At 67.1% G+C, this 54,957-nt stretch carries 49 protein-coding genes; 16 read left to right on the top strand and 33 right to left on the bottom strand.

The genetic code is table 11. The annotated features are described in order from the left end of the window. Window positions 1–179: 179 nt before the first annotated feature. Window positions 180–3,074, bottom strand: coding sequence for an EAL domain-containing protein (locus ACR9ZH_RS12345; protein ID WP_481291044.1), 2,895 nt, complete (start codon window positions 3,072–3,074; stop codon window positions 180–182). A 264-nt stretch (window positions 3,075–3,338) separates the two neighbouring features. Here ACR9ZH_RS12345 and ACR9ZH_RS12340 point away from each other — a divergent pair, with 264 nt between their 5' ends. Continuing rightward, the gene (locus ACR9ZH_RS12340; RefSeq protein WP_481291043.1) at window positions 3,339–4,292 is read left to right on the top strand and encodes a hypothetical protein; all 954 of its coding nucleotides are present in this window, start codon (window positions 3,339–3,341) and stop codon (window positions 4,290–4,292) included. Between the two features lie 191 nt (window positions 4,293–4,483). Here the strand turns inward: ACR9ZH_RS12340 and ACR9ZH_RS12335 are convergent, their stop codons facing one another. From ACR9ZH_RS12335 to ACR9ZH_RS12315, 5 genes are all read right to left on the bottom strand, one after another. After that, the gene (locus ACR9ZH_RS12335; RefSeq protein ID WP_481291042.1) at window positions 4,484–5,392 is read right to left on the bottom strand and encodes a DUF4097 family beta strand repeat-containing protein; all 909 of its coding nucleotides are present in this window, start codon (window positions 5,390–5,392) and stop codon (window positions 4,484–4,486) included. A 24-nt stretch (window positions 5,393–5,416) separates the two neighbouring features. After that, entirely contained in the window at window positions 5,417–5,833 is a 417-nt protein-coding gene (locus ACR9ZH_RS12330; protein WP_481291041.1) for a hypothetical protein, read from the bottom strand. Next, on the bottom strand, window positions 5,830–6,384 hold the full coding sequence (locus tag ACR9ZH_RS12325; RefSeq protein WP_481291047.1) for an RNA polymerase sigma factor: 555 nt from the start codon (window positions 6,382–6,384) through the stop codon (window positions 5,830–5,832). Before ACR9ZH_RS12325 ends, ACR9ZH_RS12330 begins: the two co-directional genes overlap by 4 nt. Before the next feature lie 217 nt (window positions 6,385–6,601). Beyond that, a complete protein-coding gene (locus ACR9ZH_RS12320; RefSeq protein ID WP_481291040.1) occupies window positions 6,602–8,392 on the bottom strand; it encodes a phosphoenolpyruvate carboxykinase (GTP) in 1,791 nt (596 codons plus the stop codon). Between the two features lie 97 nt (window positions 8,393–8,489). Then, a complete protein-coding gene (locus tag ACR9ZH_RS12315; protein ID WP_481291046.1) occupies window positions 8,490–9,080 on the bottom strand; it encodes a TetR/AcrR family transcriptional regulator in 591 nt (196 codons plus the stop codon). Between the two features lie 116 nt (window positions 9,081–9,196). On the opposite strand from ACR9ZH_RS12315, the gene ACR9ZH_RS12310 reads away from it, so the two are divergent. Together ACR9ZH_RS12310 and ACR9ZH_RS12305 are read left to right on the top strand one after the other, a co-directional pair. Then, the gene (locus ACR9ZH_RS12310) at window positions 9,197–10,081 is read left to right on the top strand and encodes an alpha/beta hydrolase (protein ID WP_481291039.1); all 885 of its coding nucleotides are present in this window, start codon (window positions 9,197–9,199) and stop codon (window positions 10,079–10,081) included. Window positions 10,082–10,104: 23 nt separating this feature from the next. Next, window positions 10,105–12,576, top strand: a complete 2,472-nt coding sequence (locus ACR9ZH_RS12305; RefSeq protein WP_481291038.1) for an acyl-CoA dehydrogenase — start codon at window positions 10,105–10,107, stop codon at window positions 12,574–12,576. Window positions 12,577–12,589: 13 nt separating this feature from the next. On the opposite strand, the gene ACR9ZH_RS12300 is transcribed toward ACR9ZH_RS12305, so the two are convergent. The 19 genes from ACR9ZH_RS12300 to ACR9ZH_RS12210 form a co-directional block, all read right to left on the bottom strand. Further along, window positions 12,590–13,531: a class I SAM-dependent methyltransferase gene (locus tag ACR9ZH_RS12300; RefSeq protein WP_481291037.1), complete on the bottom strand. Its 942-nt coding sequence runs from the start codon at window positions 13,529–13,531 to the stop codon at window positions 12,590–12,592. After that, complete coding sequence (locus ACR9ZH_RS12295) at window positions 13,524–14,732, bottom strand: YcaO-like family protein (protein ID WP_481291036.1); 1,209 nt, start codon at window positions 14,730–14,732, stop codon at window positions 13,524–13,526. The genes ACR9ZH_RS12300 and ACR9ZH_RS12295 overlap by 8 nt, the downstream gene beginning before the upstream one ends. Window positions 14,733–15,026: 294 nt before the next feature. Further along, window positions 15,027–15,974 (bottom strand): glycoside hydrolase family 43 protein, encoded by a 948-nt coding sequence (locus tag ACR9ZH_RS12290; protein ID WP_481291035.1) that lies wholly within the window; start codon window positions 15,972–15,974, stop codon window positions 15,027–15,029. Window position 15,975: 1 nt separating this feature from the next. Beyond that, window positions 15,976–17,505 carry an exo-alpha-sialidase gene (locus ACR9ZH_RS12285; RefSeq protein ID WP_481291034.1) on the bottom strand — a complete coding sequence of 510 codons (1,530 nt, stop codon included), beginning with the start codon at window positions 17,503–17,505 and terminating at the stop codon, window positions 15,976–15,978. A gap of 70 nt (window positions 17,506–17,575) precedes the next feature. Then, the gene (locus ACR9ZH_RS12280; protein ID WP_481291033.1) at window positions 17,576–20,362 is read right to left on the bottom strand and encodes a TonB-dependent receptor; all 2,787 of its coding nucleotides are present in this window, start codon (window positions 20,360–20,362) and stop codon (window positions 17,576–17,578) included. A 36-nt stretch (window positions 20,363–20,398) separates the two neighbouring features. Next, window positions 20,399–21,580, bottom strand: a complete 1,182-nt coding sequence (locus ACR9ZH_RS12275) for a glycoside hydrolase 5 family protein (RefSeq protein ID WP_481291032.1) — start codon at window positions 21,578–21,580, stop codon at window positions 20,399–20,401. A gap of 116 nt (window positions 21,581–21,696) precedes the next feature. Next, window positions 21,697–21,879 (bottom strand): hypothetical protein, encoded by a 183-nt coding sequence (locus ACR9ZH_RS12270; RefSeq protein ID WP_481291031.1) that lies wholly within the window; start codon window positions 21,877–21,879, stop codon window positions 21,697–21,699. Window positions 21,880–21,943: 64 nt separating this feature from the next. After that, a complete protein-coding gene (ptsP, locus tag ACR9ZH_RS12265) occupies window positions 21,944–23,692 on the bottom strand; it encodes a phosphoenolpyruvate--protein phosphotransferase (RefSeq protein ID WP_481291030.1) in 1,749 nt (582 codons plus the stop codon). A 2-nt stretch (window positions 23,693–23,694) separates the two neighbouring features. Continuing rightward, on the bottom strand, window positions 23,695–23,964 hold the full coding sequence (locus ACR9ZH_RS12260; RefSeq protein WP_481291029.1) for an HPr family phosphocarrier protein: 270 nt from the start codon (window positions 23,962–23,964) through the stop codon (window positions 23,695–23,697). After that, window positions 23,957–24,349 carry a PTS sugar transporter subunit IIA gene (locus ACR9ZH_RS12255; RefSeq protein WP_481291028.1) on the bottom strand — a complete coding sequence of 131 codons (393 nt, stop codon included), beginning with the start codon at window positions 24,347–24,349 and terminating at the stop codon, window positions 23,957–23,959. Before ACR9ZH_RS12255 ends, ACR9ZH_RS12260 begins: the two co-directional genes overlap by 8 nt. A 36-nt stretch (window positions 24,350–24,385) precedes the next feature. Further along, entirely contained in the window at window positions 24,386–25,282 is an 897-nt protein-coding gene (gene rapZ / locus ACR9ZH_RS12250; RefSeq protein WP_481291027.1) for an RNase adapter RapZ, read from the bottom strand. Window positions 25,283–25,286: 4 nt separating this feature from the next. Further along, a complete protein-coding gene (hprK, locus tag ACR9ZH_RS12245; RefSeq protein WP_481291026.1) occupies window positions 25,287–26,237 on the bottom strand; it encodes an HPr(Ser) kinase/phosphatase in 951 nt (316 codons plus the stop codon). A 100-nt stretch (window positions 26,238–26,337) separates the two neighbouring features. Next, window positions 26,338–26,685, bottom strand: a complete 348-nt coding sequence (gene hpf, locus ACR9ZH_RS12240) for a ribosome hibernation-promoting factor, HPF/YfiA family (RefSeq protein ID WP_481291025.1) — start codon at window positions 26,683–26,685, stop codon at window positions 26,338–26,340. Window positions 26,686–26,803: 118 nt separating this feature from the next. Then, window positions 26,804–28,291, bottom strand: a complete 1,488-nt coding sequence (locus ACR9ZH_RS12235) for an RNA polymerase factor sigma-54 (RefSeq protein ID WP_481291024.1) — start codon at window positions 28,289–28,291, stop codon at window positions 26,804–26,806. An 89-nt stretch (window positions 28,292–28,380) separates the two neighbouring features. Beyond that, complete coding sequence (gene lptB / locus ACR9ZH_RS12230) at window positions 28,381–29,100, bottom strand: LPS export ABC transporter ATP-binding protein (protein WP_331544997.1); 720 nt, start codon at window positions 29,098–29,100, stop codon at window positions 28,381–28,383. Window positions 29,101–29,104: 4 nt separating this feature from the next. Continuing rightward, complete coding sequence (lptA, locus tag ACR9ZH_RS12225) at window positions 29,105–29,722, bottom strand: lipopolysaccharide transport periplasmic protein LptA (RefSeq protein WP_481291023.1); 618 nt, start codon at window positions 29,720–29,722, stop codon at window positions 29,105–29,107. Continuing rightward, window positions 29,685–30,284, bottom strand: coding sequence for an LPS export ABC transporter periplasmic protein LptC (gene lptC / locus ACR9ZH_RS12220; protein WP_481291022.1), 600 nt, complete (start codon window positions 30,282–30,284; stop codon window positions 29,685–29,687). The genes lptA and lptC overlap by 38 nt, the downstream gene beginning before the upstream one ends. Beyond that, window positions 30,281–30,829 (bottom strand): KdsC family phosphatase, encoded by a 549-nt coding sequence (locus ACR9ZH_RS12215; protein WP_481291021.1) that lies wholly within the window; start codon window positions 30,827–30,829, stop codon window positions 30,281–30,283. Before ACR9ZH_RS12215 ends, lptC begins: the two co-directional genes overlap by 4 nt. A 56-nt stretch (window positions 30,830–30,885) precedes the next feature. Then, the gene (locus ACR9ZH_RS12210) at window positions 30,886–31,899 is read right to left on the bottom strand and encodes a KpsF/GutQ family sugar-phosphate isomerase (protein ID WP_481291020.1); all 1,014 of its coding nucleotides are present in this window, start codon (window positions 31,897–31,899) and stop codon (window positions 30,886–30,888) included. Window positions 31,900–32,073: 174 nt separating this feature from the next. Here ACR9ZH_RS12210 and ACR9ZH_RS12205 point away from each other — a divergent pair, with 174 nt between their 5' ends. Beyond that, entirely contained in the window at window positions 32,074–32,313 is a 240-nt protein-coding gene (locus ACR9ZH_RS12205; RefSeq protein WP_481291019.1) for a BolA family protein, read from the top strand. A gap of 53 nt (window positions 32,314–32,366) precedes the next feature. Beyond that, window positions 32,367–33,626: a UDP-N-acetylglucosamine 1-carboxyvinyltransferase gene (gene murA, locus ACR9ZH_RS12200; protein ID WP_481291018.1), complete on the top strand. Its 1,260-nt coding sequence runs from the start codon at window positions 32,367–32,369 to the stop codon at window positions 33,624–33,626. Between the two features lie 202 nt (window positions 33,627–33,828). On the opposite strand, the gene ACR9ZH_RS12195 is transcribed toward murA, so the two are convergent. The 3 genes from ACR9ZH_RS12195 to purM form a co-directional block, all read right to left on the bottom strand. Beyond that, window positions 33,829–34,530 carry a DUF3108 domain-containing protein gene (locus ACR9ZH_RS12195; protein WP_481291017.1) on the bottom strand — a complete coding sequence of 234 codons (702 nt, stop codon included), beginning with the start codon at window positions 34,528–34,530 and terminating at the stop codon, window positions 33,829–33,831. Window positions 34,531–34,694: 164 nt separating this feature from the next. Then, window positions 34,695–35,342, bottom strand: coding sequence for a phosphoribosylglycinamide formyltransferase (gene purN / locus ACR9ZH_RS12190; RefSeq protein WP_481291016.1), 648 nt, complete (start codon window positions 35,340–35,342; stop codon window positions 34,695–34,697). 5 nt (window positions 35,343–35,347) lie between these two features. Then, window positions 35,348–36,385, bottom strand: a complete 1,038-nt coding sequence (gene purM, locus ACR9ZH_RS12185; RefSeq protein ID WP_481291015.1) for a phosphoribosylformylglycinamidine cyclo-ligase — start codon at window positions 36,383–36,385, stop codon at window positions 35,348–35,350. 135 nt (window positions 36,386–36,520) lie between these two features. On the opposite strand from purM, the gene ACR9ZH_RS12180 reads away from it, so the two are divergent. The 3 genes from ACR9ZH_RS12180 to hda are packed head-to-tail and all read left to right on the top strand — an operon-like array spanning window position 36,521 to window position 39,372. After that, window positions 36,521–37,507, top strand: coding sequence for a DUF2066 domain-containing protein (locus ACR9ZH_RS12180; protein ID WP_481291014.1), 987 nt, complete (start codon window positions 36,521–36,523; stop codon window positions 37,505–37,507). 3 nt (window positions 37,508–37,510) lie between these two features. Beyond that, window positions 37,511–38,674 (top strand): AI-2E family transporter, encoded by a 1,164-nt coding sequence (locus tag ACR9ZH_RS12175; protein WP_481291013.1) that lies wholly within the window; start codon window positions 37,511–37,513, stop codon window positions 38,672–38,674. Next, window positions 38,671–39,372: a DnaA regulatory inactivator Hda gene (gene hda, locus ACR9ZH_RS12170; RefSeq protein ID WP_481291012.1), complete on the top strand. Its 702-nt coding sequence runs from the start codon at window positions 38,671–38,673 to the stop codon at window positions 39,370–39,372. The genes ACR9ZH_RS12175 and hda overlap by 4 nt, the downstream gene beginning before the upstream one ends. A gap of 10 nt (window positions 39,373–39,382) precedes the next feature. Here hda and ACR9ZH_RS12165 read toward each other — a convergent pair whose 3' ends face one another. Further along, window positions 39,383–40,426, bottom strand: a complete 1,044-nt coding sequence (locus tag ACR9ZH_RS12165) for a metallophosphoesterase (protein WP_481291011.1) — start codon at window positions 40,424–40,426, stop codon at window positions 39,383–39,385. A 129-nt stretch (window positions 40,427–40,555) separates the two neighbouring features. Continuing rightward, window positions 40,556–41,359, bottom strand: coding sequence for an inositol monophosphatase family protein (locus ACR9ZH_RS12160; protein WP_481291010.1), 804 nt, complete (start codon window positions 41,357–41,359; stop codon window positions 40,556–40,558). Between the two features lie 134 nt (window positions 41,360–41,493). On the opposite strand from ACR9ZH_RS12160, the gene ACR9ZH_RS12155 reads away from it, so the two are divergent. Beyond that, complete coding sequence (locus ACR9ZH_RS12155; RefSeq protein ID WP_481291009.1) at window positions 41,494–42,258, top strand: RNA methyltransferase; 765 nt, start codon at window positions 41,494–41,496, stop codon at window positions 42,256–42,258. On the opposite strand, the gene ACR9ZH_RS12150 is transcribed toward ACR9ZH_RS12155, so the two are convergent. Together ACR9ZH_RS12150 and ACR9ZH_RS12145 are read right to left on the bottom strand one after the other, a co-directional pair. Beyond that, entirely contained in the window at window positions 42,255–42,866 is a 612-nt protein-coding gene (locus ACR9ZH_RS12150) for an exopolysaccharide biosynthesis protein (protein ID WP_481291008.1), read from the bottom strand. The two genes, ACR9ZH_RS12155 and ACR9ZH_RS12150, sit on opposite strands and share 4 nt — an antisense overlap. A 48-nt stretch (window positions 42,867–42,914) precedes the next feature. Next, on the bottom strand, window positions 42,915–44,234 hold the full coding sequence (locus ACR9ZH_RS12145) for a hemolysin family protein (RefSeq protein WP_481291007.1): 1,320 nt from the start codon (window positions 44,232–44,234) through the stop codon (window positions 42,915–42,917). A 103-nt stretch (window positions 44,235–44,337) separates the two neighbouring features. Between ACR9ZH_RS12145 and ACR9ZH_RS12140 the strand changes: the two genes are divergently transcribed. After that, complete coding sequence (locus tag ACR9ZH_RS12140) at window positions 44,338–44,967, top strand: DUF47 domain-containing protein (RefSeq protein WP_481291006.1); 630 nt, start codon at window positions 44,338–44,340, stop codon at window positions 44,965–44,967. A 13-nt stretch (window positions 44,968–44,980) separates the two neighbouring features. Then, the gene (locus ACR9ZH_RS12135) at window positions 44,981–46,102 is read left to right on the top strand and encodes an inorganic phosphate transporter (protein ID WP_481291005.1); all 1,122 of its coding nucleotides are present in this window, start codon (window positions 44,981–44,983) and stop codon (window positions 46,100–46,102) included. Between the two features lie 126 nt (window positions 46,103–46,228). Here the strand turns inward: ACR9ZH_RS12135 and ACR9ZH_RS12130 are convergent, their stop codons facing one another. Next, the gene (locus tag ACR9ZH_RS12130) at window positions 46,229–46,633 is read right to left on the bottom strand and encodes a hypothetical protein (RefSeq protein WP_481291004.1); all 405 of its coding nucleotides are present in this window, start codon (window positions 46,631–46,633) and stop codon (window positions 46,229–46,231) included. A 78-nt stretch (window positions 46,634–46,711) separates the two neighbouring features. Here ACR9ZH_RS12130 and ACR9ZH_RS12125 point away from each other — a divergent pair, with 78 nt between their 5' ends. The 5 genes from ACR9ZH_RS12125 (at window position 46,712) to zwf (ending at window position 54,457) form a co-directional block, all read left to right on the top strand. Continuing rightward, the gene (locus ACR9ZH_RS12125) at window positions 46,712–47,080 is read left to right on the top strand and encodes an MGMT family protein (protein WP_481291045.1); all 369 of its coding nucleotides are present in this window, start codon (window positions 46,712–46,714) and stop codon (window positions 47,078–47,080) included. Window positions 47,081–47,264: 184 nt separating this feature from the next. Continuing rightward, on the top strand, window positions 47,265–49,079 hold the full coding sequence (gene recQ, locus ACR9ZH_RS12120) for a DNA helicase RecQ (RefSeq protein WP_481291003.1): 1,815 nt from the start codon (window positions 47,265–47,267) through the stop codon (window positions 49,077–49,079). Between the two features lie 48 nt (window positions 49,080–49,127). Then, window positions 49,128–50,777, top strand: a complete 1,650-nt coding sequence (locus tag ACR9ZH_RS12115) for a cation:proton antiporter domain-containing protein (protein ID WP_481291002.1) — start codon at window positions 49,128–49,130, stop codon at window positions 50,775–50,777. Window positions 50,778–50,885: 108 nt separating this feature from the next. After that, window positions 50,886–52,715: a glycoside hydrolase family 15 protein gene (locus tag ACR9ZH_RS12110; RefSeq protein ID WP_481291001.1), complete on the top strand. Its 1,830-nt coding sequence runs from the start codon at window positions 50,886–50,888 to the stop codon at window positions 52,713–52,715. Then, window positions 52,712–54,457 (top strand): glucose-6-phosphate dehydrogenase, encoded by a 1,746-nt coding sequence (zwf, locus tag ACR9ZH_RS12105; protein WP_481291000.1) that lies wholly within the window; start codon window positions 52,712–52,714, stop codon window positions 54,455–54,457. The genes ACR9ZH_RS12110 and zwf overlap by 4 nt, the downstream gene beginning before the upstream one ends. The last annotated feature ends 500 nt before the right edge of the window (window positions 54,458–54,957 follow it).

Genomic DNA, 54,957 nt, shown 5'->3' with positions numbered 1-54,957 from the left:
GTCGTCCCGCAGACGTTAGCAGAGGAACGGGCGATGTAGGAGCGCGCGGTGCGCGCGACATCTTTTGAGGCCGTGCCTTGGAGCTCGCGCGCCAGCTTGGTGACTGGCGCGAAAAGATGTCGCGCGCAGGCGCGCTCCTACAGGCCGGTTGGGTATCGAAGCGGCAGCCTGGCGTTGCTTCAGGCGTCGAGGGACAACGGCGAACCCAGCCACTTGCTCGCCGGCGCAGGCTGCGCGAACAGGAAGCCCTGGCCGAAGCGGCAGCCGATGCGGCGCAGGGCACGCATCTGCGATTCCGTCTCGATGCCTTCGGCGATCACCTGCATGCGCAGCGAATCGGCGAGGGCCTGGATGGCGCGCACCACCGCGGTGCTGTGCGCCTCGCTGTCCTCGGCCGGCAGTTCGATCACGAAGGAGCGGTCGATCTTCAGCGTCTCGATCGGGTATTGGTGCAGGTAGCTCAGTGACGAGTAACCCGTGCCGAAGTCGTCGAGGGCGATGCCCACACCGTGATCGCGCAGGTTCTCGAGGATGCGCTTGACCTGAGCCGGGTTCTCCAGGAGGGCCCGCTCGGTGACTTCCACGCGGATCGAACGCGCGGGCACCGCGTGCTCGGCCAGCAGGTCGAGCAGGCGCTGGTCGAGATCGGGCGAGCGGAAGTGGCTGCCCGACACATTGATGCTGATGAAGCCCTCGTCGCCGACGAGGGCGCGCGCCTGACGCGCCACCTGCTCGAAGATCTGCCAGTCGATCGCCTCGGAGCAGCCGGTATCCTCGGCCACGGCCAGGAACTCACCCGGCGGCAGCAGGCCGCGTTCGGGATGCCGCCAGCGCAGCAGGGCCTCGTAACCGACGACGCGGCCGTTCTCCAGTTCCACGATCGGCTGGTAGAACGGCACGAACTCGGCGCGGGTCAGCGCGCGGCGCAGGTCGCCTTCCAGCTCGAGCAGCGACAGCGCTTCGCGTCGCAGGCGGTCGTCGAACACGGCGGCCCGGTGGCGGCCTTCGTCCTTCGCCCGGTACATGGCCGAGTCCGCATCGCGCAGCAGTTCCTCAGGGCGCGTGTAATCCGGCGTCGGCAGTGCGATGCCGATCGATGCGGAGGTGAAGATCTCCTTCGCGCCGAGGCGGAACGGCGTCTGCAACTGGGCGATGATGCGCTCGGCGATATGCGTCGCCGCGTGCGGGTCGACGATGCCTTCCACCAGCACGGCGAACTCGTCGCCGCCCAGGCGGGCCACGACGTCGCGCGTCTTCAGGCAGGCGCGGATGCGGCCGCCGACCTGGAAGAGCAGGTCGTCGCCCACCAGGTGGCCGACGGAATCGTTAATGACCTTGAAGCGGTCGAGGTCGATGAACAGCACCGCGAACAGCTCGCCGGGATTCTCCCGGTAGTGGTTCAGCGCCTGCTCGAGGCGCTGCAGCAGCAGCGTGCGGTTCGGCAGGCCGGTGAGCGAGTCGTGCAGCGTTTCGTACTTGAGCCGGCGCTCCACGCGCTCGCGTTCGGCGATCTGCTCGCGCAGGTCGCGATTGGCGAGGGCCAGGGCACGCGTGCGTTCGGTGACCCGGCGCTCCAGGCTGGCGTAAGCCTGTTTCAGCGATTCGGTGGTGTACTTGCGTTGCAGCGCGTTGGCGATGTGGTAGCTGACGAAGGTCAGCAGTTCCTGGTCGCGCGCGCTGTAGGTGTGCTCGGGCGTATAGCTCTGGACGGCCAGCACGCCCATCGACTTCTCGTTCCAGATCAACGGCACGCCGAGCCAGTGCAGGGATTTGGCGCCGCTCGTGGAGAGCACATGGTCGCGGTTGAGGCGGTCGATCTCGTCGCGGTCGGCGAGCAGGGCCTTGCCATTGCGCAGCACGTATTCGGTGAGGCCGCGGCCAAGCTCACGTGGTTCGCGCACGCCATCCAGTTCGTCGACCGAGTACGGGAAGGTGAGCTTGTTCTGGTCTTCGGACAGCAGCGCGATGTAGAAATTGCGCGCGTAGAGCAAACCGCCGATGACCCGGTGTACCGCCGCGTAGAAGTTCTCGATGCTGTCGGAGGTGTTGGCAAGCTCAGCGATGCGAAACAGCGCAGCCTGCAGGCGTTCGCCGCGCTGGCGCTGCAACACCTGCTGGCGCAGCACGCGATTCGCTTCCCGCAGCGCTGCGGTGCGCGTGGTGACGCGGCGCTCCAGTTCCTCGTGCGCCTGCCGTCGTTCCAATGCCGTCTGCACGTGCTGGGCGACGTAAGTGAGCAGGTCGCGGTCGTTTTCGGTGTAACGCGTGTCTGCACGGTAGCTCTGCACCACCAGTGCGCCCACGACGTCCTCCCCGCGCTTCATCGGCACGCCGAGCCAGTCGTCGCTGGGCGGACCGATGTTCACCCGCGGCCCCGGAAGGTTCTTTTCCAGCTCGCTGCTGGCGCCCATCATCGAGCGCCCGCTCTGCAGTACGTGCCAGGTCAGCGTGTTCTCGATCGCCTCGATTGCGCGGACGCCTTCCGGATCCGGGATGTCCTTGTCCTCGGTGTCCACGAAGTATGGGAAGCGCACGGTGCGGTTCTGCGCGTCGTACAGGACGATGAAGAAGTTCTCGGCATACATGAGGCTGCCCACGATGCCGTGGAGCGCACTCATCATGTCCTTCATGTTGTGCTCGGCACCCGCCTGTTCGGCGATGGCGTAAAGCGCGCGCTGCAGCCGTTCGGCGAGAGCGAGGCGCGAGATGGCCTCGTAAAGGTTCGCGGTTTCGGCGAGCTGGCGCAGGCGGGCCGATGCCAGCCTGCCGAGCCACGAGAGCATGTCCGCCCAGGTCACCAGGTCGGCCTCGGCCGCGGTCACCTCCAGGCTGCGCTCGTTCTGCGGGTCCACCGCCAGTTCCAGCAGCCCGGGCCGGGCCGGGATCGCCTCCGCGTCCGCCCGCCAGGTGACCGTCGCATCGGCCAACAGGCAGTGGACGAAAGCCTCGCATTCGGTGCGCACCGACTCGGCGTCCGCCGCGCGGAGCAGCCGTTCGAGGGCGTCCTGCAACGGCTCCACGTCGCCGCGACCGGGCGCCTGCAGAGTCGGGCTTTGGGATGGAGCGAAGGTCATCGCCTGACGGGGTTCCGGTCGTGTTCGGATCAGTCTATATGCGTTGTCGTGGCCGCGCGATGGGGCCCGGCGGCCGCGGTCCCGTGATCCCTGCACCTATATGGCGCGGCACCCCTTAACGGTGGTAAACGGCAGCTGTTTCGATTCCTGAAGGGCCCTCGCGGGGGTGTTAGTAAAAAGTAAAATGGGATATACTCCACCTCGTTCCCGTTCAGGCTGAGAACGGGGCCTCGGGGAATATCAGCCGCTGCCGACAGACTATCCATGCGCAGATCCTTACTCACCATGCTTCTGTTGATGCCGCTCACCGCGGTAGGACAGGTTGCGCCGGTGACTCAGGACGCGGCGTCGTCGCCTTTCCTGGGCACGTACGCGGATCTCGGCGGTCAGGCCGATACGGCCGGCCAGCCCTCGTCGCGATCCGGGGACGTCCGGCCCCTGGGCCTCCAGTCGGACGATCATGCCGACCCGGCCAAGCCGCTCGCGCTGAACCCGATCGGTGCCGGTCCTTTCCTTTCCAGCGGTCTGCGGTACGACCTCGGCCCGGGCATCCAGGCCCATGCCAGCGTCAGCGGCCAGGGCTGGATCAATTCGGCCGAGTCCTGCGGGGCCTCGGCGGTCAAGAGCGACCGTTGCAGCTCGCCGGGCGTGCCGCCGCGTATCGTTGGCAGCGAAGTGGGCGCCACGTTCCGTGGCACCGGCTATAGCGTCGGCGTCGGTGTCGGTTCCAGCCGTCCGGCCGGGACGGGTGCCGCACTGCCGCGTGTGCTTCCCGGCCTTGCCACCGCGTCCGGCCTGCCGCTAGGGGCATTGTCCTCCAGCACCGAGCTCAATGCCCACGGCCGGGTCGACCTCGGTGCACGCAGCGGCATCGACCTCGGCGCCAGCATCGGCCGCATCCGGCTCCTGCCGGGCAACCTGCTCGGTATCGGCTCGGTCGACCAAAAGGCGTTGAGCTTCGGTGTCGATCGGGGCTCGCTGTCGGGTTCGATCACGGGCCGTACCATGCAGCCCGAAGCCGCCACGGTGAACGGCCTCAACCCGGACCGCCGCTGGAGCGCCATCGACCTCGGCGTGACCTGGCGCCTGCCATGGCGCGGCGAGTTGTCGGTCGGTGCGCAGAACGTCTGGTCCTCGGGCAATGCGCCCAGCAGCCCGGCGCTCCCCGAGCCGGACCAGTCGCGCACGCCGTACGTGCAATACCACCAGGACTTGTAGGGACTCGCAAAGCGCACTGTAGGGACGCGCGAGGCGCGCTGTAGGAGCGCGCCTTGCGCGCGACAGCTTTTCGGCCCAGTCCAGCCGTTGGCGCGCCAGCTTGGGGACCGAAGCGAAGAGCTGTCGCGCGCAGGGCGCGCTCCTACAGCGTGCAGAGCAGCGCGCAGAAGGCGCTCCTGCACCCCGCTCGCTCAGCGCCCCATGTTGCGCACGCGCACGTCGCCGCTGAACGATTCGACGTGGATGTTGCCGGCGCCGCCGCCGATCGTCGTCTTCAGTTCCTTGCCCGGGCCTTCGTCGCCGCTCGAGGCATTGCCCCAGTCGCTGCGCAGGTCGCCGCTGAAGGTGGATGCCTCGAGCCGGGCGGAGGTATTGGCAGGCAGCTGGATCTGCACGTCGCCGCTCATCGAATCGACGTCGATCTTGCCGCCGTCGATGAGGCCGCCGTTCACCTGGGTGTCGCCCGATACGGTGCTGAAGTTGGCTTCCTTCCAGGGACCGCCGCCGATGGTCATGCGGCCGGACACGGTCTGCGCATCCACCTTCTCGCCCACGCTGGGCGCGGTGATGTCGCCGGAAACGGTCTGCAGATCGGCGCGGCCGGCGCGGCCGGCAAGGTCGATCGTGCCACTGACCGTCTGCATGCTCACGTCCGGGGAGCGCAGGTTGGCGCGAATCCGTCCGCTGATCGATTCCACGTTGATCCGTCCGCCGTCGAGGCCGTCGATGCTGACCGGTGCGCTGACCACGTTGATGTCCACCTCGACGCTCTTCGGCACGCGCACGTTGAGGATCGTTGGCTGCATGCTGGAGTCGTTGCCCCAGCTGAACCAGCGGCCCTTCTTCTCGTCGCCTTCCACGTGGATGTCGACGTTGCGGTCGTCGCCTTCGATCTGCAGTGGCCTGGCGCCCTCGCCGAGGGTGCCCGAGACCTGCACCTGGTTCCTGTCCCAAGCGGTCACGGTCACTTCGCCCTTGACGTTTTCGATGCTGACCCGGGCGTTGGGCCGGATGTCTTTCGACAGGTTGATCGGCGTCGAGGCGAAGGCCTCGCCGATCGACAACGCCAGCAGCAGGGGAGTGAAGTAGAGCGTTTTCATGGGGAATGTCCTGGCTGTTCGCGTTTAGCTGGCTTGCTTGTCGAGGTTACGCAGACGGTCGCGCTGGCGTTCGGTGCGGAGCAGCAGGCGCTGCAGCGCGGCCGAATCGGGGGAATCCCGCATGGCCTGGGTCAGCTCCATGCGCGCGGCGTCGAGTTCCACCGCCGCGCCGGTGAGGCGGGGATCGGTAGGTTTCCAGGCGGTGCTGGCCGCGACCTGGCCCTCGCCTGCGGGTGCCGTCAGGCGCAGGCCGATGCCGCCGCCCAGTACCGCGACACCGGCGATGGCAGCGGCCATCAGCCAGGGGCGGGCCCGGTGCCGGCGAGTCGTCGCGGCAGGGGCCTGGTCAAGGCGCGCTTCGATGCCGGCCCAGAGGTCGCGATGCGGCACGACCGGGCGGTTGAGCGAGCGCATCTGGCGCAGGTAATCGAGTTCGTTCATGGCTTGTCTCCCAGCGCGCGGCGGAGCAGGCCGCGTGCACGATGCAACTGCGCTTTCGAGGAACCGACCGCCATCGACAGTTCGACGGCGATCTCCTCATGTTTCCATCCTTCCACGTCGTGCAGCACGAGGACGGCGCGGGCTCGCGGTGGCAGTGCCGCGATGGCCTGTTCCAGTTCCTCGCGCTCGAACGCGCGGACGGGATTGTCGGTGTCGGTGATGTCGGGAAGGTGTTCGTCGCCGACGATGCTGACGGGGTCGGCGTTGCGGGCGCGTATGGACATCAGCGCCACGTTCACCGCGAGGCGGTACACCCAGGTGCCGAAGGCGCTTTCGAAGCGGAAGCCTTCCAGTTTCTGCCAGGCGCGCACGAAGGCTTCCTGGGTGAGGTCCTCGGCGCGGGCGTGATCGAATGCGGCCAGGCGCAGCACGGCGCCGTAAACGCGGTCGGCGTGCCGCCGGTACAGGGTCTCGAAGGCTTTACGGTCGCCCGCCACCGCCGCGCGCACGACGTCCTCGTCCGACGAGGCGGCGGGCAGCTCAGGCTGCATGAAGGACGTGGCGGCGAGGCATAGGGCGTTCATCTTGCCAGCTTGGATGCCGGCAAGGGACAAACGGTTTAACAACGGCTATATAGGAGCGCGCCTTGCGCGTGCTGAGTTTTCGCCCCAGTCCAGAGGCTGGCGCGCCAGCTCCAGGTCACGGCCTCAACAGCTCAGCACGCGCTAGGCGCGCTCCTACATGCGCGCGGGCGAGTCCTGCGCCCGCTCAGGCCACGTGGGCTGCGGGGCGGGTCAGCGCGGCGTCCAGCGCCTTGCTCACCCGCAGGCGTTCGGCCTTGAGGCGCTCCGGCATGCGCTGACCGAAGCCATCCAGGTAGAGACCAATGGCGCGGAGTTCTTCCTGCCAGCCTTCCACGTCCACGCGAAGGAGTTCGTCCAGGGTGCCTGGGGTGAGGTCGAGGCCGTCGACGTTGAGTTCGCCCTTTGCGGGAAGGATGCCGATCGGAGTTTCCGTGCCCTTGGCCAGGCCTTCGACGCGCTGGATCATCCAGTCGAGCACGCGCAGGTTGTCACCGTAGCCCGGCCACATGAAGCGGCCCTCGCCATCCTTGCGGAACCAGTTCACGTGGAAGATGCGCGGCAGCCTCGCGCCCGGCTTGTCGAAGGACAGCCAGTGGGCGAAGTAGTCGGCGAAGTTGTAACCGCAGAACGGTTTCATCGCCATCGAGTCGCGGCGGAGCACGCCGACGGCACCGGTCGCGGCAGCCGTGGTCTCCGAGCCCATCGCGGCGCCGATCAGCACGCCATGGGCCCAGTCCTTCGCCTCGAACACCAGCGGGACCAGCGACGGGCGGCGGCCGCCGAAGACGATCGCGGAGATCGGCACGCCGGTAGGCGCTTCGGATTCCGGCGCCCAGCTGGGACACTGCCTGGCGCTCACGGTGAAGCGTGCGTTGGGATGCGCGGCGGGGCCATTGGCCGGATCGTAGGGACGGCCCTGCCAGTCGATCGCCGGTTCGCCTTCGCCGAGGCCTTCCCACCAGGCGCGGTTGTCGGCGGTGAGGGCGACGTTGGTGAAGATGGCATCGTGGCTGAGCGTCGCCAGCGCCGAGGGATTGGTCTTCGCGCCGGTGCCGGGGGCGACGCCGAAGTAGCCGGCTTCCGGATTGATCGCCCAGAGACGGCCATCTTCGCCGGGGGTCATCCAGCAGATGTCGTCGCCGACCGTCCAGACCTTCCAGCCCGCCTTGCGATAGCCCTCGGTGGGAATGAGCATGGCGAGGTTGGTCTTGCCGCAGGCCGAAGGGAACGCGGCGGCGATGTAGTGCTTCTCGCCCTTGGGGTTCTCGATGCCCACGATGAGCATGTGCTCCGCAAGCCAGCCTTCGCGGCGCGCCTGGTGGCTGGCGATGCGCAGCGCGTGGCACTTCTTGCCGAGCAGGGCATTGCCGCCGTAGCCCGAGCCGATCGACTTGATCGAGAGCTCTTCGGGGAAATGCATGATGAAGCGGCGCTCGGGATCGAGGTCGCCGGTGGAATGCAGGCCCTTCACGAAGCTGCCGTCGCGCTCGATGCGCGCCAGGGCGGGTGCGCCCATCCGGGTCATGATCCGCATGTTGGCGACCACGTAGGGGCTATCGGTGATCTCGACGCCGCAGCGCGAGATCGGCGAATCGATCGGGCCCATGCAGTACGGGATCACGTACATCGTGCGTCCGCGCATCGCGCCCGCAAACAGGGCGTCGATCTTCGCGTGCGCCTCGACCGGCGCCATCCAATGGTTGTTCGGGCCCGCGTCTTCCTCTTCGGGCGTGCAGACGAAGGTGAGGTGTTCGACCCGCGCCACGTCCGAGGGGCTCGAACGATGGAGGTAGCTGCGCGGATGCTTCTCGGGATCGAGCGGGAGGAGGTCGCCGCTGGCCAGCATCGTCTTGACGAGGTCGGCGTACTCCGCCTCCGAGCCGTCGCACCAGTGAATGGTGGCGGGCTCGGCGAGCCGGGCGACTTCGTCGACCCATCGATTCAATGCTTCCAGTGAGCTGCCGTACGAACGCATCCGTGGTGGTCTCCAGTTAAACGCAAGCGGAGACAGTAGTTTGCGATTCCTGGTATTGGCAAGGTACGGCGCAGCAAAACGAAACTGCCGTTCAGGATCAGTCGCCTGATTTCGCCGGCGTCAGCGTCGCGATCATGTGCTCCACGTACGCGTCGAACTCCTCATGCGACAGCCGCGGAAGCCCCAGGGTGAAGTTCAGCTGCAGGAAGCCCACGTAGGCGGCGTAGGTGAGCCGCGCGCGGTGCAGGGCCATCACCGGATCCAGGCCTGCCTCCGTATACATGCGGGTGAGGAAGTCGATGCGCCGCTGCGATACGCGCGACATCACCGGAACCACCTGCGGGTGGTCGAGCGCCTTGAGAAGGGCCGCATAGACACGGTGCGGCTGCAGTTCGTGGGCCACGCGGCGGAACAGTTCCGGCATGCGCTTGCGCGGGTCCGGGATGCGCTCGATTTCTGCGAGCACTTCGCGCTCCCCGTATTCTTCCCAGCGTTCCAGGGACGCCTGAAGCAGCGCTTCGCGGGTGCGGAAGTGCCAATAGAAGCTGCCCTTGGTTACCCCGAGGCGTCTGGCCAGGGCCTCGACGGCAAGCGCGCCGACCCCTTGTTCGGCGATGAGGGCCAGGGCGCCGTCCTCCCAGTCTTCAGCGGAAAGGCGGGCTCGTTCGTTCTTCGCACCATCGTTCATCGGCGCATGGTAGCCGAGACCAGGGGGTTGTTGCATAAGACCTTGACTTGGCAGCGCTTAGCACACCGTACGCTGGCGTATTGACGCACTCGTCCCGGCACTACATACTCGACCGTATGGTAGCCGATCCCGTCCATGTCCCCTCCGTCCACGCGAGCCTGGCCTCGTTCGACGGCCTTGCGCTGGCAACCCAGCGCTGGCCCGGCGAGCGCTCGCCCTCGCTGCTGTTCGCGCATGGCTTCGGCCAGACCCGCCACGCCTGGAGCGGCGCCGCCCGTACGCTGGCCGCCCAGGGCTTCGAAGCGACGGCGTTCGACGCCCGCGGCCATGGCGGGAGCGGGCACATGCCGCGCGGCGATTACCACATGGAACAGTTCGTCGCCGACCTGCTGGCCGTAGCGCACCAGGCGCGTTCGCCTGATGGGCGGCCTCCGGTCCTGGTCGGCGCATCGATGGGCGGATTGCTCGGCCTGGTCGCCGCGGGCGAAGCCGAGGACCGGACGGCGCCGCCGTTTTCGGCACTGGTGCTGGTCGACATCACCCCTCGGTGGGAAACCGCCGGTGTCGAACGTATCCTCGGCTTCATGCGCGCGCATCCACAAGGCTTCGCCAGCTACGACGAGGCGGCCTCGGCCATCGAGACGTACCTGCCGCACCGCCGCGAGCGCAAGACGGAGGCGCAGCTGAAACCGTTGCTGCGCCAGGACGCCGACGGCAGGCTCCGCTGGCACTGGGATCCGGCCCTGCTCGACGGCCTCGTCCAGGAAAGCGAGCGTTACCAGCCGCGCCTGTTCGCCGCCGCCGCACGGGTCGAGGTGCCGGTGCTGCTCCTGTCCGGCAGCCGCAGCGACGTCGTCTCCCGGCATACCGTCGACGAATTCCTCCGCCTCGTGCCGCATGCGCGCCACGTGGCCCTCGCCGATGCCACCCACATGGTGGCCGGCGACGCGAACGACGCGTTTACGCGCGAGATCGCGGCTTTCATGACTACTCTTGGCTAACCGACTCTGACGAGGTGATACCGATGTCTGCGATCCTGGTTGTACTGGCGGCACTCATCGCCTCCGCTGCCTGCGCCTACCACCGCACGTCCCTGAAGACGTGGGCCATCGCGACGGCGGCGACGATCCTGGTCGTCGGCTTCGTCGCCGGCGCGCCAGCGACCACCGTCGTGCTCCTGGTCCTCCTGGGCCTGGTCGCGGTGCCTCTGCTGATGGTCGACTTCCGTCGCAAGAAGATCAGCGCACCGCTGCTATCGCTGTTCGCGAAGGTCACGCCGAAGCTTTCCGATACCGAGCAAACCGCGCTCGAAGCCGGCACTGTCGGTTTCGAAGGCCAGCTGTTCTCGGGCAAGCCCGACTGGTCGGAACTGCTCCGCCAGCCGAAGCCGGAACTTTCCATCGAAGAGCAGGCCTTCCTCGACGGCCCGGTCGAAGAACTCTGCGCCATGGTCGACGACTGGCAGATCACCCACGAGCTGGCCGACCTTCCGCCGAATGTCTGGGAGTTCATCAAGAAGAACAAGTTCTTCGGCATGATCATCCCGAAGAGCTACGGCGGCCTGGGCTTCTCCGCGCTGGCCCACTCAGCCGTGTTGCAGAAGCTCTCCAGCATGTCGCAGACGCTGGCTTCCACCGTGGCCGTGCCGAACTCGCTCGGGCCGGGCGAACTGCTGATGCACTACGGCAGCGACGAGCAGAAGAACTACTTCCTGCCGCGCCTCGCGGACGGGCGCGAGATCCCGTGCTTTGCACTGACCGGTCCCTATGCCGGTTCCGATGCCACCTCGATCCCGGACTTCGGCATCGTCACGAAGGGCATGTGGAACGGCGAGGAGACCCTCGGCATCCGCCTCACCTTCGACAAGCGCTACATCACGCTCGCGCCGGTCGCCACGATCGTCGGCCTCGCCTTCCGCATGTACGACCCGGACAAGCTGCTGGGCGACAAGGAAGACATGGGCATCACGCTGGCGCTGCTGCCGCGCGAAACGCCGGGGATGGAGATCGGCCGCCGGCACTTTCCGCTGAACACCCCGTTCCAGAACGGTCCGGTCCATGCGAAGGACATGTTCGTCCCTCTGTCCGTGCTGATCGGCGGTCCGCACATGGCCGGGCAGGGCTGGCGCATGCTGGTCGAATGCCTCTCGGTGGGCCGCGCCATCTCATTGCCGTCGAACGCCACGGGCGCCTCGCGCATGGCGGTTGCCGCCACCGGTGCGTATGCGCGCATGCGCAAGCAGTTCGGGCTGGCCATCGGCCGTTTCGAAGGCGTCGAGGAAGCGCTCGCCCGCATTGGCGGCCTTACCTATGCCATGCAGGCACTGTCGCGCGCGACTGCCGCCGCGGTGGATCGTGGCGAGAAGCCGGCTGTCCCGTCGGCCATCGCGAAGTACCACGCCACCGAGTGGTGCCGTCAGATCGCGTCCGATGCGATGGACATCCACGGCGGCAAGGGCGTGATCCTTGGCCCGAAAAACTACATGGGCCGCGGCTGGCAGAGCGTGCCTATCGCCATCACGGTGGAAGGCGCGAACATCATGACGCGCAGTCTCATGATCTTCGGCCAGGGCGCGATCCGCTGCCATCCCTACGTGCTCAAGGAAATGCAGGCGCTGAACATCGCGGATTACCGCGAGCGCCTGAAGGCCTTCGACGATGCGCTGTTCGGCCATATCGGGTTCGGCTTCTCCAATGCGGTGCGCAGCTTCGTCCTCGGCATCACGGCGGCGAAGATCGGCGATACCGCCGGCGATGCGTACACCCGGCGCTACTACCGCAAGCTCAACCGCTACTCGGCGGCGCTGGCACTCTGCGCCGACGTCTCGATGGGCGTGCTCGGCGGCAAGCTGAAGTTCAAGGAGAAGCTGTCGGCCCGCCTGGGCGACACGCTGTCGTACCTGTACATCGCCAGCGCCATGCTGAAGCGTTACGAGGACACCGGCTGTCCGGAAGCGGATCGTCCGCTGCTCGCCTGGGCGTTCCACGAGTGCGTGTGGAAGATGCAGATGGCGCTGGACGGCGTGATCCGCAATTTCCCCGTGCGTCCGGTGGGCTGGCTGCTGCGCGCCCTGGTGTTCCCGTTCGGCCGCCGCGAGGTACCGCCGTCTGACCGCCTCGGCCGTCGCGTCGCCGCGCTCATTACGGCGCCGAGTGAGGCGCGCGACCGTCTCACCACGTGGAGCTACCTCACGCCCACGGCGAACAACACGGTGGGCCGCATGAACCAGATACTGCCGGACGTGATCGCGGCGGAGCCGGTGGAGCGCAAGTTCGTCAAGGCGTTCAAGGGTGGCCAGCTGCGCACGCATACGTACAACGAGCAGCTGGTGGAAGCCGAGAGGCTGGGTGCCATCACGGCCGCCGAGCGCGAACTCCTCCAGCGCGTGCGCGACGGCGTGGCCGAGTTCATCTCGGTGGACGATTTCGACAGCGAGGAACTGCGCGCGAACGTCATGCGCAATGCCGAAGCGATGAAGTCGGTTCGCGCCGCGTAGTGTCCGGCACGCCTCATGGCGTGCCGAGCACGTAGAACTGGAAGAGTCCGGGCTCCCCGGTTGCCGGGGCACTGCATCGGTGGATGCGCAGGCCATGTGCCGCGGCCCGCTCGCGCACCGGCACCAGGAGTGGGGTGTGTCCGAACAGAACGGCTACCCCACCGGGGCGCAGCGCCGGGATCAGCCGGTCGAACAGCGCCATGGCCTGCGCACGGGTGACGACCTCGGCGTTGAGAAAGCGCACGATCAGTCCATCGCAGGACTGCGGTTCGGCATCGGCGGCGTCGGCGATGCCGAAGCTCACCGCCTTGCCGGCGTGACGGGATCTCGCGATGTCGATCATCGCCGCCGAGATGTCCCGCCCTTCGAAGCGCAGTGCGGGGCAGGCCTCGGCCATGGCCGCAACGAAATCGCCGGTGGAACATCCTGGATCGCGAACGAGCGCGCCCGAAGGCAGCCAATGCCTCAAGGTATCGGCGCACACCGGGTGCACGTGGTATTCGTCCTGGGCGAGGATCGCCGGATTCGAGGCGACGCGCGACCAGAAAGCGGGAGGGCACACCCATTCGCGCCCCGCGGCATCCCGGGCCGGGAACGGGAAGACGATGTCGCTCGACGGATCGCCGGCCGCTTCGCGCAGGAAGCCCATGGCCTCGTCAGGGCGGCGCAGCACGAAATCGAAGACGACGTCGTTTCCCGATAACGCGATGTCGACCTCGTCGCCGAGCAGGTGCATCGGCTCGATGCGATTGGACAGGGAGGGGCCTTTGGCCCCTTCGGTCGCGAACTTGCGTCCGAGCCACTGCCGTCCGCCATGGCGGAGCATGAAGTACTGCTGTTGTGACTCCGGAGAGCGCTCGATCAAGCGCCAGGGACAGGGTGCCATGGCGCGAGCGCCGTCGATCCCGGTGCGCAGATTCCTCTCCCGCGCCAGCCAGTCGCCCGTCTCATGCATGGACAGGCCGCCGGGCCGGAAAGGACGGCACGACGAGATTGCCTTCGCCGACGATGTGGTAATGCTCGAATCCCGGCACGAGGACCTGGCATAACGTCGTCCCGTCGGCGCGTTGCCGGATCGTATGGACCAGCGGTCGGTATCCTTCCAAGATGAGCCGACGCATGCCCTGCGAGAGCTGCTCGCCTACGGTGGTGTCGAAAGAGAACGGCGCTGGCTTGGCATATCGACGGGCCGCGGTGTCGAACAGGGAGGGAAGGTCGGCCACGCAGGCGCGGTGCAGCCGTGGCCAGGGGCGCAACCGCCGTTCGGCCCGTGCCAGATCGCCGGCGACGGCCGGTGCGACCCGCGCCATGGTATGCACCTGCACCAGTTCCCCGAGGGCACGTGCCATCGCGTGCGATGCCGACGCGGAGCTGCCGCTGCCGTACACGTGCACGGGATGCGGGCAGGTAGCGGCGAAGGCAAGGAAGGTGTGGGCCGAACCGTGCGACGAGATGTCGAGGAGGATGGCAGTCTCGCCCAACTCCCGTTCCGCGGACGACCACAGCCGCGCGATGCGCCAGTCCACGGTCCGGCGATCGACCACGAGCAGCGCCTCGTCGTCGCGATCATGGAAATGGGCCCGGAGGAAGCGGGAGACATCGTCGCGCTCGATGGCCTCGTTCATCGCATGCAGCGCCGCCTCGGCGAAGGTCGACCCGATGGCGGTGCCGCTGTTGCTGGCGTAGCGGCGGAGGCTTGAATAATCGAACTCGTCATCGTTGGCGGGCGCGTCGATGTACGTGGGACGGGAAAGGGCGAGCGGGTAAAGCGCTGTGTCGGCACGGAAGAAATCGGTGTAGACGCGGCAAGCCATGGAGGCGCCCGACTGGGCCGCCAGCAAGGCGTCGATCGCCGCGCCGAGCCCGCGGGGAATACTGCCCGCGTTGGTCCGCACGTGCCGTCGGGAACACTCGTCATGCAGCGCGAGGTAGTGCTCGAAGGCCTCGAACAGCCCTCCGACGAGCGCCGTTTCCGCGTCGCCCTTTCCTACGCCGGTGCAAAGCGGCGTTCCGTCGGTGTCGAACAGTTCCACGAGGGTGGCGTGCAGCGTGTCGCCATGGGGTGTCGCCTGCCATTGCAGGCCGTGAGCCGCGAGATCGGCTTCTATGCGTTGGCGGGCGACGGCAAGCGTGAATTCTCGCTCGGGCGGGAGCATGGCATTCCTCCTTGAAAAACGGGGCCGTCGGCCCCGTTCGCTTCCTCAATCCTCGACGAGCTCGTCGAGTTCGCACGGCGCCAGCTGGCTGACGGTGGCGGCGCTATCTTCCTGACCGTTTTCGTCGCCCGTGTGGACGAAACCTCGCATCATGTAGCCCATGGTGTTGCTCCTTGCTATCGATGGGGAAGCCGCCGGGGGAATCCATGGCGGCCCATCGAGATTAGGTGCCGACATGTCGACCGATAATCGGGCAAGCCCTGAGATGCCTGTAGGGGATTGCCTGCTCGCCCGCTAACGCGGATCGGGGAATATGGGCCTGCCCTGGGGATCCCATTGCATCGGCTGGGCATGCGGCGCGCGGCGCGCCGTGCACTTCCATCCCGGGCCGCCGTTGGCGTGGTAGATGATCCAGTCGGTCTTGCCATCGGCGGACTTGAAGAAGCCGTTGTGGCCCGGTGCGTAGACATGGCTCCGGGGCGAACTGGCGAGCACCGGTCTTGGCGACTTTCTCCACGAGGCCGCGTCAAGCAGGTTGGCGTCCTTGTCCGCCGTCAACAGGCCGATCGCGTAGTCGTCGGACCAGCATGCGCTGCCGGAATAGGTGAGATACGGCGTGCCATCGGGGCCCTCGATGAATTCAGGACCTTCCAGGATTTTCCGGCCGCCCTGCATCTCCCACGCGAACGTCGGACCGGCAATATCCACCTGTGCTTCGCCCACGGTCCACGGGTTGAGCATGGGAGCGAGGATCAGATCGCTTCGGTCGCCCACGTAAGCGGAATACGCGAAATAGAGCTTGCCCCGGTAGTCGAACACCGTACCGTCGATGCCAGGCAGATGCGTGGCCAGCATGCCCTTGTCGACCCAGGCACCCGTGGTGGGGTCGGCGGCGGCGTTCTCGAGGACGAAAATGTGTCGATGCGCGTCATCGTTGTGCCGTTTGTCCGTCGCGGTGTAGTACAGGTACCACTTGCCGTTGAGGAAGTGCAGTTCCGGCGCCCAGATGGCGGCCGAGTTGGGGCCTTCGGCAGGCGGACGCCAGACGGTGACGGGTGCTGCCTCGTTCAAACGCTGCATGTCAGCCGTCTTCCGGATGGCGATGCGGTCGCCCATCGTGTTCATGTAATAGAACACGCCTTGTCGCTGAGCCACCCACGGATCCGGCCCCGAGGGCAGTAGCGCCTGTGCATGCGCCGCCGCAGCCACGCACAACAGCGATGCTGCCAGCAGGCGGCGCATGTCAGTGCCCCGCCTGCAGGTAATCCACGTCCAACACGTGGGCGCCGCCATCGATGGCCAACGTATTCATGCCCGGCAACAGGTTGACCCTGGCCTCGAGCATGGACCAGCCGTCGCCATCGTCGTGCACGTCCCCCGCCGGCTGGCGCGCGCCGTTGACGACGATGGCGGGAACGCCAGGCAGCCCGACGGTGGCGAAGCGCACATGGAGCATCTGCGTGCCGCCCGTGCTGGCTACGTCGAAGCGCAGGCGGCCCGTATTGCCGGCGCCGAGCCGTGCCTTGCGGCCATTCGAGGCCTTGTCGTCGGTGATGACCACGCTCCCTTCCTTCGCCGCGTCTTCGGCTTCGAAGCGGCTGAAATCCAGCGGCGCGCTGCGGTAAAGCACTTCGTTCGCCCACTCGGACGAGGGCTCCGAGGGCGACGACGATGTAGTCACGTGCAGGAATCGTCCGTCGTCGCGACGGAGCAGGGCTTGCGTCCACCCTGCGTGGATGTTGCCGGTGCGCTTTTGCACGGGCGCCCGCACCTCCCACCACGGGCCACGGCCCGAAGCATTGTTCCAGTACAGCGAGCGGCCACCTTCGTCGCCACCGCCGCCGGCACGCTCGGCGGAGATCACCAGCGTGCCTTCGGGGCCACCCACGGGGAACCACTGCACGACCGGGCAGGCCGACGGCCACGCGCCCGATGCGGTCGCCACCGGAATGCCGTGCCGTTGCGGATCCCCCCAATCGAGGCCATCGCGGCTGAATTTGATGTGCACCTGCCCGTTGTTCGGGCCGTCGATGTTCTCGTAGGTCATGGCGTAACGGCCATCGCCCAACCGGGTCACCACGGCCATCCCCGGCCGTTCCACGCCGCCGGGGATGGCGACATCCAGCACTTCCGGTCCCCAGGTCTTGCCGCCATCGGTCGACAGCTTGTGCGCGAGCGCCTGGTTGTAACCCTCGGCCTTGTGCTGTTCGGTGGAGTAGTAGGCCACCATGCGTCCATCGTCGAGCACGTGGATGTTGGTCTCCCACACGCCCTTGTTGCCCTTGTCCTCCGGCCGCCCGCCGCCCTTTATCACCGAGCCGCGGTAGTGCCATGTCGCGCCGGCGTCGGTGGAGGCATAGACCTGCAGGTCCTGTGAGGTCACCCGGCCGTCGGCATCGTTGCCGGTGGCGTTGGCAGAGAGGATGAGCGTACCCGCGGCGAGTCCGCCGCTCGCCCGCGGCAGGCGCATGAGGTGCGGCTGCCAACGCAGCTGCCATGCGGGATCCTTATGGACCTGGTCCGTGACGTCGCCGGCCGACTGCCAATGGTCGCCGCCATCCTCGCTGCGCCAGAGCGCGATGCCCGCCATGCCTTTCTGTTCAAAGGCCATGAGAAGGCGGTCGTTGCCTTCGCCTACCCGCGTGACCGTGACGTACCCGGATCCGTCGGCGAGATGGGTGCCGACGGCCACGGGTCCGGTCGGCGCCGCGTTTGTACACACCGCCATGGCCAGCAGGGCAAGGCCGGGAACCGCACGCTTGCGCAACCTCATGATGTCCTGATCCCTCTTTCAAAAAGTGGGCGTATCGGGACGCGCTGCCCGATACGCCGGGGAAGAAACGTCAAAGCTTGAGGCGCACACCGACGCCGACCGTGCGATCCTGGTAGCGGATATCGCGCGGACGGCTGGTGCCTTCGCCGAAGAACTGGTGGAGGTTCGCGCCCAGGATATTGGTGGCGTTGAACACGCCCGTGAGGTTCCTGGTGAAATCGTAGGCCAGCGAAAAATCCACCTGGTTTGCCGGCTTGATGTAGTCGTTCACCCCCGCGACATTCACGGCGTTGAAGCCGTCGATGAACTTGCTGCGGTAGTTGTAGGCAAGGCGCGCCGAGATACCGTACTTCTCGTACATCAGCACGGCGTTGCCATTGTTCTTCGAGACGTTCTGCAGCGGCGCGACCACGATGGGACCGCCGATGTACTGAGGCGAACGCGTGCTGCCTTCGATGTAGGTGTAGTTCAACTGGACGCCCAGCCCACTGAACGCGCCCGGCAGGAAGTCGAAGAACTGCTGGTAGGCCACCTCGGTACCGTCGAGGTGACCTGAGCCCGCGCTTTGCGGTGAGGACAACTGGTAGGGCAGGCCGCCGATCACCACGTCGGTCACGTAGTTCTGGATATAGCCCTTGATGTCGCGATAGAACACGTTGCCGCTGATGTAGCTGGACGGGCCGAAGTAATACTCCAACGAGGCGTCGTAATTGGTCGATTTGATCGGCGTGAGGTCAGGGTTGCCGCTCGCTGCCACACCCGCACGGTTGATGGTGGGTGGATTGAGCGAGATGGACGGGTTGAGCTGGCCGAACCCGGGGTAGGTGATCGTCTTCGCGGCCACCAGGCGTAGTTGCAACTGGTCGGTCATGTGCAGGTTGAAGCTGAGGTTCGGCAGGTAGACGGGCGCGTTGGTTCCTGCCGAGATCGGCGTATAGATGTTCGTGCCGGCGTCGTACGAGAAGGCGTTGAGGCGGCGCAGGTTGCGTTCCACGCGGACGCCCATCAAACCGTCGTAAGGCATGCCGAAAAGCTCGTTGCCGTAAGCCACCTGCAGGTAGCCCGCGATGGCCTGTTCCTTGATCTGGTAGTAGCGGCCGGGATTCTGCGGCGCCAGGCCGGTGGGCAGTCCGTATAACGTGCGCAGGGCGTCCGCGTGATCGATCAGGTAATCGTACGAGCCGGTGAGCCAGCGCGTCGGCAGGGCCGAAGTAGTGGGCATGGCCGTGAAATAACCGGAAGGGAAGCGTGCGATCACCTGGTTGTCCGGGTTCGGGTTGGCGGGGATGTCGCCGGTGCCGCCGGGCGGCGGCGTCGAGATCTCCACGCTGCCGGTGTATTCCGCCTTGTGGTTCGAGTAGCGCAGGCCGAAATCGGCGTACTGGAAGAAGTCGCCCGCGAAATCGTAATTGCCGTCGCCACGCCAGGCGAACTGCTTGGCGCTCTGGTTGTTCCAGGTCTGGAACAGGCCGTTGAGGTAGAAGTTGGCGGGGTTGGTTTCCGGGTTGCCTGCGAGGCCCCAGTTCGTGTGGTCTCCCTGGTTGCCGCTCCACACCGTGGTGATCGGCCCCTTGAGGAAGGTATCGATGATGAAGTTCTGCTCGTGGAACGACGTAGAGTTCCAGGAAAAGTCGGTCGACAGGGTCAGCTTGTCGTTATGCCATTTCGCGCCGATCGAGTTCTGGATGTCGTGGCCGCGCTGCTCGTGCGCCTGCGTACTGGTGGCGGCGTAGCTGTTACCGGACCACGTGGCGCTGCTGGCATCGCAGATGCGTTGCCCGTAGTAGGGCGAACCGGTCTGCTGGTTGGCATAGCAGGTATCCGATACCGCGACCGAGGTGGGATCTACCGCTCCGGTGGGGAAGCTGAAGAAGAACGGCTGGTTGTAACGGTCGTTCATCCAGTCGTACAGGCCTTCCACGTAGAACTCGGTCTGGTCGTTCGGCTTCCATTGCAGGGCGTAGTTCGCTTCCTGGCGCTTTCGTTTGCCGATGTTGTAGTCGGCGCCGAAGCCATTGGGCGCGGAGATCAGATCGCCGTTGCTGCTGCGGATGGGGTCGCCCGATGCACCCGTGAGCACACGCGGATAGTCGCCCCATACCGCGTTGTAGTCGTAGTGCTGTTCGCTGGCGCCCATGTTGAGGAGTGCGCCGAACTCGCCTGCATCGGTGTGCCAGCGGTTGCTCAGCAGCAGGCTGCCTTCCGGGTCGTTCTTGTCGGCGTAGTGGCTATGCGTTTCGTTGAAGGTGGCCGCTACGCGCGAACCGTCGAAATCCAGCGGGCGATACAGTTGCATGTCGACGACGCCGGCGATGCCGCCGTCGATCATGCTTGCTTCGCTCGACTTGTAGACGTTCAATGCCTTCACCGCCGTGGCGGGAAGGTTCTGGAACGCGAAGGATCGGCCGACACCGGAAAAGATCTCGCGACCATTGAGCGTCGTGGCGACGTTGGGCAGGCCGCGGATCACCACGGAGGTGGTTTCGCCCTGGAAACCCTGCGCCACCTGCACGCCGGTGATGCGCTGCAGGGCATCCGCAACGCTGTTGTCGGGTAGCTTGCCCACGTCTTCCGCGACGATGGAATCGACGACCATGCGCGAGTCCCGCTTGATCTGCTGTGCGCTGGCAAGGCTTTCACGCAGTGCCTGGACGGTCACGGCGTTGAGGTTCACCGCGTTGGCCACCGCGTCGCGTTGCGCCGTGGCAGCCGTCTTCTTTTCGTCTTTCGCGGGTGGGGCAGTGGCTTTTTGCGGGTCCGCCGCCTGCGTCGTCGGGGCCTCGGCGGCATGGGCTGGCGAAAGGATGGCAGCGATCATCGACGCCAGCAGCGTCGCTGGAACACACAAGCGCTTCATGCAGATCTCCCCTCAGAGATTGGAATCGTCAAGCGGTCAACGAGCGGTCTTCAAGGCTTGCAGCGGAAACGACACGGCATCGGGCGGCACCACGCCCCGTGGCGATTTGGAAAGCAGGCGGATGATCTCGGCCTCGCGCTGGCGGTACGGCGTGCCGTCGCCGCGCAACAGGTCGTGGAACCAGAGCACAGGCGGCTTCTGGACGTAGGGTTTGTCCCAGGAATCCCAGGGCATGGTGGTCTGCGTCTTTCCTTCGACGAAGCCCCACTGAATCATGCCGACATCGAGCTTCTTGCCGAGCGGCAGGATGCCGTCGATGGTCGAGCCAGCCCCGCGGGCCATGTATTCCGTGCAGATCATGGGGCGGCCGTAAGGCGTCAACTGCGCGACGCGCTTCACGAACGTCTCGGGCCAGTCGTAGCTGTGGAAGGTGATGATGTCGGAACGCTCGAGCTGCGTCGCCTCCACCGCATTGAGCTTCGCGCCCGGGGTCCAGTCGTCGTCATGCCAGACCCCGCTGGTGAGCGGCTGCGTGGGTGATGCGCTGCGGGCCCAGTCGAACACCTGCGGAAGCAACTCGGCCACACGCTCGAATTTGTCTTTCGGGTTGGTGGTGTAGTTACCGCCTCCCGGGTTGTCCGGTTCGTTCCACACATCCCACGCAAGGACGCGCGGGTCCTTGGCGAAGGTCCCGACGATGTCGACGGTGTAATCCCTCAGGCGGCGATATTGGCCCGGATCGTCCATGGCGACCCCGGGGCCCTGGACCCAGCCGGAGTTGTGGACGCCGGCGACGGGAGCACGCTGCCTGCCCAGCTTCGGGACCGGGTCCCAGCAGGAATCGAACAACACGAGCATCGGTTTGATCCCATGCCGCGCGGCGATGGCGAGAAACGTATCGATGCGCTTCTTGAAGCCGGCGGCATCCTGTTCCCAGAGCTGGTCATGCAGGAACACACGCATGGTGGTCATGCCGAGTGCCTGAGCCCAGCCCAGTTCCTTGTCGATGCGCGCGGGGTCGAAGGTGTCGGCCTGCCACATCTCGAACTGGTTGATCGCGTTGGCCGGGATGTAGTTGCTGCCTACCGGCCATGGCTGCTTCGCGTACCACGCATGGGCCTGGGCGGGCGTCCAGCGCGCCGCATTTCCTGCCGACGCCGTGTGAGCGACCAGGGCCACGAACATCCCGATTGCCAGCGTCCAACATGACTTCTTCATACAGCCCCCGTCGACGGCCGCTCACCCGAAGGCGGACATGCCTCTCCCGTAGGCGTCCCTGCGGACACCTGCTCGCTGTTCGTGTTGCTCCCCGGCCACCCCGATCCGGCCGAAACTCAGTCAAACATATTGTCAGACAAAATCGCAAGTGCCAGATTTTGTTCATATCGTTGACGCAGTGCGTCAAATGAGCCGATGGAAGCATCGACCACGCTCGACGATGGGCAGACGCCGACCCGAGCTTCCACGACGCGGTGCTGCACGCTGGACGCCGATCGGAAGGTGGCGAGCGATGCCATGCTGGCGACGCTCGCCGGCTCGGAGAAAAAATCTGCAATCACGTGCGGAGGCAAGCAGCCTCGCTTAGTTGCAGCCGTCCTGCTTCGCCACGACCTCGAGCAGGCGTTCCTCGACTTCGTCGCGCGTATGCGCACGGAACAGCCGCGGCGCCGCACGGCGGAGCGCGCCGCAGTCGAGCGAGGTGAGGCGGTCGCGCACCTGCAGCAGCTGGCCGGGGTGCATGCTGAATTCTTCCAGGCCCATCGCCAGCAGCAAGGCCGTGAACTGCTTGTCGCCGGCGATTTCGCCGCAGAGGCTCACCGGCTTCTTCGCGCGCCGTGCGCTGGCGATCACGTGAGCGATCAGGCGCAGGAAGGGCGGTTGCAGCGGGTCATAGATGCCTTCCAGGGCGTCGTTGTTGCGATCCGCGGCGAGTACGTACTGGGCGAGGTCGTTCGTGCCGATCGCGAGGAAGTCCGCCTTGGCGAGGATCGACGTGACCCCGATCGCCGCCGCCGGCACTTCGATCATCGCGCCGACGTCCAGTCGCTCCGGAAGCTCCTGGCCCTGCCGCGAGAGATCCTCGCGAGCCTTCTTGATGAGCGTGCGGACCGCGGCCAACTCGCCGATGTGGGTGACCATCGGCACGAGGATGCGCACCGGTCCGTAGCAGGCCGCGCGCAGGATCGCGCGCAGCTGCACGCTGAAGATGTCGGGATACCGCAGCGACAGGCGGATGCCGCGTACGCCCAGCGCCGGGTTGTCCTCGCCGCGGATCGCGAGGCCGGCCGCATCGGCCTTGTCCGCGCCGAGATCGAGCGTGCGGATGGTGACCGGGAGGCCGCCCATGCCGAGCACGACGTCGCGGTAGGCCGCGAACTGCTCGTCCTCGGAGGGCAATCCGCGCTGGCGCAGGAACAGGAATTCGGAACGGTACAGGCCAATGCCGTCGGCGCCGCGCGAGCGGGCCAGGGTGACGTCGCCGGCCAGTTCGGCGTTCGCGTAAAGGCGTACGTGCGCGCCGTCGCGGGTGAGCGTCGGCGCGGTGGCGAGCGCCGCCAGGCGGCGGCCTTCCGCGGCGGCCTGACGCTGCCACTGGCGATAGCGCGCGAGGTCCTGCGCCGTGGGGTGGACGATGACTTCGCCACGCTCCGCATCGATCAGCACGAGGTCGTCGTCGTTGACCGTGGCCAGTGCGTCCCTGGTGCCAACCAGCATCGGGATGTTGAAGCTGCGGGCGAGGATCGCGCTGTGGGAATAGATGCTGCCCGCGCTAGCGATGACGCCCAGCATGCCCTGGCCCGCCATGCCCGCCATGTCCGCCGGGGCGATGGTGTCGCTGACGACGATCTCGCCCACGCGCGACGCGAGCTTGCGCTCCTCGCGGCTGGACTGCTGGTTCAGTGCCGACATGACCCGGCCGATCACTTGGTCGATGTCTTCGCCGCGGCTCTTCAGGTACGGGTCGTTCATCGCGTCGAACACGGCGGCGAGCCGGTCGCGCTGCATCTTCAAGGCGGCGCTGGCCGTGTAATGGCCGACGGCGACGAGGTCGTCGAGGCCGCGCAACAGTTCTTCGTCGTCGAGGAGTAGGCTGTGCGCATCGATGAAGTCGCCCACCTCGCGCGCCAGCGCGCCGTGCAGCTTCCCGCGGAGTTCGTGCAGTTCGGTGCGGGCGGTATCGATCGCCTTGTGCAGGCGTTCGATCTCGGCGCCGACCTCGGCGTCCTCGAGCATCCGCATGTCCACCGCGAGGAGGCTCGGCTGAACCAGGCGCGCCCGGCCGAGGGCCATGCCCCTGGCGGCGGGTGTCCCGGTCAGCACGACTCGCATGCTCAGGCGCCTTCGTCGAACTTGCGGTCGAACAGGTCGACGACGGCCGCGATGGCCTTCTCGGCGTCCTCTCCGTCCGCGCGCACGGTCAGGGGCGTGCCCATGCCGGCAGCCAGCATCATCACGCCCATGATGCTCTGTGCATTCACTTCGCGCCCCTTGCTGATGAGCCAGACCGTCGACTTGAATCCCGCGACCAGTTGGACGAGCTTGGCCGATGCGCGTGCATGCAGGCCGAGCCGGTTCGATACCACGATGTCACGTTCAAGCATGGTCGATGAAGATCCCTCCGCGACCGCCGCTGGCCGCGATCTCGGCCAATTCGGGTAGCGATTTTTCAGAATAATTGAGGACACGCAGCAGCATCGGCAGGTTCAGCCCGGAGACGCAGCGCAGGTGCACGCCGTACTCGCCGAGCGAGAGGCCGATGTTGCACGGCGTGGCGCCATAGAGGTCGGCCAGGACCAGCACGCCGTCGCCGTGGTCCAGTTCGCGGGCATGCCTGGCCGTGAGCGTGCGCATGACGTCCGGGTCGGCACTGGGCGGCACCTCGACGGCGTCGACTTCCAGCGGCAGCTTCGGCATCACGTGGCGGGCGGCGGAGATCAGCGCCTTGCCGACGGCCTCGTGGGTCATGAGAAGGACGCCGACGGTCATCGCGTGGCCTCTGGTGTGGGCTGGAGCTGGGTCATGTCACTCGAGTTCGCGATGGAAGGTCAGGACGTTGCCGCGTTCCGAGCGGAAATGCTGGGCCAGTTTCTCGACCAGGTAGACCGAGCGGTGGCGTCCGCCCGTGCAGCCTATCGAGACGGTGACGTAGCTGCGGTCCTCGCCGTCGAAGCGCGGCAGCCAGGTGTCCAGCCAGCGGGCCACATCCGCATAGTACTCGCCCACGAGCGGGTTCGCGTCGAGGAATTCGCGGACGGGCAGGTCCTTGCCGGAGAACGGCCGCAGGCGCGGGTCCCAGTGCGGGTTGGGCAGGCAGCGCGCGTCGAAGACGAAATCGGCGTCCGACGGGAGGCCACGGCGGTAGGCGAACGATTCGAAGAGCAGGGTGGTGCCGTCGGAGGCCGCGGCGTAGCCGGTAGCGAACAGGCGGCGCAACTGGTGGACGTTGAGGTCGCTGGTGTCGATGACCTTCTCGGCGATGGACACCAGCGGGCGCAGCAGCTTGCGCTCCTGCGCGATGGAATCGGCCAGCGACAGCTTTTCCGCCGCGAGCGGGTGGCGGCGGCGCGTTTCCGAATAGCGCTTGATGAGGACGTCGTCGCGGCTGTCGAGGAAGATCAGGTGGACATGCACGCCGGCCGTGGAAAGCTCGGAGAGGACGTGCGGCATGCGCGAGAGGTCGATGCGGCGGTTGCGCACGTCCACGCCCACGGCGATGCGCCGCCGCGGCCCGTGCTCGCCCTGGCTCACCGCGGCGACCAGCTGCGGGATCAACTCCGCCGGCATGTTGTCGACGCAGTAGAACTCGAGGTCCTCCAGCGCGCGCAGCGCCACGGTCTTGCCGCCGCCGGACATGCCGGTGAGCACGACGAGGTGGATCGCGTCGGGTTCGACGATGGGGCTGATGACTTCGTCGATCACGGGTTCACCATGGAGAGAAGCGGCGCATCTGGTGCGCCTGACGGTCGATGAAGGTCTGGGCCGGATCGATGCCCTTGCTCTTCAGCACGTGGTTGCGCACGGCGGCCTCGACCAGCACCGCGAGGTTGCGGCCCGGGGCGACGGGGATGGTGATCTTGGGCACATCGACGTCGAGCACGCTGCGCCGGCTGACGTCGCCCGTGAGCCGGGTCATGGCGTCGGGCTCCTCGCCATCGCGCAGCGGTTTGAGATGCACCACCAGGCGGAGATACTTCGAGGGCTTCACGGCGGTGTGGCCGAACATCTCGCGGATGTTCAGCACGCCCAGGCCGCGCACTTCGAGCAGGTCCTGCAGCAGTTCGGGGCAGGCGCCATCGATGACGTCGGGCGCGATGAGGGTGAATTCGGTGGCGTCGTCGGCCACCAGGCGGTGGCCGCGGCTGATCAGTTCCAGGGCCAGCTCGCTCTTACCCGAGCCCGGCTCGCCGGTGATCAGCACGCCGATCGAGAACACTTCCAGGAACACGCCGTGCAAGGTGACCCGCGGTGCGAGCGTGCGCGCCAGGTGGTATTGCAGGTAGGTGAGCAGTTCGTGGCCGCGCTTCGTGCTCTGCCACAACGGCGTATCGGTTTCCTCGGCCACCTCGCGCAGGTCGGGCGGGATCGACTGGTCCTTCGTGACGATGAGCGCGGCCGGCTGGTAGGCGGCGATCTTGTGGATGGCCTCCCAGCGCTGGCGCGAATCCAGGCCGTCGAGGTAGTTCAGCTCCTCGGTGCCGATGATCTGCACCTTGTTCGGGTAGATCACGTTGAGGTAGCCCACCAGCGACGGGCGCCGGCTCTGCTTGGCATTGGGTTCGAGCACGCGGGATTCGCCGCGCATGCCGGCGGCCCAGCGCAGGGCCATGCGCTCGTGTACCCCGTCGAACAATTGTCTGGCGGTCAGCCGGTCCACGCTCGGGTCCCTTGGGACTTGGGAAGGAAAGGCCGGCAACGCGGGGGGCGTGCCGGCCTGGATCCTATTGTGCCATCAAGGGCGGGCGGACTGCCTGGGGTCAGGTGGCGGCGCGGGCCTCCCGGACCTCGCTGTTGTGGTGATCCTTGACCTTTTCTTTATGCTTCCGGAGCTGGTCGGCCAGCTTCGCGATCATGGCGTCGATCGCGGTGTAGAGGGTGTCGTTCTTGTTGTCGTCGTCCAGCCGAGCGATGCCGTCGGCGTGGAGCCGGGTGCCGGAGCAATGCAGGGTGCCGCCCGCCTTGTGCTCGTTCTTGTCGACGGAAAGGACGACGCTGAGGGCCGTGATGTTGTCGAAAAGGCGTTCGAAGCGACCGATCTGTTGCTCCACGCGCTCGCGCAGGGCGGGGGTGATCTGGATGTGCTGGCCGCTGATCTGGATTTGCATTGACGCCTCCTTCTTGCTGAGGGTGCCGCCTCGCGGCGACGAGACCGGAGCGACGGAGCGTCGCTCCTAAGCTTGAACTGTTTGGACCGTGGACCTCCGGTGGGGTTCCTTCGCGCCGTCAGTTGGCGCGCACGCGTTCACTGGAGCTGGGGATGCGCATCGCCTCCCGGTACTTTGCAACGGTACGTCGGGCGACCTGAATACCGCGTCGATGCAGTTCCTCGGCCAGGGCCTGGTCGGAGAGCGGGCGCCGGGCGTCCTCCGCTGTGATGAGCTTGCGCAGCATGGCCTGGATGGCCGTGGCGGAGGCGCTGCCGCCGTCCTCGGTGGCCACGCCGCTGGAAAAGAAGTGCTTGAGTTCGAAGGTGCCCCGCGGCGTGTGCATGTACTTGCGCGTGGTCACGCGTGAAATGGTCGATTCGTGCATGCCCACCTCCTCGGCAACTTCACGCAAAACCAACGGATGCATGGCCTCGGGGCCATAGTCGAGGAAGGCGCTCTGCCGGCGGACGATCACGTCGGCCACCTTCTGCAGGGTTTCGGCGCGCGATTGCAGGCTCTTCAGCAGCCAGCGGGCCTCCTGCAGCTGTCCCTTCATCCAGGTGGCGTCGTCGCCGCGTGCACGCGCGATCAGGTTGCAATAATGCTGGTTGAGACCCAGCCGCGGCTGGGCGTCGGGGTTCAGGCTGACCTGCCAACGGCCGTTCTCGCGCCGTGCGTAGACGTCCGGCGCCACGTATTCGACGGGCGTGGCGTCCAGCGCGGCGCCGGGACGCGGGTCGAGGCTGCGGATCAGCGCGGCGGCCGAGGCCACGTGCTCTTCGGGAGCCTTGAGCCGGCGGGCGATCTTGGCGATGTCGTTGCGGGCCAGCAGCTCGAGGTCCTCGTTCACGATGCGGATCGCGAGTTCGCGATGCGGCGTGTCGAGCGAGAACTGGGAAAGCTGGCAGAACAGGCAATCGCGCAGGTCCAGGCTGGCGACCCCGGTGGGATCGAAACGCTGCACGCGCTGGCGCACGGCTTCGACTTCCTCTGTTTTCGCCTGCAATTCGGCGGGCAGGGCGGCTTCCACGGCGGCGACGCCATCGCGCAGGTAACCGTCCTCGTCCAGCGCGTGGATGATCGCCGTGGCGATGGCGTGCTCTCGCGGCGAGAACTGGGACAGGTTGAGTTGCCATTCCAGGTGCTGCTGGAGGCTCTCCGGCGCCGCGTTCTGCGGCTCGAAGCCATCCTCGTCCATGCCGCTGGCGCGCGAGGACGTGCCGGTATATTCGCTGGTATCGCCCTGGAAACGGTCGTCGTCCCACTCGGGAACGAGTTCCTCGGCAGGGGAGGCGGTGGAGTCTTCGTCTTCCTTGGGCGCCTTGGCCGGGGGTTCGTCGCGCGCGGGGAATTCGGCCGCGTCGTAGCCGTTCTCGTCCGGCGTGTCGCCCTCGGCATCGGATTCGGCATCTTCCGCGAACTCGAGCAACGGGTTGCTTTCCGCGATCTGGCGGAGTTCGGCCTCGAGCTCCAGCTGCGACAACTGCAGCAGGCGGATAGCCTGTTGCAGCTGCGGTGTCAGCGTGAGCTGCTGATGGAGGCGAAACTGGAGTCCGGGTTTCATGCCTTCGACGCTTGGGGTTCCCGAACCATCCTAACCCCTACCGGTGACCCAAACCAGCGGCCGGGCGGGCTAGCCCGGCCAGCCGTCCGTCATATCCGGAATTCGCGGCCCAGGTACACCTCGCGCACCTTTTCGTCGGCGAGGATATGCTGGGGCGTGCCCCGCGAGAGCACCTCGCCGTCGTTCAGGATGTACGCACGGTCGCAGATGCCGAGCGTTTCGCGCACGTTATGGTCCGTGATCAGCACGCCGATGCCGCGTTCCTTGAGGTGGCGGACGATGCGCTGGATCTCGCCGACGGAAATCGGATCGACGCCCGCGAACGGCTCGTCGAGGAGCATGTAGCGCGGCCGGGCCGCGAGCGCCCGCGCGATCTCGACGCGACGGCGCTCGCCGCCGGAAAGGCTGATGCCCTTCTGCTCGGCGATGTGCGCGATCTTGAGTTCGTCGAGGAGGCTTTCCAGTTCGTCCTCGCGTTGTTTCTGGCTCATGCCCTCGCGCAGTTCGAGCACCGCCAGGATGTTGTCGGCCACGCTGAGCCGGCGGAACACGGAGGCTTCCTGCGGGAGGTATCCGATGCCGAGTTTGGCGCGGGAATGCATTGGCAGGCCGGTGATGTCCTGCTGGTCGAGCTTGATCGAGCCGGCGTCGGCCTGGATCAGGCCCACCACCATGTAGAAGCAGGTGGTCTTGCCGGCGCCGTTGGGGCCGAGCAGGCCGACCACCTCGCCTTCACGGATGGAAAAGGCGAAATCGCGGACTACCTGGCGCGCGCGAAAGCGCTTCTGCAGGCCTTGGGCTGAAAGCATCGGGTCAGGGCTTCTTGGTGTCGGAGGCCGGGTTCGCCTGGTTCGCCGGCTTCGCCGGTTTCGCGGGGGTGGCGGGCGCGCCAGGCGGCTTGTTCTTCGGCTGGAAGGTCATGTGCACGGGGGCGCCGCCGGTGCTCTCGCCCGTCATCGTGCTGTCCTTGGTGTTGTAGGTGAGCTTGTCGCCCTCGGCGCTGCCCTTCGCCGGCTGTTTGACCTTCGCGTTGCCCGTGAGCACCGCGAAATCCTGGTCGATCTTGTAATCGATATTGCTCGCCTGGCCGTCCATCGGCTGGTCCTGGTCGTCCAGCTGGTGGATGGTGGCGGGGCTGCCGTCGACGATGACGCGGGTGAGCTGGTTGTCGGCGTCGAGGAAGCCGGTGGCCTTGGTGCCCGTGATCTTGAGCGTGCCCTGCGTGAGTATCACGTTGGTAGTCCAGATGACCTTGCCCGGCTGGCCGTTCTGTGGGCCCTGGGAGCCGTCGAACGACTTCGACTTGACGTCGGCCAGTTGATCGCGATCGGACTGCTTGGCCGAGACGGACGTGCTCGCCAGGAGCGCCATGCCGAGCGCCGCAATGACGGCCTTAGCGCTTGCGCGGCTGGTAGACGGTGTGGACTGCATCGAGGAGCTCCAGGTGCTTGGTGTCGAGATTGGCGCGCATGCCTACGCCTTGCATTGTAGAGGTTCCCTGAACGATCCGCGCCGCCTCGGCGGTTTCCAGCCGGTTTTCCTTGGGCCACGCGGTGACCTCGGAGGTATCGATGCTGGCGGGCGGATTGTTCTGGAAGGCGACCCGGTCCATGTGGACCTTGCCCTGCAGCTTGAGCAGGCTGCCGTCCTTGTTCACCCAGCCGTACTGGGAATGGCCTGTCCAGGGCGGGACGTTGGTTTCCTTGACGGAAGGCAACACGAAATCGGGGGCATTGATATACAGGGACTCATCGCCTTCGCGCCTTTCGAGATGCGGTGCGACCAGCTTGAACGCGGGTTTGCCTTCTTCGTTGTACGAGTCGAGGTCGAAATTGGTCAGCACGTAGCCCGAGCGCGGCGGGCCGACGAAGTCCTGTACCTTCTTCTCGGGTGCCGTCCAGTAATACAGCAGCACGCTGACGCCGAGCACGGCGGCCAGGATGCCGGCAACGCTGGCCGCGCTGCGGTCCTTGAACAGGTTGAGCACGCTCACAGCCAGCGGTCCCGCTCGGCTTCGGCCTTGCCCTGCGCGGCGAGGATCATGTCCGCCACTTCGCGCGCCGCGCCGTATCCGCCAATGAGGCGGGTGCGCCAGTGCGCGCGCTCGGCCACCCACGGGTGGGCGTTGGCGGTCGCCACGGCGAGGCCGCAGACGCCCATGGCGGGCAGGTCGGGCAGGTCGTCGCCGACGAAGGCAGCCTGTTCCGGCGCCAGGCCGAGCGCCTCGAGCAGGCCGGTGAGGCAGGCCCGCTTGTCCTTCTGGCCCTGGTAGACGTGCGAGATGCCGAGCTCTTCGGCACGCAGGGACACCGGGTGGCTGATCCGCGCGGTGATGATCGCGACCGTCACGCCGTTCCGCTGCAGCATCTTGAGGCCCAGGCCGTCGTGCACATGGAAGACCTTGGTCTCGCGGCCGTCCTCGCCGTACCAGAGCCGGCCGTCGGTCAGCGTGCCGTCGACGTCGAAAACGACCAGGCGCACGCGGGCCGCGCGTTCGGCGACATCGGCAGGAATCTCGGTGTGGTGTGTGTAGGACATGGTTCGCTATGTGGGGGCGGAGGCGGCGCGCGGGGAAGGCGCCGGGGCACGGCCATTCAGACGACGCGGGCCCGGAGCAGGTCGTGGATGTTCAGCGCGCCGACCACGCAGCCGTCCGCGTCCACCACCAGCAGGGCGTTGATCTGATGCTTCTCCATCAGCTGGGCGGCTTCGACGGCCAGCTTGTCCGACCCGATGGTCTTGGGACCGCGGGTCATGAGTTGCGCCACCGAGGCATTGCGCAGGTCCACGCCATCGTCGTCCAGGGCGCGGCGCAGGTCGCCGTCCGTGAACACGCCGAGCAGGCGATTGCCGTCGTCGACCACCGCGGTCATGCCCAGCCGCTTGCGCGACATTTCCACGAGGGCTTCGCTCAGCGTGGCTTCCAGGCGCACCCGTGGCACGTCGTCGCCCGCATGCATGACGTCGGAGATGTGCAGGAGGAGGCGGCGACCGAGGCTGCCGGCGGGATGCGAGCGGGCGAAATCGTCCGGAGTGAACCCGCGGGCCTCCAGCAGCGCCACGGCGAGAGCGTCGCCCATGACCAGCGCCGCCGTGGTGCTGGCGGTGGGGGCCAGCCCGTGCGGGCAGGCTTCGGAAGCGACGTTGGCATCCAGGTTGACGTCGGCCTGGGTGGCCAGCGAGGAATTCGGGTTGCCGGTGACCGAGATCAGGCCGATGCCCTGGCGCTTGATGGCCGGAAGGATGTAGAGCAGTTCGTCGGTCTCTCCCGAGTAGGAGATGCCCAGCACCAGGTCGTCGGGCTGGATCATGCCCAGGTCGCCATGGCTGGCCTCGCCCGGGTGCACGAAGAACGAAGGCGTACCCGTGGAGGCCAGGGTGGCCGCGATCTTGCGGCCGACGTGCCCCGATTTGCCCATGCCCGACACCACCACCCGGCCCTTGCAGGCGAGGATCATCTGGCAGGCCTGGACGAAGGCCGCGTCGATCTTCGCCTCGAGGGCCCGGATGCCGGCGGCCTCGGTCTTGATGCAATTCCGCGCGCTGCGAATGACGGCGTCGGGGTCCACGAGGCGGCTAGGGGCGGGCGGTGCGGTGCGGGCGTTCATGCAATCTCTGTCCGGGTGGGCATTGTCCCTTGGCGACCCGGGATGTCCATTTCTGCGACACCGGATTTCCATTACCATTACATATTCTCACTTTATCGTTGCTGCCATGTATCGATGGTTCAGGGTCCGTTTCGGAACCCCGGCCCGGCGGCGACCCCCCTCAACGGAGAATCCATGGACGCTGCGCGCATCCAGGCACTGATCGAAGCCGGCCTGCCCGGCGCCCGGGTGGACGTCCACGGCGACGATGGCGTCCATTTCGAAGCCGAGGTCGTCTCGGAACAGTTCGCCGGCAAGCTGCCCCTGGCCCGCCACCGCCTCGTCTACGCCACGCTGGGCGACCTCATGGGCGGCGCCATCCACGCCCTCGGCCTCAAGACCCTCACCCCCGAAGAAGCGGCCGGCCGTCGCTGATACGCGCGCCGCCGCTTTCCTTCGAACGACATTCCTTCAAGGCATCCCCTTCCATGGCCAAGATCCTGATCAGCGGCGGACAGCCGCTTCATGGCGAGGTCGGCATTTCCGGCGCCAAGAACGCCGTCCTGCCCATCCTCGCCTCCTGCCTGCTCGCCGATGAGCCAGTCAGCATCGGCAACGTGCCCCACCTGCACGACGTCACCACCTTCATCGAACTGCTGGGCCGCATGGGCGTGCGCGTCGTCCTCGACGACCGCATGAAGATGCACATCGACCCGCGTCCCGAGAACTCCTGCGTGGCGCCGTACGACCTGGTGCGCACGATGCGCGCATCGATCCTCGTGCTCGGCCCGCTGGTCGCGCGCTACGGGAAGGCCGAAGTATCGTTGCCGGGCGGTTGCGCCATCGGTTCGCGCCCGGTCGACCAGCACATCCGCGGCCTGCAGGCGCTGGGTGCCGAAGTCAGCGTGGAGAATGGCTACATCAAGGCGCGGTCCGGCCGCCTGAAGGGCGCGCGCATCGTGATGGACATGGTCACCGTCACCGGTACCGAGAACATCCTGATGGCGGCCACGCTGGCCAAGGGCACCACGATCATCGAGAACGCGGCGCAGGAACCCGAAGTGGTCGACCTCGCGCATTGCCTGATCGCGATGGGCGCGAAGATCGACGGCATCGGTACCTCCACGCTCATCGTGGAAGGCGTCGAGCGCCTGCACGGCGCGCATTACGAGGTGCTGCCGGACCGCATCGAGACCGGCACCTTCCTCGTCGGCGCGGCGATGACCGGCGGCAAGGTGCGCGCGCGTGGCGCACGCGCCGACACCATGGACGCGGTGCTGCAGAAGCTCGAGGAAGCCGGTGCGCACATCAGCAGCGGCAAGGACTGGATCGAACTCGACATGCAGGGCCGCCGGCCGAAGGCGGTGAATCTCACCACCGCGCCGTATCCCGCGTTTCCCACCGACATGCAGGCGCAGTTCACCGCGCTCAACTGCGTCGCCGAAGGCGTGGGCGTGATCACCGAAACGGTGTTCGAGAACCGCTTCATGCATGCGCTGGAATTGCAGCGCCTTGGCGCGGACATCCGCCTCGAAGGCAATACCGCCATCATCACCGGCGTGGCGAAGATGAGCGGCGCCCCGATCATGGCCACCGACCTGCGCGCGTCGGCGTGCCTCGTGCTGGCGGGCCTCGTGGCCGAAGGCGACACGACGGTCGACCGCGTGTACCACATCGACCGCGGCTACGAGAACATCGAGGAGAAGCTGGGCGTGCTCGGCGCGCGCATCCGGCGTTTGCCTAGCTGACGGCGGGCGACTTACGTCGCCCTTGTAGGAGCGCGCCTTGCGCGCGACGTCTTTTCGCGAAGAGCAGCAGGGCCTGTTGCTCACGCCCTCAAAAACTGTCGCGCGCAAGGCGCGCTCCTACATTCGATGGCTGGCAGTCGCGTCGGGCTTCAACGGCCCATGCCGCGCATTAAACCGGCAATCGGCGTCCAGGCGGTCATGACTAGCGGCCTTCGAACTTCACCAGTTCCATCGTCAGGTCGCCGCCATCCTTCTGGGCCAGCTTCACCGGCACGGGATACTTCGACGGCACGTACCATGCGTTGAATCCGCGTTCGGCGTCGGTGCGGTCCACGCGCGCGGCATTGAAGGATCCTGCGGGGACGCTGATTTTCTCGGTGGCCGAGACCTTGAACGTCTGGTTCTCGACTTCCTGCTTCACCGCCACCGGAAGCGCCACGTCCTTCTGGCCCGAACGCAGCGCGACGCCCAAGGCAAGGGGCAGGGTGTTGCGCTCGACCATGCCTGGCACGGCGGGATAGCTGAAGCTCTTCTTGTTGTCCTGCACCTGCACGGTATTGCCCTGCACGGTGAGGTCGCGGGTCTTCGACTTCACCGCCGCCTGCAGCTGATAGTGATAGCTCACCGCCTGCGGGACCTGGCCAGCCCAGGTGAAGCGCGAGGTTTCCGACACATTGGCGCCGAGCATGGCGGCCAGCCCCGAGGTGCCCTTCGTCTCGTTCGAATACTCGAACTCCCCGTTGCCGGCCGGCTTGAGCGTGACTGTGGCCTCGCCGAGCGGGCTGCCATCCTTGAGAACCTGATAGGTGGCGGTGAAAGACTGCGGTACGTCCGCGGCGAACGCGGCGGCCGGCAGGGCGAGGGCCAGCGCGAGGCCGGCGCGGAGGAGGGTACGGGTCATCATGGCCCGGATTGTAGTCGGCCCGCCTGAACGAAGAGTCACGGCCGCCGGTAGGAGCGCGCCCTGCGCGCGACATCTTCTGGCGGGGAGCAACAGGGCCTGCTTTCACCAGGAGCACGAGGCCCTGAAACGCGCGGCCTCAAAGGCTGTCGCGCGCGAGCGCGCTCCTACAGGTCACTTACGTCCAGGGGGCGGGTCAGGGGCCGGGCGTCGAACACCGGGCCATCCTGCCAGCGCAGTCGCCCGGTGGCGATCGCGCCGACCACGGCGGGCAGCAGCTTGTGTTCCTCGACCAGCAGCCGGGTGGCGAGATCGTCCTCGGTGTCGCCGGGATGCACGGCGATGCGCGCCTGGGCGATGACCGGGCCGCCGTCGAGTTCGGCGGTGACGAAGTGCACGCTGGCCCCATGTTCCGTGTCACCCGCCTCGAGGCAGCGGCGGTGCGTGTGCAGGCCGCGGTACTTGGGCAACAGCGAGGGGTGGACATTGATCGCGCGTCCTTCCCACGCGGCCACGACCGCCGCGTCGACGATGCGCATGTAGCCGGCCAGCACGAGCAGGTCGGCGCCGCTGTCGGCCACGCGGCCGAACAGGGCGGCATCGAAGTCGGCGCGGCTGGCGTAATCCTTCGGATTCAGCGCCACGCTGGGGATGCCCGCGGCTGCCGCGATGGCCAGCGCGCCGGCCTGCTTCTTGTCGCTGCCGACCAGGGTGAATTCGACGGGCAGCCGGCCGGCATCGCGGGCGGCGATGAGTGCGGCGAGGTTGCTACCGCGCCCGGAAGCGAGCGCGGCGACGCGGAGAGGACGGTGCATCAGGATCAGGCGATGTGCACGCGCTCGCCACCCTCATGGGCGACGACCACGCCGATCACCTGGCTGTCGAGGCCATGGCCGGCGAGCACGGCCCGCGCGGATTCGACCTGGTGTTCCGCCAGCAGCACCGTGAAACCGATGCCGCAATTGAAGGTGCGCCACATTTCCTCGTCGGCCACGTTGCCCTCGCGCTGCAGCCATTCGAACACGGGGGGCAGGTCCCACAACGAGGCGTCGATGGACAGGGCGAGGCCATCGGGCACGACACGAATGATGTTTTCCTTCAGGCCGCCGCCGGTGATGTGCGCCATGCCGTGCACGTCGACCTTGCCGATCAGTTCCAGCATCGGCTTCACGTAGATCGTCGTCGGCGCCATCAGCGCGTCGACCAGCCTGACGCCGTCGAGGTCGGTCTCGAGCGGCGAGCCGGCCCGCTCGAGGATCCGGCGGATCAGCGAATAACCGTTCGAATGCGGTCCCGAGGAGGCGACGCCGAGGATGACGTCGCCGGCGACGATGGAGGAACCGTCGTTCATCGCGGACTTTTCCACCGCGCCGACGGTAAAGCCTGCGAGGTCGTACTCGCCAGGCGGATACATGTCCGGCATTTCCGCGGTCTCGCCGCCGATCAGGGCGCAGCCGGCCAGTTCGCAGCCCTTCGCGATGCCGCCGACGACCGAAGCGGCCGTGTCGACGTCGAGCTTGCCCGTCGCGAAATAGTCGAGGAAGAACAGCGGTTCGGCGCCCTGGACGAGCACGTCGTTCACGCACATGCCGACCAGGTCGATGCCGATGGTGTCGTGACGGCCGAGCTGCTGGGCCAGCTTGAGCTTGGTGCCCACGCCATCCGTGCCGGAAACCAGCACCGGCTCCTTGTAACGGCCGGACAGGTCGAACAGGCCGCCGAAGCCGCCCAGCCCGCCCATCACCTCGGGCCGGAAGGTCCGCTTGACCATCGGCTTGATGCGCTCGACGAGGGCGTTGCCGGCATCGATGTCGACGCCCGCGTCGCGGTAGGTGAGGGAGCCCTGGTCGGAGGACATAAGCGGTTCCGGCACTATTGGAAACCGCGCATTCTAGCAGCAAGCAGGCCGCCGGCCGGGTCATGCACACCCCTTGGATGGACGGCATGGCACGGTTTGGGCAGACTTCCGCCTTTACAGAGCGATGCCAAGACCATGCGCCCAGTCCGTCTCCTCGCTGCATTGATGCTCTTCCTGGTGGCCGGTCTCGGTACTGCCTGGGCACAGACGTCGATCTACACGGTGGTGGTGCCGGTGGCCGATACCAGCGCCGCCGTACGCGACCAGGCCTTCGCCACCGGGCTCACCCAGGTGCTGGCGCGTGCCTCGAACGGGGCCGACCCGCGCGGCAAGCCCGGCTATGCCGACGCGATGAAGCAGCCCGGGGGCCTCGTCCAGCAGTACCAGTACGCCCGTACCGGCGGCGCGAACGGCGCACCGCTGAGCCTGGAAATCGTGTTCGACCCGGGCGCCGTCCGCCGCGTGCTGGCGGTGGGCGATGCCGCGGCCGCGGCGCCGAAGGCGCCGGTGCTCGTGGTGGCACGGGATGCAGGCGGCAAGCTGCTGGGCCAGGAGGAGTTGACCCCGCTGGCGCAGATGGCCGATACCCGCGGCTACCAGATCGTGGTTCCGAAGGGCGACGCCGTGCCTGACCAGGCCGCGCTTGCCGCGGGCGATCCCGCCGCCGTCGCCAGCGTGGCGAGGCAATACAACACGGCGGTGGTGCTGGTCGGGAAGATCGGCAGCGACCAGACCGACTGGACCCTCGTCTCGGCCGGCCGCACCTCGAGCTGGAAGGACAGCGGCGAGGCGCGCGCGGCCCTGCTGACCAATGGCGCGAATGCGATGGCGGACAAGCTGGACCGGCAGTTCGCCGCCACCCAGGGTGGCAGCACCAGCGGCAAGGTCTGGGTGGCAGGACTGCAGTCCGCCGCCGACTATGCCGCCCTGCTTTCCACCTTCCAGAACGATCCGGCGATCAAGTCCATCGCGCCGGTCGCGGCAACGCCCGACGGCGTGCTCTTCAACGTCTCCGCCGGCGCGCCCCTGGCCCGGCTGGTCGCCGGCTACGCGGCAGGCGGTCACGTCCTCGCCGCGGACGGCCACGACGGAGCCGACCTCGCCGTGCGCTGGGTGCCCTGACGGATGACCATGAGCCACGACACCTCGCGCCGCTGGCAGATGCTGGCAATCGTCGCGGTCATCATCTTCGTGATCTGGCTGCTGGCGCCGGTGCTGATGCCGTTCGCGCTTGCCGCGATGCTCGCCTACCTCGGCGACCCGCTGGCCGATCGCCTGCAGCGCGTGGGCATGGGGCGCACCTGGGCGGTGAGCATCGTGTTCACCGTGATCACGCTGGTCGTGATCGGCGTGCTGCTGTTGCTGATTCCCTTGATCCAGCACCAGATCGAGAACCTTTCGGAAAATCTTCCGCACTACGTCGACTGGGTGCGCACCACCGCGCTGCCGTGGATCCAGAGGAAGCTGCGCCTCGACCCCAACGTGTTCGACACCGATCGCCTGCTGGCGACGGTCCGCGAGCACATCGGTTCGGTGGGTGGCATCGCCGCCAAGGCCGTGACGAAGGTGACCCAGTCCGGCATGGGCGTGGTCATGTGGCTGACCAACGTGTTGCTGATTCCCGTCGTCGCCTTCTACCTGCTGCGCGACTGGGACACGATGATGGCGCACATCCAGCGCCTGCTCCCGCGCGCGATCGAGCCCACCGTCGTGCGCCTCGCGCGCGAGTCGGACCAGGTGCTGGGCGCCTTCGTCCGCGGCCAGCTGCTGGTGATGCTGGCCCTCGGCATCTTCTATGGCCTGGGCCTCACCCTGATCGGCATTTCCATCGGCCCGTTGATCGGCATGGTCGCGGGGGTGCTGAGCTTCGTGCCGTACCTGGGCTTCCTGATCGGCTTCGTCGCCGCGCTGGTCGCGGCCTTGGTGCAATACGGCGACTGGACCCACGTGATCCTGGTCGCCGTGGTGTTCACCGTCGGCCAGTTGCTCGAAGGCTATGTGCTGGTGCCGCGCCTCGTGGGCGGCAAGATCGGCCTGCATCCGGTCGCGGTGATCTTCGCGGTGCTGGCGGGCGGGCACCTGTTCGGCTTCCTCGGCGTGCTGCTCGCGCTGCCCGCCGCCTCGGTCGTGGTGGTGCTGATGCGCTATGCCTTCACGCGCTACCGCGAAAGCGATCTCTACATGGAGCCCGCGCCGGGAGCCCCCGTGCAGCCGGTCGAGGTGGAGGTCGACGTGGAAGTGGAGACGCGACCCGTCCCGCCGCCTTCGCCCAACGACGGCGGTCCATGACGAACCAGCTCCCCCTCGCGCTGCGCTGGCCGCGGCGGCAGCGTTTCGAACACTTCCGTCCGGGCGAGAACGCCGTCGCCGTCGAGGCCGTGCGCGCGGCAGCGACCGCCGCCAGCGCGCCCTGGGTCTTCGTTGCCGGTCCGCCGGGCAGCGGCCGCACCCACCTGCTGATCGCCGCCTGCCAGGCGGCTATCGACGTGGGCCGCACGGCGCAATACCTGCCGCTCGCCGGCCTGCGCGGATCGCGGGCGGCGGCGATCCGAGGCATGGCGGGCAGCGACCTGCTCGCGGTCGACGACATCGATGCGATCGCCGGCGACAGCGATGCCGAACACGCCCTGTTCGACACCTTCAATGGTTACCGCGCCGACGGCTGCACGCTGCTGTTTTCCGCGAGCGGCGCACCCGCGTCGCTGGACATCGCGCTTCCCGACCTGCGTTCGCGCCTGGGTTCGCTCACCCAGGCGGTGCTGAAGCCGCTCGGCGATGCCGAACGCAGGGACGTGCTGCGCGAACAGGCGGGCGCGCGCGGCATCGAGCTGGACGACACGGTGCTCGACTGGCTGTTCGTCCACCACGCACGCGACCTCGGCACGCTGCTCGACCTGCTCGAGACGCTCGACCGCGCATCGCTCGCCGCGCAACGGCGAGTGACCGTGCCTTTCCTGCGCAATCTCCTGCGCAGCGACCTCTCTTAGGCAGACGAGCCTAACGTCGCGGGATCGGTACGGTGCCGGCCAGTTTCTTTTGCCCGGGATCGTTGTCGCGCACGCTGTAGACGCGCAGCTCCGACGTGTCGGTATCGTGTTCGACGATCAGGTAGGTCCGCTTCGACGCCGAGCCGCTGAGGAAAACCGGTACACCGCCGATGGTCCGGTAGAAGCCGAGGGCGCCGTGGTAGTGCCCGGCGAATACCGCAGCCACGTCGTTGTCCTTCAGCAGGTCGTCGAATTCGGCATTGCCTGCGGCACCGTCGGGGTCGTGCATGTGCACGATGGCAAAGTCGAATGGGCGGTCCGCGGGCGTCGCGAAGGAAGGAGCCGCGAGATCGGACTTGAACAGGTGTTGCAGCCAGGGCACCGACGACGTGATCTCGTAGTGCAGTTTGCGTACGCCCACGAGCGTGTCGAACGAGACCTCATAGGTCGGGAAGTTGTTGAGCTGTACCTGCAGCACCCTTGGCATCCCGGGCGCGTGCACCGCATAGGCCAGGCTTCCCGTGTGATCGTCCGAGAACAGGCCCGGTTGGATCGCGTAGTCGAAGGAGACCTTTTCCCGCTTCGGAACGACGTGGTCCACGAGGCCCTGGATGCTGTCGCGCGCGCAGCCGTTGTTGAAGCAGCCCCGGTCGCCGTCGCGGATGTTGTTCGCGTAATCGTGGTTGCCCAGCCCGAAGTGCACGTTCGGGCCGAGGATGGTCATCAGGCGCGCCAGCATGCTGCGTTGCCAGCCGTGTCCGTAGGCGGTGAGGTCGCCATTGATGAAGACGGGAATGTCTCGTCCAGGACGCGCGGCCCGGTAGGCCGCGATGCTGCGGTATTGCTCTTCGATCAGCGCTTGCGAGCGCGCGTTCCTCTCACTCTCGCTTTCGGGTTCATCGTTGTCGCTGGCAGGCGTCCAGGGATACTGCGGATCGGAAGTGACGATCATGCTGCGCACTTCGGCACCGGCTGTCGGAGGGACGCCGGTCATGGCGAAGGCGAGCGCCAGCGCGGCCGCGAGGCGACCGGGAGTTGTGTTGTGGGAGCTCATGTTTTCCTTGTCCGTCGGGGATACGGGTGCGGCCCATCGGGCCGCTCTGGGAAAGTAACGGCCGAGCCAGTGACGGTATGTAGGAAAACGGGAAGCGGCCCCCAGGCATCGCCCGGAGCCGTCGTAGGATTACGTCCCGAGGAGACGTGGCGTCGCGTTGGCGCCGATGATCTCGGTCATGGCGGCGGCGACCTTGTGGTTGCCCGCGATGATGTTGCCGCTTTCCGGCAGGCCCTCGCGTCCGGCGAAGTCGCCGTATACGCCGCCTGCCTCGCGGACGAGCAGGGCGCCCGCCGCGATGTCCCAGAGGCCGAGGCCCGGCTCGAAGTAGCCGTCGAAGCGGCCGGCGGCCACGTAGGCGAGGTCGAGCGCGGCGGAGCCCATGCGGCGGACGTCCTCGGCCTCCTTGAGCAGGGCGGCGGTCATCGCCAGCTGCGAATCGAGGTGGTTGCGCACGCGGTAGGGGAAGCCGGTGGCGATCAGCGCGCCGCCCAGGCCTTCGCGCTTGCCCACGCGGATGCGGCGGTCATTGAGGTAAGCGCCGTCGCCCTTGCTCGCGGTGAACAGTTCGTCGCGCAGCGGATCGAACACTACCCCGTACACCGGCTCGCCCTTCTCGACCAGCGCGATGGACACGCTGAAGTGGGGAATGCCGCGCAGGTAATTGTGCGTGCCGTCGAGGGGATCGATGACCCAGGTCAGCGGCCCCTTGCCCGTCTGGCCGGACTCCTCGCCCAGGATCGCGTGCGTGGGATAGGCGCGGCGCAGCTCCTTGATGATCTCTGCTTCGGCGAGGCGATCGACCTCGGAGGCGAAGTCCATCCGCTGCTTCTCGACGACCGCGAGGCCTTCGATGCGGTTCATGTAGCGCAGGATGATGTTTCCTGCGGAGCGCGCGGCGCGCGCCGCGACGTTGACGGCGGGTCTGGGCATGGGGATCGGCTTGGTAGAGAACGGGAGGGCGGTCGAAAGCCGCACTAGTCCCGAAGTTTACCACCCCGCCTCGCCTCGCCCAAGTCGTTGCCGTTGTAGACTTTCCGGTCCTCCTGCCAGCCGTACCGCCAGCCATGGCCCTTTCCGAGCTTTACGACCGCTTCCGCTTCGTCCTCGTCCGCACCTCGCATTCGGGAAACATCGGCTCGGCAGCGCGCGCCATCCGGACCATGGGCTTCGACCGGCTGACCCTGGTCGCACCGCACCGTTTCCCGGACCCCGAAGCCACCGCGCTCGCGGCCGGGGCCGACGATGTGCTCGGCCAGGCGGCCATCCACGACGACCTCGTCGCCGGCCTCGCGGGCACCACCTTTGCGCTGGGCCTGTCCGCGCGCCGCCGTGGCGTGAACCTCCCGGAGCTGGACCCGCGCGAGGGCGCCGCGCAGGCCATCGCCGCTGCCCGCCGCGGGGAGCAGGTGGCCCTCGTGTTCGGCAACGAGCGCACGGGGCTGGAGAACGATGAGCTGTCGCGTTGTCATGCGATGGTCCGCATTCCCAGCGTCGACGACTTCAGCTCGCTGAACCTCTCGCAGGCGGTGCAGGTGGTGGCCTATGAACTGCGCACGGCGCTGCTTGCCGAAGAAGTGCAGGCGCCCGCGCTGGACGTAGACCCGGAGGAAGTCCCCGCCGACGCCGAACAGCTCGAGCGCTTCTTCACCCACCTCGGCGAGACCCTCGACGACATCGAGTTCCACAAGGGCCGCTCGCCGATCACGATCATGCTGAAGCTGCGCAAGCTGTTCCTGCGCGCCCGGCCGGAATCGCGCGAACTGCGCATCCTGCACGGCATCCTCGCCGACGCGCAGCGGATGGCCTCCATCGCGCGCACGAAGGACTAGAACAGGTCGCGGAAAAGCCGGACCAGGGCCTGGCTGAAGGTGGCGGAGGCGATGACGATCGCGATGGTCGTCGCCCAGACCAGGATCAGCAGCACGCCGTCGCGCTCGACCAGCGCAAAGGCGAAGGCGATGAGCATGCCGCCGAAGACGTAGTTGGTGAACGGGATCGGCAGGGCCAGCAGCACGCCGATGAGCAGCATGATCGCGCCCGAGACGAAGGTGAAAGGCCGGCGCGTGAGGCGCTGCATGCGCGGCTTGCAGATCTTCTCGAGGCGCCTCGTCATCGGCGCGATGCGGTCGAGGAAGCGCAGCAGGCCTTCGCGCGACATCGTGCGCCGGCGCAGGAAGCCGGGAATCCATGGATGCTCCAGCCCGATGAGCATCTCCAGCCCGAGCGCGACCACCAGCACGCCCATGATGCCGCCGATGCCGACCGGCACGGGGATGAAGTTCGGGATGGCCAGCAGCAGGAGGAGGAAGCCGAACGCGCGGCGGCGCAGGGGTTCGAGCAGCTGCTCGATGGTGATCCGCTCCCCGGGCGTGGCGAGGAGCGCCGCCCTCAGCAGGGCGGCGGTTTTTTCTTCACGGGGTTCGGCATCCGGCGTCATGCCGCGACTCTCGCTGTCCGGGCTTGAATGCGCATTGAATCGCGGTAGTCATTCCTCGACGGCGACTTCATTCGTGGCCACCGCGCTCACCAGCACCTTGTCGATGCGCGCGCCGTCCATGTCCACCACCTCGAAGCGATGGCCCTGCCAGGCGAACGACTCTCCAGCACGCGGAATGTGGCCGAACTGGGTCGTGATCATGCCGGCCACGGTGCGGAAATCGTGTTCTTCCTCGTTGGGCAGGCGCTCGACCTGGAGCAGCTCGCGCAGGTCGTCGGCGGGCAGGGAGCCGTCGATCAGCCAGCTTCCATCGTCCCGGCGGACGATCGGCCCCTCCGCGTCGTCATCGTCCGGAGCCGGCGCGGTGGCACCCACCACGGCAGTCAACAGGTCGTTGAGCGTGACCAGTCCTTCGATGTCGCCGTATTCGTCCACGGCCAGGGCCAGCTGTGTGTCCGCATCGCGGAACGCCTCCAGCAGGTCCAGGGCCCTGGCCGCGGCAGGCACGAAAAGTGGCCGTGCCATATGCGCGAACAGGTCCACGGGGCCGCGCTCCAGCGAAACGACGAGCGACTTGACCTCGACCGTGCCGATCACCTCGCTTTCGTCGCGCCGGTAGACCGGATAGCGCGAGAACTGGGTCTCGCGCAGCACGGCCAGGTTGTCCTCGTGCGGCGCGGCAATGTCGAGCCAGGCGATCTTCATGCGCGGGGTCATCACCGAACCCACGCTGCGGTCGCCCAGGCGCAGCACGCGGTTGACCATGTTGCGCTCGTCGCTGTCGAGGATGCCCTGTTCGGCGCTCTCGGCCACCAGCAGGCGGATTTCCTCTTCGGTCGCCGCATTGGCGCTCACGCGGTGCAGGCGCAGCACGCGGAGGATGCCGGTGGAGATGTGGTTGAGCAGCCACACCATCGGCAAGGTGATGCGCGAGACCACCAGCATGGGCACGGCGATCTGGCAGGCGATGCGTTCGGGTGCGGAAAGCGCCGCACGCTTGGGCACCAGTTCGCCGATGACGATCTGGACCAGGGACATCAGCAGGAAGCCCAGCAGCCAGCCGAGGATGCGGGCATAGGGCTCCAGCCAGGCGGCGCCGCCGCCATGGATGAGGCCGGTGAAGTGCTCGCCCAGGGTATCGCCGGCCACCGCGCCCGTGACCAGGATGATCAGGGTCATGCCCACCTGTACGGTCGAGAGGAACCGCTCCGGTGCCTCCGCGAGTTGCAGGGCCACGCGGGCGCGCCGGCTCTCCCGGGCCAGCTGCTTCAGCCGGCTCTTGCGGGATGCGACCACGGACATTTCCGACAGGGCGAAGAAACCGTTGCCGAGGGAGAGGACGAGGACCAACAGGATTTCGGTGAGCATCGAGCGCTTATATAGCAGATGACCGCGTCAGGTCGTGGAGGCGGGCGCCTCCCCAGTCCGGTAACATAACGGTCACAAACTTCCCCGGTTTCCAGGCAACCCCATGTTTTCACTCCAGACCATCTTCGGTAAGGGCGACAAGTTCTACGGCCTGCTCGAGGCCAGCGCCGAAGCCGCCCGCGAGAGCGCCCGGGCCATGCACGAACTGGTGACCCAGACCGACCGTACCCCGGTCATGGCTGCCTTCAGCACGGCCCGCGCCCGCGAGAAGGCCTTGCATGGGCAGATCGGCGAGGAACTGGTGAACACCTTCGTCACCGCGCTGGACCGCGAGGACATCGAGGCGCTGAACTCGGCCCTGTACAAGATTCCCAAGACCATCGAGAAGTTCGCCGAACGCTACGTGATCGTCGCCGAGCGCCTGCAGGGCATCGATTTCGGCCAGCGCGCAGCCTTGCTGGAACGCTCGGCCGAGGTCGTGGTGGCCATGATCGGCCAGCTCCGCCACGGCCTGAAGATCGACCCGGTGAAGAAACTGCGCGACCAGCTCCAGGCACTGGAGTCGGAAGCCGACCGCCTCCTCCTCGATCCCTACCGCACGCTTTACGCGGAGGGTTCGGACCCGCTTAAGGCCATCCTCGCCAAGGACCTCTTCGAGCTCGTCGAGAAAGCCGTCGACAAGTGCCGCGATGTCGGCAACGTCGTCTACGCCATCGTGCTCAAGAACTCCTGACGGCGGGGCTCCCATGAGCATGGTCATCGCGGTCGTCCTGATCGCCCTCGCTTTTACCTACATCAACGGCTTCCACGACACGGCGAACTCCATCGCGACCGTGGTCGCCACCAAGGTCCTCAGCCCCGGCCAGGCCGTGCTCCTGGCGGCCGTCACCAATCTTGCCGGCGCCCTCTGGGGCACCGCGGTGGCCGCGACCATCGCCTCGGGGCTGATCGATACGGGCGTGGTGGAGGTCGGCTCGCAACTGCTGATCAGCGCCCTGCTCGGTGCGACCATCTGGAACCTCATTACCTGGTGGCTCGGCCTGCCGTCCAGTTCCAGCCACGCTCTAGTGGGCGGCCTCTGTGGCGCGGCGCTCGCCGCGGCCGGCGACAACTTCCATTCGATCATCTGGTGGCAGGGCGGGGCGCACTGGTGGCTGGGCAAGGGGGTGATCCCCAAGGTGATCGTGCCCATGATCGTCTCGCCCTTCCTCGGCTTCACGATCGGCTTCCTCATCATGGGCGGCCTCTACGCGCTGCTCGGCTTCTTCTCCAGCCGCAGCGGGCCGCTGCGCCGTTTCGGCCGCACGCCGTTCGTGAACAGCTTTTTCGGCAAGGCACAGATCGTGTCGGCCAGCGCCATGGGTCTGTCCCACGGCATGAACGACGCGCAGAAGAGCATGGGCATCATCGCCCTGGCCCTGGCCGGGGCTACGGCCGCCGGCCAGTTCGACCATCTTCCGGCCTTCCTCGAATTCCTGCGTATCCCGCACGATCCAGCCGCGGCCGGCGGTTTCCCAATCCCCGTGTGGGTGAAGGTGGTCTGCGCGCTCACCATGGCGGGCGGTACCGCGGGCGGCGGCTGGCGGATCATCAAGACCCTCGGTCACAAGATGGTCAAGCTGCACCCCATCAACGGCTTCGCCGCCGAGGGCAGTTCGGCCGCGGTGATCCTCACCGCGTCGATGCTCGGCGTGCCCGTGTCCACCACTCATAACGTTTCCGCCTCGATCATGGGCGTGGGCGCGGCAAAGCGCTTCAACGCCATCCGCTGGTCGGTGGTCGAGCGCATGGTATGGGCCTGGATCCTGACGCTGCCGATCACGGCGGGCATCGGCTACGGCCTGGTGAAGCTAAGCAACCTGTTCTGATTTCGTAAGAGCGCCTCGCGCGCTGTAGGAGCGCGCCTTGCGCGCGACAGCCTTTCGCCCCGGTCCCCAAGCTCACGCGCCAGCTTCATGGCGCGGCCCCAAAAGCTGTCGCGCGCAGGCGCGCTCCTACAGGGCGTCGGCGTCGCCGTTGACTGCCTGCTCGAGCTGGTCTCCCGTCGCCCCGAGTTCCTCGATCAACCGTGCGAGTTCGCGTTCGTCGAGGTAGTCGTACGGGCGGTTCTCGCACAGGTGCAGGTAGGGCGAGCCGTCGAGGTCGGCCTCGGCGAGGTAGCCGGTGCGCTGCTCCCAGTTGAAACGCAGGCAGCGGCGGGCGTCCACGCCGGCCAGGGGGCCGATCGGCGTGGACAGGCGGAGGAAACGCTGGCCCTCGCCGTCTTCGAGCTCCGCGAGGTAGATACCCTGGTGGCGCCCGTCGGGCAGTTCCAGGTCGAAGCTGATGACGTAGGGTTCGTTCTGGCGGAGCTTATGGATGCCGCCGACATGGGAGCGAATCGCTTCGAAGTGTCGCATGGCCGTCGTCCACGAATCCGTCGTGAGGAGTTTCGGATGGTACCCTCAACCGTGCTCGAGAACATGCAGGAAACGACCATGCGCGATGAAATCGCTCCCGACGAGGCCAGCGAGATTCGGGCAAGACGCATCATCGAGGCGGTCGCCGCCATCCCGAAGGGCCGTGTGGCCAGCTACGGCGCCATCGCGGCGCGCGCGGGCTATCCCGGGCGGGCGCGCCTGATCGGCAAGGTGCTGGGCGATGCCCCGAACCGCGCGGACCTGCCATGGCATCGCGTGCTGCGCACCGACGGGCGGATCGGCATTCCCGCGGGCACGCGTGGTTTCCGAGAGCAGTGCAGGCGGCTGAAGGCGGAAGGCGTCGTCGTGAAGGACGGCCGGGTGCCGATGAGCGCCTTCGGCCTCGACCACGACCTGGACCGCGCGATCTGGGGCTTGCCCGCCTGACCGGCAGCGGTAAGTCATCCGGTCGGCTTCCAGGACCGCGGAGGCTCCCGGCGCAAGGTGTACTCGAGCGGGAGGGCGCCGCGCGTCGTAAGAACACTACCGCCGTCGCAAATCCGTGTAAGTAACCGTTCGAACGGATGTCGTCCGGCAAGGCGGCGCGGCGGCGGTTTGTTAGCATGGGCGGATGCAGTCCCAGGCACTCGATCTTCTCCACTCCGTTTTCGGCTATCCCGAATTCCGCGGCCAGCAGCAGGCCATCGTCGAGGCGGTCGCCGCGGGCGACGACGCGCTCGTGCTCATGCCCACCGGCGGCGGCAAATCGCTGTGCTTCCAGATTCCCGCGCTCATGCGCGAAGGCACGGGTATCGTCGTCTCGCCGCTCATCGCGCTGATGCAGGACCAGGTGGACGCACTCGGCGAAGCCGGCGTGCGCGCGCGTTACCTCAACTCGAGCCTGGATGCGATCACCCAGCGCGAAGTGGAGGACCAGCTCCTCGCAGGCGAACTGGACATGCTCTACGTCGCGCCGGAACGCCTGCTCACAGAGCGTTTCCTGGGTCTGCTCCATCGCATCCCCATCGCGCTATTCGCCATCGACGAGGCGCATTGCGTATCTCAATGGGGCCACGACTTCCGTCCGGAGTACCGCGAGCTCGCCATCCTGCACGAGCGTTTCCCGGAAGTGCCGCGCATTGCCCTCACCGCCACCGCCGACGAGCGTACGCGCGAGGAGATCGTCGAGCGGCTGAACCTGCACCAGGCGCGCCGGTTCGTTTCCAGCTTCGACCGGCCCAACATCCGCTATCGCGTGGCGCCGCGGCAGAACGCGCGCCGCCAGCTGCTCGAATTCCTCGACGCCCACCGCGGCGAAGCCGGCATCGTGTACTGCCTCAGCCGGCGCAAGGTCGACGAAACCGCGGCCTGGCTGTCGGAGGCGGGCGTCGAGGCGCTTCCTTACCACGCGGGTCTGGGCGCCGAGACGCGCACGCGTCACCAGCAGCGCTTCCTGCGCGAGGAAGGCGTGGTGATGGTCGCGACGGTGGCCTTCGGCATGGGCATCGACAAACCCGACGTGCGTTTCGTTGCCCACCTCGATCTGCCGCGCAGCATGGAAGGCTACTACCAGGAAACCGGACGCGCGGGCCGCGACGGCCTGCCTGCCGAGGCGTGGATGGTTTATGGCCTGGGCGACGTCGTCACCATGAGCCAGATGATCTCGCAGTCCGAGGCGGGCGACGCCCGCAAGCGCATCGAGCGCCTGAAGCTCGATTCACTGCTCGGCTATGCGGAGGCCACCCGCTGCCGCCGCCAATTGCTGCTCGAGGCATTCGCGGAAACCTACCCGGCGCCCTGCGGCAACTGCGACAACTGCCTGCAGCCCCCGAAGACCTGGGACGCCACCGTTGCAGCGCAAAAGGCCATGTCCTGCATCTATCGCAGCGGTCAGCGTTACGGCGCCGGCCACCTCATCGACATCCTTCGCGGCGAAGCCGCCGAGCGCGTGCGCGACCTCGGTCACGACAAGCTCACCGTGTTCGGCGTCGGCGCCGACATGGACGCCACGCAGTGGCGCTCCGTGTTCCGCCAGCTGTTGGCGGCAGGGCTCATCGAGGCCGATCCCGAGGGCTATGGCACGCTGCGGCTTTCCGCCAGCAGCGGCCCGGTTCTGAAGGGCGAGCGCAAGGTGTGGTTCCGCGAGGACGCGCGCCCGGCGAAGGGACGCCGCACGACACGTTCCACGCCCGCCGCGGCGGGTGCGTCGCTGGGCATCGAAGAGATCGAGCAGCCGCTGTGGAACGAATTGCGCCGGGTACGTGCGGAGCTGGCGAAGCAGCACGGCGTGCCGGCCTACGTCATCTTCCACGATGCCACCCTGCTGGCCATGTTGCGCGCCCTGCCGGGCAACGAGGAGGAACTGGCCTCGATCAGCGGCGTGGGTGAGAACAAACTCAAACGCTACGGGAAGGACTTCCTCGCCGTGCTGACCGCGGCGGGGTGATAGCCTAGGCGTGCCGCGGCAACCTGCGGCGCATGACCAGGAGTCGCCGTGCACGAAGCTACGCCGCTCATCACCACCCTCGTAGGCGGCTTCGTCCTCGCCTTCATCTTCGGCGCGCTGGCGCGGCGCCTCAATCTGCCCGTGCTTGTCGGCTACCTCGTCGCCGGCGTGGTCGCCGGACCTTTCACGCCGGGCTATGTCGCCGATGCGCATATCGCGCAGGAGCTGGCGGATCTTGGCGTCATCCTGCTCATGTTCGGCGTCGGCCTGCACTTCTCGCTGAAGGACCTCCTGGCGGTCAAGGCGATTTCCATTCCCGGCGCCGCCGTGCAGATGGGCGTCGCGACAGGGCTGGGCATGTTGCTGGGCTGGTGGCTCGGCTGGCCTCCGGCGCAGGGCTTCGTCTTCGGCCTCGCGCTCTCGGTCGCAAGTACCGTGGTGTTGCTCCGCGCGATGGACGAGCGCCGGCTGCTCGACACCGACCGCGGACGCATCGCCGTAGGCTGGCTCATCGTCGAAGACCTCGCCATGGTGCTGGCCCTGGTGCTGCTGCCTGCCATCGGCGGCTTCCTCGGCGCGGGGCACGACGGTCCGGCACCGACGGTCGGCGAGCTGGTCGAAACGGTCGCCTGGACGGTAGGGAAGGTGGTGGTCTTCGTCGCGCTGATGCTCATCGTGGGCAAACGCGCCATTCCCTGGCTGCTGCAAACCGTGTCGGCCAGCGGCTCTCGCGAGCTGTTCCGTCTGGCCGTGCTCGCCATCGCGCTCGGCGTCGCGTTCGGCGCGGCCCGGCTGTTCGACGTGTCGTTCGAACTTGGGGCGTTCTTCGCCGGCATGATGATGGGCGAGTCGAAACTCTCGCAACGCGCGGCGGAAGAGACGCTGCCGTTGCGCGACGCCTTCGCCGTACTCTTCTTCGTTTCCATCGGCATGCTGTTCAATCCGCGCATCCTCGTCGAGCAGCCGTGGGTCGTCCTCGCCGCGTGCCTCATCATCATCGTGGGCAAGTCGCTCGCCGCGTTCGTCATCGTCCGTGCGTTCGGGCGCCCGAAAAAAACGGCGCTGACCATCGCCACCAGCCTCGCTCAGATCGGCGAGTTCTCCTTCATTCTCGCCGGCCTCGGCGTGTCGCTGGGCCTGCTGAACGCACAGGGACGCGACATCCTCCTCGCCGCGGCGATCGTGTCCATCCTGGTGAACCCGCTGCTCTTCGTGGCGCTGGACCGCTGGGTCGCCCGCCATGATGCGGACGCGCCCGACGATCATCCGGATATGGCCGGGCATACGGTGCTGGTGGGGCACGGCCGCGTCGGCCGCCGCGTGCTCGCGGAACTGCAGGCCGCGGGCGCGCGCACGCTGCTGATCGAATCCGACGAGGACGCGGTGCGCGAGCTGCGCGCCAAGGGCGAGGTCGAGGTGCTGGTCGGCAATGCCGCGGCGGCGGCCGTCCTCGCCGAGGCCAATCTCGCCGGTGCACGCGCCCTGATCGTCGCGGTGTCCGATCCCTTCGAAGGCGGGCAGATCGTGCGCGTGGCGCGCGCCCTTCGGCCCGACCTCCCGATCGTGGCGCGGGCGCATTCGCCGGAATATGTGGACCACCTCGGCGGGCTGGGAGCCAGCGACGTGATCTATGGAGAGCAGGAGCTTGCGCGCAGCATGTTCGAGGCTGCCCAGCCGAAGCGCGACGCCGCGCACTGATGAAGGAGCGGCGGCTCTGGCGGCGGGCTCGTGCAAGATTTCCCGACACGCTGCGCTAACAATCCGCTCGCTACCGTAAAAGAAATAACACCCGACCAAGAGGACAGCATGGCTTCCCGCATCGAGGACTATGCGATGCTCGGCAACTGCCGAAGCGCCGCGCTGGTGGCGAGGGATGGCTCCATCGACTGGCTGTGCCTTCCCCGCTTCGATTCCGCTTCCTGCTTCGCCGCCCTGGTCGGTTCGGCGGAGAACGGCCGCTGGCGCCTCGCGCCCGCCGATCCCGATGCGACCTGTCGCCGTGCTTACATCGACGGCAGCCTGGTCCTCGAAACCGAATGGCAGACCGCCACAGGCCGCGCGCGCGTCATCGACTTCATGCCGTTCGCGGGCGATCAGGTCGGCGTCACGCGCATCGTCGAGGGTCTGGAAGGCCGCGTGGACTTCGAAACCGTGATCACCATCCGCTTCGATTACGGCAATGCCGTGCCCTGGGTCACGCGCGTGGACGACACCACGCTGACGGCGGTGGCGGGGCCCGACCTCCTCGTCGTGCGCAGCCCGGTCGCTGTGGAAGGGGAGGGCATGCACAGCGTCGCGCGCTTCAAGGTGGGCAAGGGCGATTCCATCCCATTCGTCATGGCCTGGGGACCCTCGCACCTGCCGCCGCCCGAAGCGCTCGATCCGCACGCCGCATTGCGCGATTCGCTCGCCTTCTGGGAAGGCTGGTCGAACCGCTGCAATGGTGCCGGCGAGTGGTCGGACATCGTCCGCCGCTCCCTCGTCGTGCTCAAGGGACTGAGTTATTTGCCCACCGGCGGCATCATCGCCGCGCCGACGACGTCGCTGCCGGAACAGATCGGCGGCGAGCGCAACTGGGACTACCGCTTCTGCTGGGCGCGTGACGCGACCTTCGTGCTGTCGGCCCTGGTCAACGCGGGTTATCACGACGAGGCCAGCGCATGGCGCGACTGGGTACGCCGCGCCGTGGCCGGCTCGCCCGAACAATTGCAGGTGCTTTATGGGCTGGCCGGCGAGCGGCGCCTGGAGGAATTCGAAGTGCCCTGGCTGAAAGGGTACGAGGGATCGCAACCGGTGCGCATCGGCAATGCGGCCTCCACGCAGTTCCAGCTGGACATCTTCGGCGAACTCGTCGGAGCGTTCGCCCATGCTGTCCGCCACGGTGTGGTGTGGCAGCCCACCGCCGACAGCGTGCAGTCGGTGTTCCTCGAACACCTCGCCAGCATCTGGCGGCAGCCGGACAACGGCATCTGGGAAATCCGCGGCGAGCCCCGTCACTTCGTGCACTCGAAGGTGATGGCATGGTTGGCCTTCCAACGTGCGTCCGAGCAGGAGCGCGAAGGGCACGACGTCGCCTTGAACCGGCGCTGGCGCACCGTAGCCGACGAAATCAAGGCCGACATCCTGGCCAAGGGCATCGATCCCGAGCGCGGCTGCTTCACCCAGTCCTACGGTTCGAAGGAACTGGATGCCAGCCTGCTGCTGGTCACCCTCACCGACTTCCTGCCGCCCGACGATCCGCGCGTGACCGCGACGGTAAAGGCCATCGAGGAAGACCTCCTCGTCGAGGGCTTCGTGCTCCGCTACCACACGAGCACCGGCGTGGACGGCTTGCCACCCGGCGAAGGCCAGTTCCTGCCATGCAGCTTCTGGCTGGTGGAAAATTACGTTCTGCTGGGCCGCTTGGACGACGCCGGCCAGCTGTTCACCCGCCTGATCGGACTCACCAATGACCTCGGACTCCTTTCGGAGGAGTACGATCCCCGCTCGAAGCGACTGCTGGGCAACTTCCCGCAGGCCTTTTCGCACGTCGCATTGATCAATGCCGCCTTCAGCCTCGCGAACGGTTACAGCGCGACGGCCGATGTCCACGCCACGCCCGACCAGGCACTCGATACCCAAGGAGCCCGTGCATGAGCCCAGCCCAACCGAAGCGCGCCACCTCGCGAGCTCATCCGGCCGATCCCTGTACCGTCGTGATCTTCGGCGCCGCCGGCGACCTCACCAGCCGGCTCGTGGTGCCTTCGCTGTACAACATGCGCCGCACCGGGCTGCTGTCCGACAACTTCTCCGTCATCGGCTTCAACCACGGCAAGATGTCCGATAACGCGTGGAAGAAGAACCTGCGCACGGCACTGGAACGCTTCGTCGGCAACTCCGGCGGCAAGCTGGACGAGGACGCGTGGAACTGGCTGAGCGGGCAGATGAGCTACCACGCCGGCGACTTCGACGACCTGTCGGCCTTCCACAGCCTGGCCGTGCGCTTGCGCGACGTGGAGCGCAAGCGGGGTACCAAGGGCAACGTGCTGTTCTACCTCGCCACGCCGGAGCGTTTCTTCGGCGACGTGATCGAGCAGTTGCGCGCCGCGGGGCTGGTCGACGACGGTGGAGCGAACGGCGACTTCTGGCGCCGCGTGATCATCGAGAAGCCGTTCGGCCACGACCTCGCCTCGGCACGCGCGCTCAACGAACGCATCCTCAAGGTGCTGCGCGAGGACCAGATCTATCGCATCGACCACTTCCTCGGCAAGGAAACGGTGCAGAACATCATGGCGTTCCGTTTCGCCAATGGCCTGTTCGAGCCTATCTGGAACCGCGACCGCATCGACCACGTGCAGATCACCGTGGCGGAAACCGTCGGCGTCGAGCGCCGCGGCTCGTTCTACGAACAGACCGGCGCCTTGCGCGACATGGTGCCCAATCACCTGTTCCAGCTCCTGGCGATGGTGGCGATGGAGCCGCCGAGTTCCTTCGATGCGGAGGCGGTGCGCACGCGCAAGGCGGAAACGATCGACGCGATCCGGCCCGTCCAGCCGGAAGATGCCGTGCGTGGCCAGTACGGGCCCGGCGCCGTCAACGGCCAGCTGGCCAACTCCTACCGCGACGAGCCGGACGTGGCCCAGGACTCGGTGACCGAGACCTTCGTCGCCATGAAGCTTTCGATCGATACCTGGCGCTGGTCCGGCGTGCCGTTCTATCTGCGCACGGGCAAGCACATGGGCCGGCGCACGACGGAGATCGCGATCCGTTTCAAGTCCGCGCCGTTCGCGCCGTTCCGCGGTACCGGCATGGACGCGTTCGGCCCTGACTGGCTGGTGCTGCAGATCCAGCCGGACGAGGGCATCTCGCTGCAGTTCGACGTGAAGCGTCCGGGTCCGCGGGTGGAACTCGCGCCGGTGCGCATGGACTTCAAGTACGCGGACTGGTTCCGGGCGGAGCCGAACGTGGGCTACGAAACGCTGCTGTATGACTGCATGACGGGCGACGCCACGCTGTTCCAGCGTGCCGACATGGTGGAAGCCTGCTGGCGGGCCGTGCAGCCGATCTTGGACGACTGGTCGCAGCGCACGCCGGCCGACTTCCCGAACTACGCCTCCGGCAGCGCGGGCCCCGCCTCGGCGGACACCTTGCTGGCGCTGGGCGGACGCTCGTGGCGACCGCTGAACTCGGCGAACGAACTGAACGCCCGCCGCGCGAGCAAGTCCGCCAAGGTGGACGTGCAGCCTGCGGAGAAGTCGCCGGAGCGCAAGGCAGCGAAGAAACGCGCCGCGGCAAAGAAGGTCATGCGCAGTACCTCGGTAAAGAAGGCTGCCCCGGCCAGGAAGTCGGTCCCAGCGAGCAAGGCCGCCCCCGCAAAACGCCGCCCCCGCAAAAAATAACCACCGTCGCCCCTGCGAAGGCAGTGGCCCAGCGACTCACGCTTCCGGGGTTGCGCCACATAATCGGTCGGCCCGCTTGCGCGTGCCCATGCTTTAAGCGGCTTCGCCGCAGGGAGCGTTGCCGCGGGCTCGGCTATCGCCATCGCGTTTTGCCTGGGCGTGACGGCGGGTCGCCGGTGGCCGCCATTTTTCTCGCTAAGTCCTCGTCCGGCCTACGCCTCCCTGCGGAATCGCTCCAAAAACGGCAGCCACCGGCTCCTCCCAACACTGCGGTCGCATGCGGCAAAAGCCAAAGCGCCATCCAGCCTGCTCGCAGGCTGCGCATTTCCCGCGGCTCCCGCAAAAAACGCGCGCACCCTGTAGGAGCGCGCCTGCGCGCGACAGCCTTTCGCGAATGACTTCACGTGTGATCTGAGCGTTTTCGCAACCCTGCAGCAAGAGTCACTAGGCTCCCGCCTCCGCGGGAGCGACGGGTAGGAAGGGAGGCGACATCTTGCAGG

The sequence above is a fragment of the Luteibacter sp. SVR4-7G genome, assembly GCF_056755555.1.
This window is presented reverse-complemented; position numbering and strand designations above follow the sequence as displayed.

Bases quoted from the DNA above. Each gene is read 5' to 3' on its own strand.
- ACR9ZH_RS12345 (WP_481291044.1), bottom strand. From the start codon at position 3,074: ATGACCTTCGCTCCATCCCAAAGCCCGACTCTGCAGGCGCCCGGTCGC.
- ACR9ZH_RS12340 (WP_481291043.1), top strand. From the start codon at position 3,339: ATGCGCAGATCCTTACTCACCATGCTTCTGTTGATGCCGCTCACCGCG.
- ACR9ZH_RS12335 (WP_481291042.1), bottom strand. From the start codon at position 5,392: ATGAAAACGCTCTACTTCACTCCCCTGCTGCTGGCGTTGTCGATCGGC.
- ACR9ZH_RS12330 (WP_481291041.1), bottom strand. From the start codon at position 5,833: ATGAACGAACTCGATTACCTGCGCCAGATGCGCTCGCTCAACCGCCCG.
- ACR9ZH_RS12325 (WP_481291047.1), bottom strand. From the start codon at position 6,384: ATGCAGCCTGAGCTGCCCGCCGCCTCGTCGGACGAGGACGTCGTGCGC.
- ACR9ZH_RS12320 (WP_481291040.1), bottom strand. From the start codon at position 8,392: ATGCGTTCGTACGGCAGCTCACTGGAAGCATTGAATCGATGGGTCGAC.
- ACR9ZH_RS12315 (WP_481291046.1), bottom strand. From the start codon at position 9,080: ATGAACGATGGTGCGAAGAACGAACGAGCCCGCCTTTCCGCTGAAGAC.
- ACR9ZH_RS12310 (WP_481291039.1), top strand. From the start codon at position 9,197: ATGGTAGCCGATCCCGTCCATGTCCCCTCCGTCCACGCGAGCCTGGCC.
- ACR9ZH_RS12305 (WP_481291038.1), top strand. From the start codon at position 10,105: ATGTCTGCGATCCTGGTTGTACTGGCGGCACTCATCGCCTCCGCTGCC.
- ACR9ZH_RS12300 (WP_481291037.1), bottom strand. From the start codon at position 13,531: ATGCATGAGACGGGCGACTGGCTGGCGCGGGAGAGGAATCTGCGCACC.
- ACR9ZH_RS12295 (WP_481291036.1), bottom strand. From the start codon at position 14,732: ATGCTCCCGCCCGAGCGAGAATTCACGCTTGCCGTCGCCCGCCAACGC.
- ACR9ZH_RS12290 (WP_481291035.1), bottom strand. From the start codon at position 15,974: ATGCGCCGCCTGCTGGCAGCATCGCTGTTGTGCGTGGCTGCGGCGGCG.
- ACR9ZH_RS12285 (WP_481291034.1), bottom strand. From the start codon at position 17,505: ATGAGGTTGCGCAAGCGTGCGGTTCCCGGCCTTGCCCTGCTGGCCATG.
- ACR9ZH_RS12280 (WP_481291033.1), bottom strand. From the start codon at position 20,362: ATGAAGCGCTTGTGTGTTCCAGCGACGCTGCTGGCGTCGATGATCGCT.
- ACR9ZH_RS12275 (WP_481291032.1), bottom strand. From the start codon at position 21,580: ATGAAGAAGTCATGTTGGACGCTGGCAATCGGGATGTTCGTGGCCCTG.
- ACR9ZH_RS12270 (WP_481291031.1), bottom strand. From the start codon at position 21,879: ATGGCATCGCTCGCCACCTTCCGATCGGCGTCCAGCGTGCAGCACCGC.
- ptsP (WP_481291030.1), bottom strand. From the start codon at position 23,692: ATGCGAGTCGTGCTGACCGGGACACCCGCCGCCAGGGGCATGGCCCTC.
- ACR9ZH_RS12260 (WP_481291029.1), bottom strand. From the start codon at position 23,964: ATGCTTGAACGTGACATCGTGGTATCGAACCGGCTCGGCCTGCATGCA.
- ACR9ZH_RS12255 (WP_481291028.1), bottom strand. From the start codon at position 24,349: ATGACCGTCGGCGTCCTTCTCATGACCCACGAGGCCGTCGGCAAGGCG.
- hpf (WP_481291025.1), bottom strand. From the start codon at position 26,685: ATGCAAATCCAGATCAGCGGCCAGCACATCCAGATCACCCCCGCCCTG.
- ACR9ZH_RS12235 (WP_481291024.1), bottom strand. From the start codon at position 28,291: ATGAAACCCGGACTCCAGTTTCGCCTCCATCAGCAGCTCACGCTGACA.
- lptB (WP_331544997.1), bottom strand. From the start codon at position 29,100: ATGCTTTCAGCCCAAGGCCTGCAGAAGCGCTTTCGCGCGCGCCAGGTA.
- lptA (WP_481291023.1), bottom strand. From the start codon at position 29,722: ATGCAGTCCACACCGTCTACCAGCCGCGCAAGCGCTAAGGCCGTCATT.
- ACR9ZH_RS12215 (WP_481291021.1), bottom strand. From the start codon at position 30,829: ATGTCCTACACACACCACACCGAGATTCCTGCCGATGTCGCCGAACGC.
- ACR9ZH_RS12210 (WP_481291020.1), bottom strand. From the start codon at position 31,899: ATGAACGCCCGCACCGCACCGCCCGCCCCTAGCCGCCTCGTGGACCCC.
- ACR9ZH_RS12205 (WP_481291019.1), top strand. From the start codon at position 32,074: ATGGACGCTGCGCGCATCCAGGCACTGATCGAAGCCGGCCTGCCCGGC.
- murA (WP_481291018.1), top strand. From the start codon at position 32,367: ATGGCCAAGATCCTGATCAGCGGCGGACAGCCGCTTCATGGCGAGGTC.
- ACR9ZH_RS12195 (WP_481291017.1), bottom strand. From the start codon at position 34,530: ATGATGACCCGTACCCTCCTCCGCGCCGGCCTCGCGCTGGCCCTCGCC.
- purN (WP_481291016.1), bottom strand. From the start codon at position 35,342: ATGCACCGTCCTCTCCGCGTCGCCGCGCTCGCTTCCGGGCGCGGTAGC.
- purM (WP_481291015.1), bottom strand. From the start codon at position 36,385: ATGTCCTCCGACCAGGGCTCCCTCACCTACCGCGACGCGGGCGTCGAC.
- ACR9ZH_RS12180 (WP_481291014.1), top strand. From the start codon at position 36,521: ATGCGCCCAGTCCGTCTCCTCGCTGCATTGATGCTCTTCCTGGTGGCC.
- ACR9ZH_RS12175 (WP_481291013.1), top strand. From the start codon at position 37,511: ATGACCATGAGCCACGACACCTCGCGCCGCTGGCAGATGCTGGCAATC.
- hda (WP_481291012.1), top strand. From the start codon at position 38,671: ATGACGAACCAGCTCCCCCTCGCGCTGCGCTGGCCGCGGCGGCAGCGT.
- ACR9ZH_RS12165 (WP_481291011.1), bottom strand. From the start codon at position 40,426: ATGAGCTCCCACAACACAACTCCCGGTCGCCTCGCGGCCGCGCTGGCG.
- ACR9ZH_RS12160 (WP_481291010.1), bottom strand. From the start codon at position 41,359: ATGCCCAGACCCGCCGTCAACGTCGCGGCGCGCGCCGCGCGCTCCGCA.
- ACR9ZH_RS12155 (WP_481291009.1), top strand. From the start codon at position 41,494: ATGGCCCTTTCCGAGCTTTACGACCGCTTCCGCTTCGTCCTCGTCCGC.
- ACR9ZH_RS12150 (WP_481291008.1), bottom strand. From the start codon at position 42,866: ATGACGCCGGATGCCGAACCCCGTGAAGAAAAAACCGCCGCCCTGCTG.
- ACR9ZH_RS12145 (WP_481291007.1), bottom strand. From the start codon at position 44,234: ATGCTCACCGAAATCCTGTTGGTCCTCGTCCTCTCCCTCGGCAACGGT.
- ACR9ZH_RS12140 (WP_481291006.1), top strand. From the start codon at position 44,338: ATGTTTTCACTCCAGACCATCTTCGGTAAGGGCGACAAGTTCTACGGC.
- ACR9ZH_RS12135 (WP_481291005.1), top strand. From the start codon at position 44,981: ATGAGCATGGTCATCGCGGTCGTCCTGATCGCCCTCGCTTTTACCTAC.
- ACR9ZH_RS12130 (WP_481291004.1), bottom strand. From the start codon at position 46,633: ATGCGACACTTCGAAGCGATTCGCTCCCATGTCGGCGGCATCCATAAG.
- ACR9ZH_RS12125 (WP_481291045.1), top strand. From the start codon at position 46,712: ATGCGCGATGAAATCGCTCCCGACGAGGCCAGCGAGATTCGGGCAAGA.
- recQ (WP_481291003.1), top strand. From the start codon at position 47,265: ATGCAGTCCCAGGCACTCGATCTTCTCCACTCCGTTTTCGGCTATCCC.
- ACR9ZH_RS12110 (WP_481291001.1), top strand. From the start codon at position 50,886: ATGGCTTCCCGCATCGAGGACTATGCGATGCTCGGCAACTGCCGAAGC.
- zwf (WP_481291000.1), top strand. From the start codon at position 52,712: ATGAGCCCAGCCCAACCGAAGCGCGCCACCTCGCGAGCTCATCCGGCC.